The sequence below is a fragment of the Streptomyces sp. NPDC031111 genome, assembly GCF_055570675.1.
In genome coordinates, this window is sequence record NZ_JBVIGS010000007.1 from 115343 (window position 1) to 173013 (window position 57671).

The following is a 57671-nucleotide window of genomic DNA, read 5'->3' on the forward strand; positions in this document are numbered from 1 at the left end:
CGCGGGAGGACCGGGAGGACGGCGACGTCGCGCCACCCACCGCACACGACCGCCCGCGGAACAGCGGTGGCGGGCTTCGGTTCCACGAAGTGACCTTCCGTTACCCCGACGCCCCCGCCGACTCCCTGCCGGTGCTCGACCGTATCGACCTGCACATCCGCCCCGGCGAGTCCCTCGCCCTCGTCGGCGCCACCGGCAGCGGCAAGACCACCCTCACCGCCCTCGTACCCCGCCTGCACGAGGTCACCTCCGGCCGGATCACGCTCGACGGCGCGGACATCACCACCATGTCCCGGGACGAACTACGCGCCCGCGTCGCCATCGCCTTCGAGGAACCGACCCTCTTCTCGGCCAGCGTCGGCGAGAACGTACTGATGGGCGGCGGCACCGGAAGCGACGACCTGAACCGGGCCCTCGGCGTGGCGCAGGCCGACTTCGTACACGCGCTGCCCCAGGGCGTGGACACCCAGGTCGGCGAGCAGGGCCTCAGCCTCTCCGGCGGCCAGCGCCAGCGCCTCGCGCTGGCCAGAGCCGTGGTCGGACAACCCGACTTCCTGGTCCTCGACGACCCGCTCTCCGCGCTGGACGTCCACACCGAGGCCGCCGTAGAGGCCGCCCTGCGCCGGGTGCTGGCGGACACCACGGCCCTCATCGTGGCGCACCGCCCTTCCACGGTCCTGCTCGCCGACCGCGTAGCCCTGCTCTCCGGGGGCCGGATCACCGCGGTCGGCACCCATCACGAACTGTTGCGCGGCAACCCCGAGTACGCCCATCTGATGTCCGGCGACCCGGCGGGGAACCAGGAGGACCAACGATGACGGCGGCCACCACCGCACCCGTCAAGGACGAGGACGACGACCGGACCCCGCCGTCCGACGACCCCTTCGACCAGGACCAGCTGCCCACTCCCCCGGGCGCCACCGGCGTACTGCTGCGTTCCCTGCTCTCGCCCATGCGCGGCAGGGTCGTCGTCACCGCGCTGTTGCTGCTGCTCCAGCAGGCCGCCGTACAGGCGGGCCCGCTGCTGGTGGCGTACGCCATCGACCGGGCCGTGCCCGCGTTCCGCGCCGACGACCACGGGCCGCTGATCGCGGTGGCGGTGGGCTATCTGCTGTGCGCGGTCGCGGCCGGCGCGCTCCAGTACGCGTTCGTCAACGCCTCCGCCCGGGTCAGCCAGGACGTGCTGCTGGATCTGCGCGGCCGTATCTTCCGGCACGCGCAGGCGCTCAGCGTCGACTTCCACGAGCGCTACACCTCGGGCCGGCTCATCTCCCGCTCCACCACCGACGTCGAGTCGCTGCGCGAACTGCTGGAGGAGGGCCTCCAGGAACTGGTGATGGTCATCCTGTCGGCCGTCTACATCTCGGTGCTGCTGCTCTGGTTGGACCTCGGGCTCGGCGCGGTCGCGGTGGCGTCGTTCGTGCCGCTGTACCTGCTCGTACGGTCCTACCAGCGACGGGCGGGCCGCGTGTACCGGAAGCGGTCGACGGCCATCGCGGCGGTGATCGTGAAGTTCGTCGAGACGATGAACGGCATCCGTCCGGTACGCGCGTTCCGCCGGGAGGCCGCCAACGACGCCGACTTCGCGGTGCTGAACCGCCGGCACGAACGGACCAACGGCGACGCCCTGCTGGAGATGGCCCGCTATGTCGTGGGCTCCCGGATCACCGCGAACACCACCGTCGCGCTGATCGTGCTGTGGGGCGCCTACCGGGTGGCGGACGAGTCGCTGGAGCTCGGCGTGCTGGCGGCGGCGGTCCTGTACCTCCGCCGGCTGTACGACCCGATAGACCGGCTCGGCATGTTCCTCAACTCCTACCAGTCGGCGGCGGCCTCGCTGGAGAAGATCGCCGGGCTGCTGGCCCAGACCCCGTCGGTGCCCGAGCCGTCGGCGCCCCGGGAGCTCCCGGAGCGGCGGTCCGCTCTCCCTGGCCGCGAGGTCGTCTTCGACGACGTCCGGTTCGCGTACCGCACCGGCGGCGAGGTGCTGCCCCGCTTCGACCTCACCCTCCCGGCCGGACAGACCGTCGCGGTCGTCGGCTCGACCGGCGCGGGCAAATCGACGCTGGCCAAGCTCCTCGCCCGCTTCTACGACCCCACCGACGGCCGGGTGCTGCTCGACGGGGTGGACCTGCGCGACCTGACGGGACGCGATCTGCGGCGCGAGGTGGTGATGGTGACCCAGGAGGCGTTCCTGTTCTCCGGGACGGTCGCCGAGAACATCTCGATCGGCCGGCCGGACGCCACCCGCCAGGAGATCGAGCAGGCGGCGAAGGAGATCGGCGCGCACGACTTCATCGCCGCCCTTCCCGACGGCTACGACACCGACGTACGCAAGCGCGGTGGCCGCATCTCCGCCGGTCAGCGCCAACTCGTCGCCTTCGCACGGGCGTTGCTGGCCGACCCGGCGGTGCTCATCCTGGACGAGGCGACCAGTTCGCTGGACGTCCCCGGGGAGCGGGCGGTGCAGCGGGCGATGGCGACGGTGCTGAAGGGCCGTACGGCGGTGGTGATCGCCCACCGCCTGTCGACGGTGGAGATCGCGGACCGGGTGCTGGTCATGGAACGGGGCCGCGTCGTCGAGGACGGCACCCCGTCCGAACTCATCGCCGGCACGGGCAGGTTCGCCGACCTGCACCGCGCCTGGCGGGACAGTCTGGCGTAGTGCGGCAGCGTACGGGGGGAGAGCGAGCGGTGATCGACGCGTACGGGGACCCCGGCACGCCGGACTGTCGGGGTGGGACGCGGTATCTGTGGTGGCTGGTGCTGCGGCAGCCTGGGCGGTGTGTGGCGGGGGCGGTGTTCGGCAGTGTGTGGATGGTGCTGCTGGCGGCGACGCCGTATCTGATGTCCCGGGCCGTGGACGACGGGCTGGAGCCGGGTGACCTGGGGGCGCTGGCGCTGTGGACGGGTGCCCTGTTCGTGGTGAACGGCTTCAACTCGTGGCTGAGCATCATGCGGCACCGCGTCATGACCCGGGTGCGGATGGACGCCAACTTCCGCACGGTGAAGGTGGTCGTCGGGCAGACGGTGCGGCTGGGTGCCTCGCTGGAGCGGCGGACCGGGGCCGGGGAGGTCGTCACCATCGGCGTGGGCGACGTGCAGTTGATCGCCCAGTCGCTCACGGCCGTGGGTCCCGGGGTGGGCGCGGTCGTGGCGTATCTCGTGGTGGCCGGGCTGCTGCTGTCGGTGTCGCCGCTGCTGGCCGTGGTGGTGCTGCTCGGGGTGCCGGTGATCGGTCTGGTCGTCGGGCCGCTGGCGGGGCGGTTGCAGGGCAGGGAGACGGAGTACCGGGAGCGGCAGTCGGTGCTCACCGCGCGGATCGGTGATCTGGCGGGTGGGCTGCGGGTGCTGAGCGGGCTGGGCGGGAAGAACCTGGTCGCCGACGCGTTCCGGCGGGACTCGGGCCGGCTGCGTGAACAGGGTTACCGGGTCGGGGCGGTGACCAGCTGGATGCAGGCGCTCGGCGCGGGACTGCCGACGCTGTTCCTGGCGGGGGTCACCTGGATCGCGGCGCGGCTGGCGGCCCAGGGCGAGATCACGGTGGGCGAGCTGGTGTCGGTGTACGGCTATGTGGCCGTACTGGTGTGGCCGGTGATGTTCCTCATCGAGTGCGGCTACCAGCTGAGCCGGGGTGTGGTGGCCGCCCGCCGGGTCGCGGCGCTGCTGCGTCTGGAGCCGCCGGCCGACGCCGCCACCGCCGACCCGCCGGCCGAGCCCTCGGTGCTGTACGACCCGGAGTCGGGGGTGCGGGTGCCGCCGGGCCGGCTGACCGCGCTCACCGCCGCCCGCCCCGCCGACGCGTCGGCCGTGGTGGACCGGCTCGGCCGGTACGCGCCGTCCGACGTCACCTGGGGCGGGACCAGGCTGGACGAGATCGCGCTGGGCCGGGTCCGGGAGCGGATCCTGGTCGCCGACCACGAGGCCGATCTGTTCGCAGGTCCGCTGCGGGAGGTGGTGGCCGGCCGTGGCGGGCCCGCCGACGAGGACGTCCTGCGCGCGCTGCACGCGGCGGCCGCCGACGACATCGTGCGGGGTCTCCCCGACGGGCTGGACTCGGTGGTGTCCGCGCAGGGCCGCAGCCTCTCCGGCGGCCAGCGGCAACGCGTACGGCTGGCGCGGGCGTTGCTGGCCGATCCCGAGGTACTGCTGGCGGTCGAACCCACCTCGGCGCTCGACGCGCACACCGAGGCCACCGTCGCCGACCGGCTGCGGGAAGTCCGCAAGGGCCGTACGACGGTGCTGGTCACCACTTCGCCGCTGCTGCTGGACCGCGTGGACCAGGTGCTCTTCCTGGCCGACGGGAAGGTCGTCGCGAGCGGCACCCACCACGGGCTCCTCGACGACGAGCCCCGGTACCGGGAGCTGGTGGCCAGGGACGTGGACGAGAGCACCGCCGAGGAGGTCGTGCGTTGAGCGGGGAACGACTCCCCCTGGCCGGGCCCGCCGATGTGCGCCGGGCCTCGCTGGAGCTGGTACGGGCGGACGGGCGCGCGTTCGCCGGCGTGCTGGCCCTGAACGCGCTGGCGGCCCTGGCGGGGCTGGCCGGGCCCTGGCTGCTGGGGCGGATCGTCGACGAGGTGCGCGACGGGGGCGGGGTGGCGGTGGTGGACCGGCTGGCGCCGGTCATCGTGCTGTGCGCGGTCGCCCAGTTGCTGCTGTCCCGCTGGGCCCGCTACGTGGGGCACCGCTTCGGGGAGCGGACGCTGGCCCGGGTGCGGGAGCGGTTCGTGGACCGGGCGCTGGGGCTGCCGTCGTCGGTGGTCGAGCGGGCGGGCACGGGTGATCTGACGGCGCGGGGGACGGCCGATGTGACCGCCGTCGGTACGACCCTGCGCGACGCCGGTCCGGCGCTGCTGGTCAACGGCGTGCAGTCGCTGTTCGTGATGACGGCGGTCTTCGTGGTGGACCCGCTGCTGGGCGCGCTGGGGCTGCTCTGTCTCACGCCGATCTGGCTCGCGGTGCGCTGGTATCTGCTCCGGGCCCGCGACGCCTATCTCGCCGAGGGCGCGGCGAACTCGGACGTGGCGGAGATCGTCGCGGCGACCGCGTCGGGGGCCCGCACGGTGGAGGCGTTCCGGCTCGGGGGGCGGCGGATCCGGGCGAGCCGGGAGGCCCTGGAGACGTCCCGGCGGGCCCGGTTCCACACGCTGTTCCTGCGCACGGTGTTCTTTCCGGTGGTCGAGGTGTCGTACGCCGTGCCGGTGGCCGGGGTGCTGCTGGTCGGCGGGGTGCTGCACGAGCGGGGCGCGGTGAGCCTCGGCGCGGTGGTGACCGCCTCGCTGTATCTGCTCCAGTTGAGCGGGCCGCTGGACGAAGTGCTGATGCGGGTCGAGCAGTTGCAGAGCAGCGGCGCCTCGTTCGCGCGGGTGGAGGGGCTGGCCCGGGCGCCGCGCGCGGCGGAGCGGGGCGACTGTCCGGATCCGGACGGCGACCGCATCGACGTGACGGGCGTGCGCTACGCCTACGACGGGGGCGGTGAGGTGCTGTGCGGGGTCGACCTGACGGTGACGCCGGGCGAACGGCTGGCGGTGGTGGGGCCGTCGGGTGCGGGCAAGACCACCCTGAGCCGGCTGATGGCGGGCGTGGACGCGCCGACCGCCGGGAGCGTGACCGTGGGCGGGGTGCCCGTGGCGGGACTGGACCCGGAGCGGCTGCGCCGGCAGGTCGTGCTGGTCACCCAGGAGCACCATGTGTTCCTCGGTTCGGTCCGTGACAATCTGCGCATCGCCGAACCGGCCGCCGGTGACGAGGAGTTGTGGGCGGCGCTGGCCGTGGTCGGCGCCGAGGCGTGGGTGCGGGAGCTGCCGGACGGCCTGGACACCGAGCTGGGCGAGGGCGGCCGGCCCACCGACGGTTCCCAGGCGCAGCAACTCGCCCTGGCGCGTGTGGTGCTGGCCGATCCGCACACGCTGATCCTCGACGAGGCCACGGCCTTGCTCGATCCGACGACCGCCCGGCACACCGAGCGTGCGCTGGCCGCCGTCCTGGAGGGACGTACGGTCATCGCCATCGCGCACCGGCTGCACACCGCGCACGACGCGGACCGGGTGGCCGTCATGGAGAACGGCCGGCTGACCGAACTCGGCACCCACGAAGCCTTGGTGGCGGCCGGCGGCGCCTACGCGTCCCTGTGGCACTCCTGGCACGGCGACCACCCGACCAGCCCGTCGGCCACACCGGGCCCGTCCGGCAAACCCAGCCCGTCCGGCGTTTGAGGACGAGGCCCGAAGGGCCGACGGGGGTCTGGGGGCGCAGCCCCCAGGGACGGGAAGGGAAGGGGCGGCGGGGGCGAGACCAATACCGTTCGTATACCGAACCTGAACTCCCGGACAACGAACGGTTTCCGGCCAAATTCCTGACGCGCTCCTGACAGAAACCGCGATCACCTGCCACTCTTCCCACGGCCGCTTCACAGCAACCCCACAGCGTCACCCCCCAGCTGCCCCGCGGCCACAGCGAAGAGCACTTCCGTTCTGCCGTTCTGCCCGGCCGGCCCACCCGCCGCCCGGTCTCCCCAGGCCGCGCGACCCGCGGCACGCAGAAGGAGTCAGCGTTGAGAAGCAGGTCGTCCCACAGACGCACCCCCCACACCACGCACCGCCGCGCCGCCGCCGTCGCCCTCGCCGGGGTGGCCGCACTGATCGCCACGGCCGTGCAGTCCGGCAGCGCCACCGCCGCCCCGGAGCAGGCTCCGGCGGCCGCGAGCAAGGCGAAGCCGGGTTCGGAGTCGGTCAGGCTCACCCCGGCCCAGCGCGCGGCGCTGATCCGCGAGGCGAACGCCGCCAAGGCGGAGACCGCCGCGGACCTCGGCCTGGGCGAAAAGGAGAAGCTCGTCGTCCGTGACGTCCTCAAGGACCGCGACGGCACCGTGCACGTCCGCTACGAGCGCACCTACGACGGTCTGCCCGTCCTCGGCGGCGACCTGGTCGTCCAGGGCGACACCGCCGGCGAGGCCGACTCCGTCGTCAAGGCCACCCGGACCGCGGTGAAGCCCGCGACCACCAGCGCCAAGGTGCCGGCCGCCAAGGCCGAGCAGCAGGCCCTGTCCGCCGCGAAGGCGGAGGAGGCGAAGGGCGCCGGCATCGACCGCGCCCCGCGCAAGGTGATCTGGGCCGCCGAGGGCAAGCCGGTCGTGGCGTACGAGACGGTCGTCGGCGGCCTCCAGCACGACGGCACCCCGCAGGAGCTGCACGTCGTCACCGACGCCACCACGGGCGAGAAGCTGTACGAGTGGGAAGCCATCCAGAACGGAACCGGCCACACCGTCTACAGCGGCACCGTCGACCTGACCACCACCCAGTCCGGGTCGTCGTACAACCTCACCGACGGGGCGCGCGGCAACCACAAGACGTACAACCTCAACCGGGGCACCTCCGGCACCGGCACGCTGTTCTCCGGCTCCGACGACGTGTGGGGCAACGGCAGCCCGTCCAACCTGGAGTCGGCCGCCGCCGACGCCCACTACGGGGCCGCGCTGACCTGGGACTACTACAAGAACGTGCACGGCCGCAGCGGTATCCGCGGTGACGGCGTGGGCGCCTACTCCCGGGTCCACTACGGCAACAACTACGTCAACGCCTTCTGGTCCGACAGCTGCTTCTGCATGACCTACGGCGACGGCTCCGGCAACGCCAACCCGCTCACCTCGATCGACGTCGCCGCGCACGAGATGACGCACGGCCTGACCTCGAACACCGCGGGCCTCAACTACAGCGGCGAGTCCGGCGGCCTGAACGAGGCGACCAGCGACATCTTCGGCGCCACGGTCGAGTTCTACGCCAACAACTCCTCCGACGTCGGTGACTACCTCATCGGCGAGGAGATCGACATCAACGGCGACGGCACCCCGCTGCGCTACATGGACAGGCCGAGCAAGGACGGCGCGTCCAAGGACAGCTGGTACTCGGGCATCGGCAGCATCGACGTCCACTACTCGTCCGGCCCCGCGAACCACTTCTTCTACCTGCTGAGCGAGGGCAGCGGCACCAAGACCATCAACGGTGTCACCTACGACTCGCCCACCTCGGACGGCCTCCCGGTGACGGGCATCGGCCGCGCCAAGGCGGAGAAGATCTGGTTCCGCGCGCTGACCACCAAGTTCACCTCCACCACCAACTACGCGGGCGCCCGCACCGGCACCCTGGCGGCGACCGGTGAGCTGTACGGCACGGACAGCGCCGAGTACAAGGCGGTGCAGGACGCGTGGGCGGCCATCAACGTGGGCTCGCGCCCCGGTGACGGCGGCGGTGGCGGTACGTCCTTCGAGAACACCGCCGATGTGGCGATCCCGGACGCCGGCGCCGCGGTGACCTCCTCGATCACCGTCTCCGGACGGGCGGGCAACGCGCCCTCCAACCTCCAGGTGGCGGTGGACATCGAGCACACCTGGCGCGGTGACCTGGTCGTCGACCTGCTGGCCCCGGACGGCACGGCGTACCGGCTGAAGGGCAGCAGCTCCGGTGACTCGGCGGACGACGTCAGGGAGACCTACACGGTCAACGCCTCCTCCGAGACGGCCAACGGCACCTGGCGGCTGAGGGTGCAGGACGTGGCGCGGTACGACACCGGCTACATCAACAGCTGGAAGCTCACCTTCCCGTAGTCCGTCCGTACGGGAACGCATGACGGGCGGCACCCGGAACGCACCGTTCCCGGGTGTCGCCCTACTCTTGGGTCCCATGTCTTCGGCGGACTTCACCTACGACCACGTCGGCGCGACCCGTGAGCCGGGTTTCTGCCCTCCCGGCTTCCACCCGCTGCACGTCCGCACCCGCCTTGGTGAGGGCGAGGAGGTCTTCCGGCAGGCCGCGGAGGCCGTGCTCACCTGGGAGCTGCACCGGGAGCTGGGGGTCGGTGTCGAAGCCGCCGCCGACCGCGCGGCCCCGGACGTCGACGTCACCATCACCCTCGCCGGGGTCGTCAAGGCGCCCTGCCGGGTGGTGTGGACGGTGGAGGAGCACCGCAGGGCCGGCTGGGCGTACGGGACGCTGACCGGGCACCCCGAGTGCGGCGAGGAGTCGTTCGTGGTGGACCGCACCGGTGACGGAACGGTGTGGCTGACCGTCGAGGCGTTCAGCAGGCCGGCCCGCTGGTACGCCCGCGCGGGCGGACCGGCCACCCGCGCGATGCAGCACGCGTACGCCCGCCGCTGCGGCAAGGTCCTACGCCGCCTGGCGACACGGGGCATCAAGCAGGACTGACGCCCCAGCCTGCGGGCAGTCGCAACCCCCGCAGCCTGCGGGCAGTCGTGCCGCTGGGGCGGCACGGGTGGGCGCAGGCGGCACCCCTCCAGCGGGCCGCGCCCCCAGCACCCCCGTTGGTCGCCCCCGCCGCCCCTTCCCGTCCCGTCCCTGGGGGCTGCGCCCCCAGACCCCCCTTCGGCCCTTCGGGCCTCGTCCTCAAACGCCGGACGGGCTGGGTGACAGCCAGACGGGCTAGGTGTCAGCCAGAGGGGCTGGGTGACAGCCGGACGGGCTGGGTGTCAGCCGCACGGGCTGAATACACCTCACCGCATCAGCAGACCCGCCACCTCCGCCAAATCCTCCGACGGCACCGCCACCAACCCCAACTCCGCCCCGGACGCCAGCAGCCGATGCCCGGGCAGGATCCGGACCGTGTATCCGAAGGGCCCCGTCCGGTCCAGGGACAGCGGTCCCTCGTACACCCACCGCCCCTCCGCATCGGGCGCGCCCACCGGCTTCAGCGGCACCCCCGTCGCATCGGTGATGCGATCCTCCTCGTCCACCCGCCCGGAAACCGCCTGCACCTCGACGTCGTCCGGCCCGAGGTCACCGAGCCCCACCCGCACCCGCAGCCCCAGCGTGGTGCCGAGTTCGGCGGTGGCCGCGGTCACGGACGTCTCGACGTGGTCGACGGTCACACCGTGCCAGGCGGCACGCACCCGAGCCTTCCACGCGGCCAGCGCACGCGCGGAGGACGCGTCCATCGCGCGATGGGCGTGCGCGGCGGGCGCGTACAGCCGCTCGACGTACTCCCGGACCATCCGCCCGGCCAGCACCTTCGGCCCGAGCAGGCTCAACGTCCGCCGCACCATCTCGATCCACCGGTCCGGCAGCCCGCTGCGCCCCCGCTCGTAGAAGCACGGGGTGATCCGCTGCTCCAGCAGGTCGTACAGCGCCGCGGCCTCTATGTCGTCGCGCCGGTCCGGGTCGGTTCCAACGCCGTCGGCCGTGGGGATCGCCCAGCCGAAGTCGGGCTGGAACCACTCGTCCCACCAGCCGTCCAGCACCGACAGGTTGAGGCAGCCGTTGAGCGCGGCCTTCATCCCGCTGGTGCCGCACGCCTCCAGCGGCCGGAGCGGGTTGTTCAGCCAGATGTCGCAGCCGGGGTAGAGCTTCTGCGCCATCGCCATGCCGTAGTCGGGCAGGAACACGATCCGGTGCCGTACGCGCGGATCGTCGGCGAACCGCACCAGTTCCTGGATAAGCCGCTTGCCGCCGTCGTCCGCCGGGTGCGCCTTGCCCGCGATCACGATCTGCACCGGCCGCTCGGGGTGCAGCAGCAGGTCCATCAGCCGGTCCCGGTCGCGCAGCATGAGCGTGAGCCGCTTGTACGACGGGACGCGCCGCGCGAACCCGATGGTCAGCACGTCGGGGTCGAGCACCCCGTCGATCCAGCCCAGCTCGGCCGTGCCGGCGCCGCGCTGCCGCCAGGAGGCGCGCAGCCGCTCCCGCACCTCCAGCACCAGCAGTTCGCGCAGGGAGCGGCGCAGCTCCCAGATGTCCTGGTCGGCGATGTCCGCGACGGAGTCCCAGCGGTCGGAGTCGCCGACGCTCAGTGCCTCCTCGGCGCGCTGGGCGCCGATCTGCCGGGCGCCGAGCCGGAACACCTCGGGGGCGACCCAGGTGGGCGCGTGCACCCCGTTGGTCACGGAGGTGATGGGCACCTCCTCGGGGTCGAAGCCCGGCCAGAGCCCGGAGAACATCTCCCGGCTGACGTGACCGTGCAGCAGGGAGACGCCGTTGGCGCGCTGGGCGAGGCGCAGGCCCATCACGGCCATGTTGAACAGGTTGGGCTCGCCGCCGGGGTAGCTCTCCATGCCGAGCCGGAGGATGCGGTCGACCTCCATGTTCGGCAGCTCGGCGTGCGGGCCGAAATGGCGGGCGACCAGTTCGCGGTCGAAGCGGTCGATGCCGGCCGGGACGGGGGTGTGGGTGGTGAACACGGTCCCCGCGCGGACCGCCTCGAGCGCCGCCTCGAAGTCCAGGCCCTTGGCGCGCAGTTCGGCGATGCGTTCCAGGCCGAGGAATCCGGCGTGGCCCTCGTTGGTGTGGAACACCTCGGGTGCGGGGTGTCCGGTCAGCCCGCAGTACGTGCGTACCGCGCGGACCCCTCCTATGCCGAGCAGCATCTCCTGGAGGAGCCGGTGCTCGCTGCCGCCGCCGTAGAGCCGGTCGGTGACGCCGCGTTCGCCGAGGTCGTTCTCCTCTACGTCGGAGTCCAGCAGGAGCAGCGGGATCCTGCCCACCTGGGCCAGCCAGATCCTGGCGCGCAGCGAGCGGTCGCCGGGCAGGGCGAGGGTGACCTGGGCGGGGGTGCCGTCGTCCTCCTTGAGCTGGTCCAGGGGCAGCTCGTTGGGGTCGAGGACGGGGTAGTGCTCCTGCTGCCAGCCGTCCCGGGACAGGGACTGGCGGAAGTAGCCGTGCCGGTAGAGCAGGCCGACGCCGATGAGGGGGACGCCGAGGTCGCTGGCGGCCTTGAGGTGGTCGCCGGCGAGGATGCCGAGCCCGCCGGAGTACTGCGGCAGCGCGGCCGTGATGCCGAACTCCGGGGAGAAGTAGGCGACGGCGGCGGGCATCCGGTCGGTCTGCGCCTGGTACCAGCGGTCGCCGGTCATGTAGGCGTGCAGATCTCCGGTGACCGCGGCGAGGCGGTCCAGGAAGTCGGGGTCGGCGGCGAGCTCGGTGAGCCGCGCGGTCGCCACGCTGCCGAGCAGCCGTACGGGGTCGCAGCCGGCGGCGGCCCAGCGCTCGGGGTCGACGGAGCGGAACAGGTCACGGGTTTCGGCGTGCCAGGACCAGCGGAGATTGCGGGCCAGTTCACTCAGGGGGCGGAGGGGTTCGGGGAGCACGGGTCGGACGGTGAATCGACGGATCGCCTTCACAAGCCACCTCGGCGCGTTCGTGAGAGACGCGGTGTGCGTCCGGGCATCGCTGCCGACAGTACCGGCGCGGACACGGTCCGCGCGGGAAGCCGGGGGACACGGGCACCGCGTGCCACGTAAGCAAACGATTCACCTCATCTCGGATATGGCCGATTCCACCCCCATGGGCGTCCTTGTCGCTCTTCACCCGGCGCCGGGGCGCCGCGCCGTACCCGTCGGCGGGCGTGAGAACAGGCCATCACGGTCCGCGTGACCGGCCGGCAGGACAAGAAACCGGCCTTTTCCCGCCTCGGCTCGGCCCTCTGCCTCTTCGCCCCGCGGGTGTCGATCACCTCGGCGTCCGCCGCGAGCGACTCGGGCCGGGTCGCCTGAGGCGGGCGCGGCGGCACCGCACCTCGCCGGGCACCGGCGGGTGACCCGGCACAGGTGGCGAACGCACTGGTCAAGGGCGCGACAGGCGGAGAGGTGAGCGGGCGCGGACACGGTTCGCCGTATCGGCTGCTCCAGGTGCCCCGCTCCCGGCGGCGCCCCCACGAGGCGCCCGGCCCCGGTCGCCCGGGGCGGCACCGGGAACCGTGGGAGCGGGCCCATCGAAGACCGGCTCCGTCCCGTTCGGGCGGGGCCGGTCTTGTGTGTCGACATACGCGTGAGTAGTTAACAAGGTGCCGGATTGCCCACCCGAACAGTGTGGGAAGGCTCCTGCGGGTACCCCCTCAGGAACACCACGCAGGACCCACCTCCCCACAGTCATCCGCCCACCCACGTTGACGCGGACAGGAGCGGTCATGCCCGCCAAGCACCACTCGTCATCACCCGCGACGCCCGGCGCCCGGACGCCCGTGAAGCGCGACTCCGGATCCTCTGCCTCCCGCCCGGCCGAGACCGGGCCCCCGCCACCGGCCGCCTCAGTCGCGCCGGCTCCACCGACCCGGTCCGCGGGGCTCGCGACCGCCGTGGGGCGCATTCCCGTCCTGGACGTCCGGCCGATGGTCCGGCAGGGCCGCCGGCCGGCCAAGGCCGTGACCGGCGAGACGTTCGAGGTCTCGGCCACCGTGTTCCGGGAGGGGCACGACGCGGTGGCCGCCAATGTGGTGCTGAGGGACCCCGAGGGGCGTCCGGGGCCGTTCACGCCGATGCGGGAGCTGGCGCCGGGCACCGACAGGTGGGGGGCGACCGTCACCGCCGGGGAGCCCGGACTCTGGACGTACACCGTGGAGGCGTGGGGCGATCCGGTCACCACCTGGCGGCACCACGCGCAGATCAAGATCCCGGCGGGCATGGACACGGAGATCGTCCTGGAGGAGGGCGCCCGGCTGTACGAACGGGCGGCGGCCGGGGTGCCCGATTCCAGGCCGAGGGGTATCCTCCTCGCCGCCGTGGACGCCCTGCGCGACGAGCGCCGTCCCGCCGCCTCCCGGTTGGCGGCGGCGTTGACGCCGGAGGTGGCCGCGGTGCTCGCCCGGCACCCGCTGCGGGAGCTGGTCACCAGCAGTGACCCGCTGCCCCTGCTGGTGGAACGCGAGCGGGCCCTGTACGGCTCCTGGTACGAGTTCTTCCCCCGCTCCGAAGGCACCCCGCAACAGCCCCACGGCACCTTCGACACCGCCGCGCGCCGCCTCCCCGCCATCGCCGCGATGGGCTTCGACGTCGTCTACCTCCCACCCATCCACCCCATCGGCACCACCTACCGCAAAGGCCCCAACAACACCCTCAACGCCGGCCCCGACGACGTCGGCGTCCCCTGGGCCATCGGCTCCCCCGAGGGCGGCCACGACGCCGTCCACCCCCGGCTCGGCACCCTGGACGACTTCACCCGCTTCGTGCGCCGCGCCGGCGAGCTGGGAATGGAGGTGGCCCTGGACTTCGCGCTCCAGTGCTCCCCCGACCACCCCTGGGTGCACAAGCACCCCGAATGGTTCCACCACCGCCCCGACGGCTCGATCGCCTACGCCGAGAACCCGCCGAAGAAGTACCAGGACATCTACCCCATCGCCTTCGACGCCGACCTCGACGGCCTCATCGCCGAAACCTGCCGGGTGCTGCGGCACTGGATGGACACCGGCGTGCGGATCTTCCGCGTCGACAACCCCCACACCAAACCCGTCGTCTTCTGGGAACGGGTGATCGGCGAGATCAACCGCACCGACCCCGACGTCATCTTCCTCGCGGAGGCGTTCACCCGCCCCGCGATGATGCACACCCTCGCCCAGATCGGCTTCCAGCAGTCCTACACCTACTTCACCTGGCGCAACACCAAACAGGAACTGACCGAGTACCTCACCGAACTGTCGGGGGAGGCCGCCTCCTACATGCGGCCCAACTTCTTCGCCAACACCCCCGACATCCTGCACGCCTACCTCCAGCACGGCTCACGCCCCGCCTTCGAGGTCCGCGCCGTCCTGGCCGCCACCCTCTCCCCCACCTGGGGCATCTACAGCGGCTACGAACTCTGCGAGAACACCCCCCTGCGCGAAGGCTCCGAGGAATACCTCGACAGCGAGAAGTACCAGCTCAGGCACCGCGACTGGGACACCGCCGAACGCGAGGGCCGCACCATCACCCCCCTCATCACCCGGCTCAACACCATCCGACGCGAGAACCCGGCCCTGCGGCAACTGCGGGACCTCCACTTCCACGACGCCGACAAGGACGAGGTCATCGCGTACTCGAAGCGGCAGGGTTCGAACACTGTTCTGGTGGTCGCCAACCTCGACCCCCACCACACCCAGGAGGCCACGGTCTCGTTGGACATGCCGCAACTCGGCCTGGAATGGCACGAGTCGGTACCGGTGCGCGACGAGCTCACCGGCGAGACCTATCAATGGGGCAGGGCCAACTATGTGCGCTTGGGACCAGGGGGAGCGCATGTGCTTGTCGTCGGCCGGGGATCCGGGGGCCGGCCCCCGGGTGAGCACAGCAGTGTCCTGCGACCGTCCAGCCCGTCGATCGGAGGGTCACCCACCACATGATCGTCAACGAACCCGTCCCGGACACCTTCGAGGACACGCCCGCCAAGGACCGGGACCCGGACTGGTTCAAACGAGCCGTCTTCTACGAGGTCCTGGTCCGCTCCTTCCAGGACAGCAACGGTGACGGCATCGGCGACCTGAAGGGTCTGACCGCCAAACTGGACTACCTGCAATGGCTGGGCGTCGACTGCCTCTGGCTGCCGCCCTTCTTCAAGTCGCCCCTGCGTGACGGCGGCTACGACGTCGCCGACTACACCGCCGTCCTGCCCGACTTCGGCGACCTCGCCGACTTCGTGGAGTTCGTCGACTCCGCACACCAGCGCGGCATGCGCGTGATCATCGACTTCGTCATGAACCACACCAGCGACCAGCACCCGTGGTTCCAGGAGTCGCGCAAGGACCCCGACGGGCCGTACGGCGACTACTACGTGTGGGCCGACGACGACAAGCAGTTCCAGGACGCCCGGATCATCTTCGTCGACACCGAGGCGTCGAACTGGACGTACGACCCGGTGCGCAAGCAGTACTACTGGCATCGTTTCTTCTCCCACCAGCCGGATCTGAACTACGAGAACCCGGCGGTCCAGGAGGAGATGATCTCCGCGCTGAAGTTCTGGCTGGACCTGGGGATCGACGGGTTCCGGCTGGACGCGGTGCCGTACCTCTACCAGCAGGAGGGGACGAACTGCGAGAACCTCCCGGAGACGCACGCGTTCCTGAAGCGGGTGCGCAAGGAGATCGACACGCAGTACCCGGACACGGTGCTGCTGGCCGAGGCGAACCAGTGGCCGGAGGACGTCGTCGACTACTTCGGCGACTACCAGGCGGGCGGCGACGAGTGCCACATGGCGTTCCACTTCCCGGTCATGCCCCGGATCTTCATGGCGGTGCGCCGCGAGTCCCGCTACCCGGTGTCGGAGATCCTCGCCAAGACCCCGGCCATCCCGTCGGGCTGCCAGTGGGGCATCTTCCTGCGCAACCACGACGAGCTGACCCTGGAGATGGTCACCGACGAGGAACGCGACTACATGTGGGCCGAGTACGCCAAGGACCCCCGCATGCGCGCCAACATCGGCATCCGGCGGCGGCTTGCCCCGCTGCTGGACAACGACCGCAACCAGATCGAGCTCTTCACCGCCCTGCTGCTCTCCCTGCCCGGCTCGCCGATCATCTATTACGGCGACGAGATCGGCATGGGCGACAACATCTGGCTCGGCGACCGCGACGCGGTGCGCACCCCCATGCAGTGGACCCCGGACCGCAACGCCGGCTTCTCCTCCTCCGACCCCGGCCGGCTCTTCCTGCCGACGATCATGGACCCGGTCTACGGCTACCAGGTCACCAACGTCGAGGCATCGATGGCGTCCCCGTCCTCGCTGCTGCACTGGACCCGCCGGATGATCGAGATCCGCAAGCAGAACCCCGCCTTCGGCCTCGGCTCCTACACCGAACTGCCCTCCACCAACCCCGCCGTCCTCGCCTTCCTGCGCGAATACGACGACGACCTGGTGCTCTGTGTGAACAACTTCTCCCGCTTCGCCCAGCCCACGGAACTCGATCTCAGCGCCTTCGAGGGGCGGCACCCGGTGGAGCTGTTCGGCGGTGTCCGTTTCCCGGCCGTCGGTGAGCTGCCGTATCTGCTGACCCTCGGGGGCCACGGCTTCTACTGGTTCCGGCTCCGCAAGGACGCCGCGTAGAACCCGGGGCGGGGCGGTTTCCCCCGCTCCGCCCGGGGCACGCATGAGTAACACCCCGCCCACCGGCGGCGCCCCTGTGGCGCGCCGAAAGAGGGGAAAGGACGCGACGCCATGTCGGAAGCCGTCACACGCACCGTCACGACCCCGCCCGGCCTCCTTGCGTCACTGGACCCGCTCCTGAGGGAATGGCTGCCCCGGCAGCGCTGGTTCGCGGGCAAGGGCCGTCCGGTCACCGGATTCGCCCTGGTCGCGGCCACCGAGCTGCTGCCGCCCACCGCCAAGACGGGCCTGTACCACCTGCTCGTACGCGCGCATCAGCCGCTCCTGCCCGGACACGGCGGCCATGAGCAGCCCGGTGACTCCTACCAGCTGCTCATAGGTGTGCGCGAGGCGCTGCCGCCCCGGCTCGCGCCCGCGCTGATCGGTCATGTGACGCGGGGCCCGCTGGCCGGACGGACGGTCTACGAGGCCCTGCACGACACCCGGCCCGCCGAGCTGCTCCTGGAGGCACTGCGCACCCAGGCCCGGATCGGCGGGCTTCGCTTCGAGCGGGACCCGCGCCAGGAGATCCGGCCCGGGCTGGTGCCGCGCCTGGTGACCGCCGAGCAGTCGAACTCGTCGGTCGTCTACGGAGATACGTTCATCCTGAAACTGTTGCGCCGGATCGTGCCCGGGATCAACCCCGACCTGGAGCTGCCGCTGGCGCTGGCCCGTGAAGGCTGCCCCCGGGTGCCGCCGCCGACGGCCTGGCTGGTGGCGGACCCCGACGAGTCGCCCGGCCCGCCGCCCCGGGCCGAGCCCTATGTCCTCGGGGTGCTCCAGCCGTACGTGCAGGGCGCGACGGACGGCTGGGAGCTGGCGCTGCGGGAGCTGGCCAAGGGCGAGGACTTCGTCGCCGAGGCACGAGCGCTCGGCCGGGCCACCGCCGAGGTGCACACCGCGCTGGCCCGCGCGCTGCCGACGGTCACCCTGGGTCACAGCCAGCTGCGTTCCATGGTGGACGGCATGGCGGAGCGGCTGGAGGCGGCGGTGCACGCGGTGCCCGCCCTGCGGCCGTACGCGGACGGACTGCGCTCGGCGTTCACGGCGCTGGACGACCTGGCCGCCGAGGGCCGCACCTGGACCGCCCAGCGGGTGCACGGCGATCTGCATCTCGGGCAGTGCCTGCGGTCACCCGCCGGGGAGTGGTCGCTGATCGACTTCGAGGGCGAACCGGCCCGTCCGCTGGCCGAGCGGCGGATGCCGCAGCCGACGGTGCGGGACGTGGCCGGGATGCTGCGGTCCTTCGACTACGCGGCGCGTTCGGCGGACCCGCCGCAGCCGGAGTGGGCCGTGCGGTGCCGGGCCGCGTACTGCTCCGGCTACGCGGAGGCCGCCGGCCGGGACCCGCGCACCGACCCGGTGCTGCTGCGCGCCTACGAGACCGACAAGGCGGTCTACGAAGCGGTCTACGAGGCCCGGCACCGCCCCGAGTGGCTCCCCGTACCGCTGGCGGCCGTGCGCCGGCTCGTCTCGTCCGACCCGACCTGACCCACCCGACCCGCGTCCAGGAGGCTTCGCCCGTGACCCCCCGCCCCGAGTCCAGCGGTTCGCATCCGGAGCAGCCGGCCGAGCAGCGGCGCACCGAGCCGCCGGCACCCGCGCGCAAGAAGGCGGCGGCGAAGAAGGCCACCGCGAAGAAGACCGCCACGGCGGCGAAGGCCACGACCAAGAAGGCCGCGGCCCAGAAGGCGACAGCCAAGAAGACGGCGGCGAAGACGGCGCCGGCGAAAAAGGCGCCGGCGAAAAAGGCGGCGGCGACGCAGAAGGCCGCCGCCGCCAAGAGCCCGGCGAAGAAGACCGCGAAGAAGGCCCCGGCGAAGAAGACGGCCATGCGGGGCGCCACCGCACCGGAGCCCGCACCGCAGCCCACCCACCAGCCCACACCGCAGCCCGTTCCGCCCGACATGGAGATCGCCGTCTCCCCCGCCGTGGACGCCGCCGACCGGGAGCGGCTGCTGAGCGGTACGCATCACGCCCCGCACTCCGTCCTCGGCGCGCATCCGGTGCCCGGCGGTGTCGTGTTCCGGGCGTTCCGGCCGTACGCGCTGGCGGTGACCGTCGTGTCCGGGGGCCTCACCGTCGAGCTGCACGACGACGGTGACGGGTTCTTCTCGGGCCTGCTGCCGCTCCGCGAGGTCCCCGCGTACCGGCTGCTCGTGACGTACGAGGGAACGGTCCTGGAGACCGAGGACGCGTACCGCTTCCTGCCCACGCTCGGCGAGCTGGACCTGCATCTGATCGGCGAGGGCCGGCACGAGGAGCTGTGGACGGTGCTCGGCGCGCACCCGATGACCCACCAGGGCGTGACCGGCACGCGCTTCTCGGTGTGGGCGCCGAACGCGCGCGGGGTGCGGGTGGCCGGCACCTTCAACTTCTGGGACGGCACGGGCTTCCCCATGCGGTCGCTGGGGGCCACGGGGGTGTGGGAGCTGTTCGTGCCGGGGATCGGCGACGGCGAGCTGTACAAGTTCGAGATCACCCGGCCCGACGGCTCGAAGACCCTGCGCGCCGACCCGCTGGCCCGCCGCACCGAGGTACCGCCGGCCACCTCGTCGATCATCACGTCGTCGGCGTACGAGTGGGGCGACGCGGAGTGGCTGGAGCGCCGGGCGGAGGTGCCCGCGCACCGGGCGCCGTTCTCCGTCTACGAGGTGCACCTGCCGTCCTGGCGGCCCGGGCTGACGTACCGTCAACTCGCCGAGCAGCTCCCCTTCTACGTCAAGGACCTCGGTTTCACGCACGTCGAGCTGATGCCGGTCGCCGAGCATCCCTTCGGCGGCTCGTGGGGCTACCAGGTCACCGGGTTCTACGCGCCCACGGCCCGGCTCGGCACCCCCGACGACTTCAGGTACCTGGTCGACGCCCTGCACCGGGCCGGGATCGGCGTACTGATGGACTGGGTGCCCGCGCACTTCCCGCGCGACGAGTGGGCGCTGGCCGAGTTCGACGGGCGGCCGCTGTACGAGCACGAGGATCCGCTGCGGGCGGCGCACCCCGACTGGGGCACGCTCGAGTTCGACTTCGGGCGGCGGGAGGTGCGCAACTTCCTGGTGGCCAACGCGCTGTACTGGTGCGAGGAGTTCCACATCGACGGGCTGCGGGTGGACGCGGTCGCCTCGATGCTCTATCTCGACTACTCGCGCGAGCCGGGCCAGTGGACGCCGAACGAGTACGGCGGCCGGGAGAACCTGGACGCGGTGGCGTTCCTCCAGGAGATGAACGCCACCGTGTATCGCAGGGTGCCGGGGGTCGTGACGATCGCGGAGGAGTCCACGGCCTGGGACGGCGTCACCCGGGCCACCCACCACAAGGGCCCGAGCGGGTTCGGCGGGCTCGGCTTCGGGCTGAAGTGGAACATGGGCTGGATGCACGACTCGCTGGCGTACATGAGCCACGACCCGGTCCACCGGCGGCACCACCACCACGAGATGACCTTCTCGATGGTGTACGCCTACAGCGAGAACTACGTGCTGCCGATCTCCCACGACGAGGTGGTGCACGGCAAGCGGTCCCTGGTGTCGAAGATGCCCGGCGACTGGTGGCAGCAGCGCGCCAACCTGCGCGCCTATCTGGGCTTCATGTGGGCCCATCCGGGCAAGCAACTGCTCTTCATGGGGCAGGAGTTCGCCCAGGGTGCCGAGTGGTCGGAGGCGCACGGCCCGGACTGGTGGCTGCTGGACCCGCACTACGGCGCCGAGGGCGACCACCGCGGGGTGCGCGACCTGGTGCGCGACCTCAACACCGTGTACGGGCACACGCCGGCGCTGTGGCAGGGCGACATCGAGCCCTCCGGTTTCCGGTGGGTGACGGGGGACGCCGCCGAGGACAACGTGTTCGCGTTCCTGCGGTACGACGGCGACGGCTCCCCGCTGCTCGCGGTCTCCCACTTCGCCCCCGTGGTCCGGCACGACTACCGCGTCGGCGTTCCCGACGACGTGCCCGCCTGGCACGAGGTGGTGAACACCGACGCCGGCCGCTACGGCGGCGGTGACGTCACCAACCCGGACCCGGTCAAGCCGGAGCCGCAGGGACGGCACGGGTTCCCGGCAAGCGTCCGGCTGACCCTGCCGCCCCTGGCGACGGTGTGGCTGCGCCCGGCCTGAACGGCCTGAACCCCGGGCGTACGGATTACGCCAGGGCGTCGGCCAGCGGCCCCGGCAGCGGCTCGGTGTGCAGGACGCCGAGCCGCTGGGTGGCTCGGGTGAGCGCCACATACAGATCACTGGTTCCGTAGCGGCCCGGCTCGACCACGAGGACCGAGTCGAACTCCAGCCCCTTGGCCTGGCGCGGGTCGAGCAGGACGACGTCGTGCGCCAGATCGGGTTCGGCACCCGCCGTCACCCCGTCCAGCCGGGCGGCCAGGGCACGGTGCAGTTCGCGCGGGGCGATGACGGCGAGGCGGCCCTCGGCCGGGGTGAGTTCGGCGACGGCCTTGGCGACGGCGCCGGGCAGGTCGTCGGTGGCGCGGGCCCAGGGGCGTACGCCCGTGGAGCGGACCGAGCCGGGCGGTTCGAAGCCGGGGTGCTCGGCGCGGACCACTGCGGCGGCCACGTCCATGATCTCGGCGGGGGTGCGGTAGTTGACGCCGAGCCGGGTGTGCTCCCAGCGGTCCTCGACGTAGGGCTCGAGGATGTCCGCCCAGGAGCCGACGCCGCCCGCCTCCGAGGTCTGGGCCGGGTCGCCGACCAGGGTCATGGCACGGGTGGGGCTGCGCCGCATCAGCAGCCGCCAGGCCATCGGGGAGAGCTCCTGCGCCTCGTCGACGATGATGTGCCCGAACGCCCAGGTACGGTCGGCGGCGGCCCGCTCGGCGGCGCTGCGGTGGTCGTCCTCCTCGTGCCGCTCGGCGAAGCGTTCGGCGTCGATGATGTCGTGCGCGGACAGCACCTCGGAGGATTCGGGGTCGTCGTCCTCCTTGTCCTCGAACTCGAAGGTGCGGGAGGCGTACGAGACGTCCAGCACGCCCTGCGCGTAGGCGATCTGCGTGCGCCGCTCCCGTTCGGCCCGCTCGCGTTCGAGCCGGTCGTCCTCGCCGAGGAGTTCGGCGGCCTCGTCGAGCAGGGGCACGTCGGAGACGGTCCAGTGCCGGGTGACGGGGCGGCGGACCGCGGCGGCGTCCTCGTCGGGGAGGTAGCCCTCGGGTGCGGCGAGGAAGTCGGCGACCAGGCGCTGCGGGGTGATCCGGGGCCACAGTTGGTCGATGGCGGACCAGACCTCGGGGTTGTCTGCGAGCTCGTCGCGGATCTGGGTGATGTCGCTGGGGTCGAGCAGATTGCTGCCGTCGTACGGATCGGTGCCGATGCGCTCGGCGACCATGTCGGTGAGCGCGTTGAGGATGTGGCCCTCGAAGTGCTCCCGTGCCACGTTGTGCGGCAGCCTGGCGGCGCGGGTGCGTTCGCGGGCGACGTTCACCAGGCCGTCGTCGAGCATGAGGATCTCGCGGTCGTGCTCGATCGCGATCACCGGGTCGGGCAGTGCCTGCCGGTCGCGTACGACGTCGGCGAGGACGTCGGCCATCTCCGCGCGGCCCTTGACGGCGGCGGCCTCGGGGGTGTCCGTGCGGGTGGTGCGCACCCCGGGGAACAGTTCGCCGACGGTCGCCAGCAGGACGCCGGTCTCGCCGAGGCTGGGCAGCACGTGGCCGATGTAGCCGAGGAACGCCGGGTTGGGGCCGACGATCAGGACGGCGCGGCGGGCCAGCAGCTCGCGGTGCTCGTAGAGGAGGTAGGCGGCGCGGTGCAGGGCGACGGCGGTCTTGCCGGTGCCGGGGCCGCCCTCGACGACCAGCACTCCCCGGTGCGGGGCGCGGATGATGCGGTCCTGGTCGGCCTGGATGGTGCGCACGATGTCGCCCATGCGGCCGGTGCGCGCGGAGTTCAGCGCGGCGAGCAGCACGGCGTCACCGGTCGGGTCCTCGTGGCCGGTGCGGGTCTCGTCGCCGAGGTCGAGGATCTCGTCGTGCAGGGCGGTGACCCGGCGGCCCTCGGTGGAGATGTGCCGGCGGCGCCTGAGGCCCATGGGGGTGTGGCCGGTGGCCAGGTAGAACGGGCGGGCGACGTCGGCCCGCCAGTCGATGAGGACGGGCGTGCGCTCGGCGTCGTCGGCGCGCAGGCCGATGCGGCCGATGTGGTGGGTGTCGCCGGAGGCGAGGTCGATGCGGCCGAAGCAGAGGGAGCCGTCCACGGCGTTCAGCGCGGCGAGCAGCCCGGAGCGCTCGGCGACCAGGATGTCCCGCTCCAGCCGGGCCTGCCTGGGGGTGTGGCCCTGGGCGAGCGCATCCGTGACGGACACCTCGGCGTCGCCGCGCAGGGTGTCCACGCGTGCGTACAGTCCGTCGACGAATTGCTGTTCCTGCCGCAATTCATCGTCCGGAAATTCGGTGTTTGACAATTCCGCTCCCGCCCGGATATACTGTGGTCACTGAACTTCATTGCGGCTTCTTTCATTCCGAAGTCGCGAATCAATGAATATACGCAAAGAAAACCCCCGGGCGCAATTGCCCGGGGGTTTTCTTGTGCCGGCTCGTGTCCGAGCCGCAGGTCAGAGCACGTCCGCCAGCTCCTCGAGGAGCCGCCGCTTGGGTCTGGCCCCCACCATCGACCGCAGCGGCTCCCCGTCGCGGAACACCATGAAGGTCGGCATCGACAGCACCTTGTACGCGTTGGTCGTATCGGGGTTGGCGTCCACGTTCAGCTGGACGACCTTCAGCCGGCCCTCCTCCTCGGCGGCCAGCGCGCGCAGCACCGGCGCCATCTGCCGGCACGGCGGACACCAGTCGGCCGTGAACTCGACCAGCACCGGCAGCTCCGAGGCGATCACCTCTTCCTTGAAGTCCGCGTCGGTCACTTCGGGTACTCCGCTCACCGCAGCTCCCCTCCCAGTTCGCACACCGGCTCCGGACCGCCCGGAACCGCCGCGTCGGCGGCCAGTCCGTCCCGTGCCGACTCCGCCCGCGCCAACTGGGCGCCGACCTTCGCCCGCACCGCCGTCAGCTCGCCGATGAGGACGTCGAGCTCGTCCAGCTTGCGCCGGTAGACCTGGAGCGAGGCGGGGCACGAGTCGCCCTCGGGATGACCGGCCCGCAGGCACTCCACGAACGGCCGGGTCTCCTCCAGGTCGAACCCGAAGTCCTGGAGCGTACGGATCTGCCGCAGCAGCTTCAGATCGCTCTCGTCGTAGCTCCGGTAACCGTTGCCCGACCGCCGCGCGGGCAGCAGCCCGCGCGATTCGTAGTACCGCAGCGTCCGCGTGGTGGTCCCGGCACGTGCGGCCAGCTCGCCGATTCGCATACGGACGAACGTAAGCCTTGACGCGGACGTCAAGGCAAGGGCGGCCGGAACGGAAAGAAGCCGAGCGGCGGGGCTCACGGGGGTGGAGCCCGGCCGCTCGGCGGCTGGGGAGACCCGGATACGGGCGACGGGCCTCCGGCCACCGGGCGGCTGGGCTACGGGGGGAGTGTCCCGGCCGCCCGGGTCTGTGGGGTGCGGCGCCGGCCGTCAGGCCTTGGCCAGCTCCTTCTCGCCGCCCTGCTCGGCGTGGGAGTCGTCCGGGCCGGCGACGTGGTCGTCCAGGAGCGTCTTCTCGTCGAAGGGGGCCTTGCCGGCGAGGACCTCGTCCACCCGGTCCCGGTCGATCTCCTTGGTCCAGGTGCCGATCAGGACGGTGGCGATGGCGTTGCCCGCGAAGTTGGTGAGGGCGCGGGCCTCGCTCATGAAGCGGTCGATACCGACGATGAGGCCGATGCCGTCCACCAGGGCGGGCTTGTGCGACTGGAGACCACCGGCCAGCGTGGCGAGGCCGGCACCGGAGACACCGGCCGCGCCCTTCGAGGCGACCAGCAGGAACAGCAGCAGCGGGATCTGCTCGCCGATCGACATCGGCGTACCCATGGCGTCGGCGATGAACAGCGAGGCCATGGTCATGTAGATCATGGTGCCGTCGAGGTTGAAGGAGTAGCCGGTCGGGACGGTGATGCCGACCACCGGCTTGCTGACGCCCAGGTGCTCCATCTTCGCGATGAGCCGCGGCAGCGCCGACTCGGACGAGGAGGTGGAGAGGATCAGCAGGAACTCACGGCCCAGGTACTTAAAGAGCGAGAGGACGTTGACGCCGGCGATGACGCGCAGCATCGTGCCCAGCACCAGGAAGATGAACAGGACGCAGGTGACGTAGAAGCCGAGCATCAGCACGGCCAGGCTCTTGAGCGCGTCGATGCCGGCCGAACCGGTGACCGCGGCGATGGCACCGAAGGCGCCGATCGGGGCCGCCCACATGATCATCGCCAGGACGCGGAAGACCAGCCGCTGGATGTGCTCGATGCCACGCAGGACGGGCTGCCCGGCGGAGCCCATGGCCTGGAGGGCGAAGCCGCAGAGCAGGGCGATCAGCAGGGTCTGGAGGACCTCGCCGGCGGTGAACGCGGAGACGATCGTCGTCGGGATGATGCCCATCAGGAAGTCGACGGTGCTCTTGGCCTCCGCGTCGACCTGCGCCTGACCGGTCTCCTTGACGGCGTCGGTGACCGCGAGGCCGGTGCCCGGGTCCAGGATGTTGCCGACGATCAGACCGATGGCGAGCGCGACCACCGACATCACCAGGAAGTAGACCAGGGCGATACCGCCGACGGCGCCGACCTTGGCGGCCTTCCGGACGGAACCGATGCCCAGCACGATGGTGCAGAAGATGATCGGCGAGATCATCATCTTGATCAGGTTCACGAAGCCGGTGCCGAGCGGCTTCAGCTCGGTCGCGAAGTCGGGGGCGATCAGACCGACGGCGATACCGAGGGCGACCGCGATGATCACCGCGATGTAGAGATAGTGCGTGCGGTCCCGCTTGGCCTTGGGTTCGGCAGGTGCCGTAGCGGATGTGCTGGTCACGGCGGCCCTCCTTGACGACGTCGTCGGCATCACCGGCGTGCGGCTCACGTCCGGGGGATGGGTTTTCGGGGAACGCGGTGACTATGTCGCGGCCTGTGAGCGCGGTCACCCTTCCGTTCATTTAGTTCACCGAGGAACCGGGAGGCAGACTGGCTGAATGCGCATCCCCCTCCCCCGGCCCCGCAGCCTCGCGGGCCAGCTGTTCGCCATGCAGGCCGTGCTCATCGCGGTCGTCGTGGCCGGGTACGCGCTGTTCACCTTCGTCAGCAACCGCAGCCAGGCCGAGCAGGCGGCAGGCCGCCAGGCGACCGCCGTGGCCCGCTCGGTCGCCGACTCCCCCTCCGTGCGCAACGCGATCCGCACCTCCGATCCCTCGTCGCGGCTCCAGCCGTACGCGCTGGCGGTGGTGCGGGACACCGACGTCGACTTCGTCACGATCATGGATCCGCGGGGCATCCGCTGGACCCACCCCGACCCGGACCAGATCGGCCTGGTGTTCCAGGGCAACACGGGCCCCGCGCTCCGGGGCGGCACCTTCACCGAGACCTACACCGGCACCCTCGGCCCGTCGGTCCGGGCCGTCACCCCGATCCGGGACGGCGACCGGATCGTCGGCCTGGTCAGCGCCGGGATAAAGGTCGAGGAGATCAGCCAGCGCGCCGAGGAGCAGCTGACCGCGCTGCTCGCGGTCGCCGCCGGCGCCCTCGCGCTCGGCGCGATCGGCACGTACGTCATCAACGCCCGGCTGCGCCGGCACACCCACGGCATGAACGCGGCCGAGCTCAGCCATATGCACGACTACCATCAGGCCGCGCTGCACGCCGTGCGCGAGGGTCTGCTGATGCTGGACGGGCAGTACAGGGTGGCGCTGATCAACGACGGCGGCCGAGAGCTGCTGGGCGTGGACCAGAAGGAGGACGTGGTGGGCAGATCGGTCGCGGAGCTGGGCCTCCCGGCTCCGCTGACGGGCGCGCTGCTCGCCTCGGAGCCCCGGGTGGACGAGGTGCACCTGACGGCGGACCGGGTGCTGGTGGTGAACACCTCGCCGGTCACCGGCGGCCAGCGGCGCGGCTCGGTGGTGACGCTGCGGGACGTGACCGAGCTCCAGTCGCTGATGGGCGAGCTGGACTCGGAGCGCGGGTTCACCCAGGCGCTGCGGTCGCAGGCGCACGAGGCGGCGAACCGGCTGCACACCGTGGTATCGCTGATCGAGCTGGGCCGGGCGGAGGAGGCGGTGGACTTCGCGACCGCCGAGCTGGAGCTGGCGCAGGCGCTCACCGACCAGGTGGTGGCGGCGGTGAGCGAGCCGGTGCTGGCGGCACTGCTGCTGGGCAAGACGGCGCAGGCGAACGAGCGGGGCGTGGAGCTGGTGGTGTCGGACGACAGCCGCCTGGACGACGGCCTGCTCCCGGACACCCTGCCCGCCCGCGACCTGGTCACCATCCTCGGCAACCTGATCGACAACGCCGTGGACGCGGCGCAGGGCGGGGTGCGCCCGCGGGTGACGGTGACGGCCCTGACCGAGGAGCACGGCTCGGAACTGATCCTGCGGGTCTCCGACACAGGACCCGGCGTGGACCCGGATCACACGGAGGCGGTCTTCCAGCGCGGCTTCACGACGAAACCGTCCGGGCCCGGCGGGCGGGGTCTCGGCCTCGCCCTGGTGCGGCAGGCGGTGGCGCGGCACGGCGGGGCGCTCTCCGTGGCCTCCGGGGAGGAGGGCGGCGCGGTGTTCGAGGCCCGGCTGCCGCTGCGGGGGACCGGCGGGGGGATCCCCGCCGCGCGGGGAACCTCCGGGGAGGAAGGCCCCGCCGCCGGGGATGCGGTCGCGAAGACCCCGGGAGGCGCCGTATGACCGGGCAGCCGATCAGAGTGCTGGTCGTCGAGGACGATCCGGTCGCCGCCGACGCCCATGTGATGTACGTCGGCCGGGTGCCGGGCTTCGTCGCGGTCGGCAAGGCCCACACCGGTGCGGAGGCCCGCCGGGCCCTGGACCGCACCCCCGTCGACCTGCTGCTCCTCGACCTCCACCTCCCCGATGTGCACGGACTCCAACTGGCCCGCTCACTGCGTGCGGCCGGCCACCACGCCGACGTGATCGCGGTGACGTCGGCCCGTGATCTCGCGGTGGTGCGCGAGGGGGTGTCGCTGGGGGTCGTGCAGTACGTACTGAAACCGTTCACGTTCGCGACCCTCCGGGACCGGCTGGTGCGGTACGCCGAGTTCCGCGCGGCGGTGGGCGAGGCGAGCGGTCAGGCGGAGGTGGACCGCGCACTGGCCGCGCTGCGCGCCCCGAGCCCGGCCGCCCTGCCGAAGGGGCTGAGCGGTCCGACGCTGGAGCGGGTGACGGAGGCGCTGCGGGAGGCGGAGGACGGGCTGACGGCGGCGGGGGTCGCCGAGGCGGTGGGGATCTCCCGGATCACGGCTCGGCGGTATCTGGAACACCTGGTGGACGCGGGGCGGGCCGGGCGGGCGCCGGTGTACGGGCAGGTGGGGCGGCCGGAGTTGGTTTATCGGTGGGTTCGAGGGGTGGAGAAGGGGCGTTAAGGGGAGAGGGTGTCCGATTCGACGGCCCAGGCGCGGGCCTGGGCAGCTTCGGCGGGGGCGTTGGCGCGGGTGAACGCGTCTACGGCCTCGAGCCAGGCGGCGCGGGCCGCTGCGGGGCGACGGGCGTCCTCATGAGCGAGGGCCAGGTTGCCGAGTGTCTGCCCCTCGCCATACCAGTCCTCGAACTCCCGGCAGATCTCCAGATCTTTGCCGTACGCCTCCACCGCCTCGTCGACCCGGCCCGCCGTCTGCAAGGCGACGCCGAGGTTGTGCCACGCCCTGCCTTCGCCGTGGCGGTCCCCGGCGTCCTGGAACAGGTCGCGGGCGCGCCTGTGGACGTCAATCGCCTCACCCGCCCGGCCCGCCCTCCGCAGGGCGACGCCGAAGTGGTCCTGTGCCATGGCCTCGCCGAGGCGCTCCCCGGCGTCCTGGAACAGGTCACGAGCCCGGACGAGGGCGTCAATCGCCTCACCCGCCCGGTCCGCCTGCCCCAAGGCGAGGCCGAGGTTGTTCCAGGCCATGGCCTCGCCGAGGCGCTCCCCGGCGTCCTGGAACAGGTCACGAGCCCGGACGAGGGCGTCAATCGCCTGACCCGCCCGGTCCGCCTTACGCAGGGCGGCGCCGAGGTTGTTCCACGCGTTGGCCTCGTCCAGCCGCTTGCCGGCGAGTTGCGCGGCGTCCCGGGCCGCTTCCGCAACGGCCATCGCGTCGTCGAGATACCGCCGCCAATCCAGGTACTCCCCCAGACACTCGGCCAGCAGCACCGCCGTGCCCGCGAACCGCTTCTCCCGCCCCCACCCCACCGCCGCAACCAGGCCGGGCCGCTCCGCGTCCAGCCACGCCAACGCCTGCCCCCGGTCCACGAACCGCTCCGGCTCCTCCCTCCCCGGCAGCCACCGCAACCGGTCATCAGCCGCGTCCGCCCACCGCAAGTAGAACTCCAGCACCCGCTCGCGCGCCGCCTCCCCCTCCTCCCGCAACCCCGCATCCTCCGCCACCACACCCACTCCGAACACCCGCACCAGGTCGTGCAACCGCCACCACCCGCGCACACGCCCCCGCTCCACGAGGTGCGCACGGGCCAGGGCCTGCTGAGCACGGACCGGCGGCTCCGCGGCGCCGACCAACGCGGCGACGACCTCGTCACTCACCTCGGGTCCCGGTGCGAGAGCGAGCAGGCGCAGCAGCCGGGCGTGCTCGGGCGGCAGGCGGCGGTAGGACAGCTCGAAGGCGGCGCGGACGCTGCGCTCGCCGTCGTCGAGGTGGTCGAGCCGATCGCGAGACTCGGCCAGTTCCGCCACGAGTTCGGTCACCGGCTTGTCCGGGTCCTCCGCCAGCAGGGCGGCGGCGATCTGTAGGGCCAGCGGGAGGTGCCCGCAGAGACCGGCGAGGTGCTCGGCCGTGTCGGGGTCGTCGGCCACCCGGCTGTCGTGCAGGTCGGCGATCCGCAGGGCACGGTCGAGGAGTTGGTACGCCTCCCTCGGGCTGAGCTGGTCCAAGGGAACGAGCCGGGCGCCCAGTTGGGGCAGTCGGTCGCGTGACGTGACCAGAACGTGGTGCCGGGAGTCGCCCGGCAGGAGGGGCCGTACCTGGTCCGGCGAGGAGGCGTTGTCGGCCAGGATCAGCACCGGGCCGTGCTCGTGAGCCCGGGTGGCCAGCGTGGAGCGGTAGAGCGCCGCCCGCTCGTCCGTCGTGGTGGGGATGTGCTCCGGCGAGGTGCCGAGGGCGCGCAGCAGGGCTTGAAGGGCCCGGTCGGCGGTGACGGGTTCCGGGTCGTAGCCGTGCAGGTCGATGAAGAGGACCCCGCCGGGGAACCAGCCCCATTCACGGGCCAGGTGCGCGGTTTCGACTGCGAGCGCGGTCTTGCCGATGCCGCCGAGACCGGACACGGCGGCGACGAGGATCGCCTCCGACTGCGTCGCGGCCGGATCCAGCGCACGCAGCAGCTCCCTGGTCTCGCGCTCCCTCCCCGTGAACCCGCCGGGCCTCGGCGGCAGACCGGCCACCGCCTCCGGGACTACGGCCCCGCCCTGCTGGATCACGACCTGCACGCCGACCACCTCGCGCAGAAAGACCCCGCCCCGGAAGTCCGGGTGGTCGCCGCCGTACCAGGACGTCCCGCTGCCCGGCGCGGACCGCTCCATGGCCCGCGCGACGGCACCGGCGAGGCCCTGCGGATCGGCGGCGAGCAGCTCAGCCACGGCCTCGCCCCACTCCCGTACGGCGTCCCGCCGTGCCGGATCCTCCGCCGCCTCGGCGATGTCCCGGGCGGACGCGCCGGCCCCGAGCCCTACCGCCCGCGCCAGCTCCTCCACCGCCCGGAGTCCGCCGTCCCCGCCCGCGCCCTCGGCCAGGGCCGCCAGTAATGCCGTGCCGGAACGGATGTTCATGCCGCCCTCGTGTACCACACGATCTGCGAACCGAGCCCTGTCACGGCGAGCGCCTCAAGCACCGACAGTGCGACGAGCAGCCCGCCAGCATCACCGTTCGCCCAGAACACGACCAGGGCGGCCAGCGGCACCGCACAGAACGCCGTCAGGTCGATCACCACCTGCACGGCCTTGCGGGACCGGCGCCGGGTGTCGGTCCGGTGGTACGCCTCCCACCCGAACGTCGTGAAACCGCCCCCGCTCGGGGCAAGCGCGGCCAACCGGGGGCCCAGATCGTCACGGACATAGCGCCCGATCGCCGAGATCTTCTCGTCGTTGACGAGGTAGGTCCAGCCGAGGACGAGGCACACCGGCGGCAGCGCAAGGAGCATCGAGGGCTGCTTCGCCTGGGCCGCGGCGGCGATGACGGCGGCCACGACGGCGAGGGTGACGTACAGCAGATTGTCCCGAAACCCGATCCTCGCCTTCTGCTCGTCCTTGACGCTCTGGTACTCGGCGAGCAGCAACTGCCCCACTGTGACGTCCTGTTCCGGCACGCGATCCCCTTCTCCCAGCGGTAATTTATGACTATGCCGGACACCCAGCCCACAGTTCTGGTCCTGACCGCACTTCCTCTCGAATACGCCGCCGTCCGCGCGCACGTCGAGGAGCGGGAGGAGTTGGTGCACCGTGACGGGACCCGGATCGAGTGGGGCCGGCTACCGGGTACTGCCTGGCACGTTGCCCTCGCCGAACTGGGCATGGGCGCCGAGCGGGCCGCCTCGCTCACCACACAGCTCATCAACTGGCGACGCCCCGAAGCCGTGCTCTTCGTCGGCGTCGCGGGCAGCCTGAAGGACGACGTCGAGATCGGCGATGTCGTCGTGGGCACGCAGGTGTACGAGATCCACGGCGGCAAGCAGACACCGGAGGGTTTCCTGGTCCGCCCGAAGGCCCTGCCGGGCTCGCACGCGCTCGAACAGGCGGCCCGATCCGCCGTGCGGGACATGCCCGACGTTCGGGCGCACTTCATGCCGATCGCCACGGGCGATGTCGTCCTGGCGGACTCCGAGTCCGAGATCGCGCGGTTCATCCGCGGGAGCTACAACGACGCGGGCGCGATCGAGATGGAGGGCTCCGGCGCACTCCAGGCGGCCCACCTGAACGGCCAGGTGAACGCCGTGGTGATCCGGGGCATCAGCGACCGCGCCGACGCAGGCAAGCGCGACGCCGACGCCGCGGGTTCTCAGGAACTCGCCGCCAAGCAGGCGGCAGCGGTGACGGTGGCGGTGCTGCACAAGCACGGGCCCCGGGAGGGCTCCTCCGACTCCGAGGAGCGCCCCCATCGAGACAGGGACGGCGGAGCTTCGTACGGCGGAGACCACATCGACTTCCGGGGCGCCACCTTCCACGGCCCCGTCACCGGCAAGCAGAGTGGAGGGCAGCGGTAGGGGAACCGTCCATGGCCCCGTCCCACGAGCGACCGCCACGCTCCCACCCCGTCCCCTGGGCTTCACCGGCCGATCCGCGGAGCTGGACCGCCTGCTCCCGCACCTCTCCCCCAACGAGGACGACACGGCAGCGCTGCCGCTCCTCATCTTCGCCGTCACGGGTATAGGCGGCATCGGCAAGACCGCACTGGCGGTGGAGGCAGCGCATCAGGCCCGTGGAAAGGGCTGGTTCCCGGGCGGGACCCTCTTCGTGGACCTGCGCGGGTACGACGACGACCCGGTCACCGCCGATCAGGCGGTGCTGGCCCTGCTCGACGCACTCGGCGTACGGGACGGGGATCTGCCGCCGACAGCGGACCGCCAGTACGACACGTACCGCGCGCTCCTCACCGAACGACGGGACCGGATGCTGCTGATCCTGGACAACGCCTCGGACCCGTCCCAGTACCTGCCACTGCTGCCCGGCACGGACCACCACCGGGTGCTCATCACGTCCCGGGACCGTCCCGACGCCCTTCCGGTACGCCTGATCGACCTGGAAACACTTGCCCCGGACGACTCCGTCGCCCTCGTGACCCGTGCCCTGCACGACACCGACGAACGGGACGACCGCCCGGCACGTGAACCCGAGGCACTCCGCGAACTGGCCGATCTTTGCGGTCATCTGCCCCTGGCCCTCCAGATCGCGGCGGGCATGCTGCGTCGGCGCCGCCACCGGGACATCGCCTCTCTGGTGGCGGAGATCAGGGAGAGCGGGGACGCGACCACTGTCCTCGACCACGGCAGCCCCGGAACCGACCTGTACGGACGCTCACTCGTCCTGCGGCCCGTTCTGGAGACCTCCTATCGCCGGTTACCGCCCGACCAGGCCCGGCTGCTGCGCCTGCTCTGCCTCGCGCCGGGTGCGGAGACCGGCACGGAGGCGATCGCCGCTCTCGTCGGCTTCGGCACGGAGCCCGTGCTGTCCCTGCTGGAGGATCTGGCCGCCAGACATCTCGTCACGCCGGTGCGAAACGGCAACGGGACGGCTTCCGCCCTGCGGTGGCGGTTGCATGACTTGGTGCGGGTGTTCGGGGCGGGTGTGGTGGCGGGGGATGCGGGGTTGCGGGAGGAGGGGGAGGCGGCGCGGGAGCGGGTGCTGGACTTCTATGTGCGGTGGGCGGATGCGGCTGACGACCGGTTGCGGTGGCTGCCGGGGAAGCCGGTGCCGGAGCGGTTCGGGGACCGGGGGCAGGCGTTGGCGTGGCTGGACGGTGAGCGGGCGGGTCTGGTGGCTGCGGTGGGGTGGGGGCGGGAGGAGCGGTTCGCGGGCGCGGTGGTGCGACTGGCCTGGTGTCTGGGGGAGTACCTGGAGTGGCGGCGGTATCTCGACGACTGGATCGCCGTCGCGGGGGCTGCGCGGGAGGCGGCGCAGCTTGCGCGGAGCGGCCCGGGCGAGGCCGGCGCGTGGAACCTCCTCGGCCTCGCCCTGCGGGTGGCGGGCCGGACGGAGGAGGCGATCGACGCCCACACCCAGGCCCGCGCGTCGTTCCAGGCCGTCGGCGACCGCCACGGCGAGGGCATGGCGTGGAACAACCTCGGCATCGCCCTGCGCGAGGCGGGCCGAGTGGAAGAGGCAATCGAGGCGCACGGCGAGGACCTGGAAATCTGCCGGGAATTCGAGGACCGCCACGGCGAGGGCATGGCCTGGAACAACCTCGGCATCGCCCTACGGGAGGCAGGCCGAGTGGAAGAGGCAATCGAGGCGTTCCGCAAGGACCTGGAGATCTGCCGGGAATTCGAGGACCGCCACGGCGAGGGCATGGCCTGGAACAACCTCGGCATCGCCCTACGCCAGGCAGGCCGAGTGGAAGAGGCAATCGAGGCGTTCCGCAAGGACCTGGAGATCTGCCGCGAGTTCGAGGACTGGCACGGCGAAGGGCAGACCCTCCACAACCTGGCCCTCGCCCATCAGGACGCCCACCGCCCCGCCAAAGCCCGCGCCGCCTACCTCCAGGCCGCAGACGCCTTCACCCGCGCCAACGCCCCCACCGAAGCCGCCGAGGCCCGCACCCACGCTGCCGAGCAACCGGAATAACTCCCCATCTTCACCCCAGCCCCGCATACCCCCGATGCAACTCGGCGAATACGCCCGAGCCATCTGCACCGACCCCCAAGGCAACGCCTACATCGCCGTCGCCGGGCAGGAGGACCGCTACCTCACCGACACCCGCGAAGCCCTCCGTACCCTCATCCGGGAGGTCAAGGCCGGTAAGGCCGACCACCTCCTGTAGCCGGCCGACGGCAATCCGACGCACACGCATTGACCTGACTAGACCACTCCTCTTACGTTCGCCACGCAGCCATCCAGGCCACAGTGTCGTGCGCCCGTAGGAGGTCATGCCCGTGCGCCCCACCGCCGCCCTCCCCACGCTCCTCGTCCTCGCCGCCGCAGCCACGCTCACCGCCTGCGGTGGCGGGTCCGGCAGTGATCCGGACACCGTCAAGGTCTCGTTCAAGCAGTCCACGGACAACTCCATCAAGGTGATGGACACCTATCTCGAGGACATCAAGAAGCAGTTCGAGAAGGCGAACCCCGGCAAGAAGGTGGAGCTCGTCCCCATCAAGGCTCCGGACGCCGAGTACTACACCAAGCTCCAGCAGATGCTCCGCTCCCCCAAGACCGCTCCGGACCTGGTCTACGAGGACACCTTCCTCATCAACTCCGACATCACCAGCGGATACTTGAAGCCCCTCGACCCGTATCTGGCGAAGTGGAAGGACTGGGAGCAGTTCATCGACACCGCGAAGGCGGCGGCCAAGGGCGAGGACGGGAAGACGTACGGCGTCCCGGACGGCACCGACACGCGCGGGCTGTGGTTCAGCAAGGACGTCTTCGCGAAGGCCGGGCTGCCGGCCGACTGGCAGCCGAAGACCTGGGAGGACGTGCTCGACGCCGCCCGCGCGATCAAGGAGAAGGTCCCGGACGTCATCCCGCTGAACGTCTACACCGGCAAGCCGGTCGGCGAGGCGGCGACCATGCAGACCTTCGAGATGCTGCTCTACGGCACCAACGACGGCACGTCCGACCCGCTCTACGACAAGAGCAGCAAGAAGTGGATCACGTCGGGGAAGGGATTCGAGGACTCCCTCTCCTTCGTCGAGACCGTCTACGAGGAGAAGCTCGGCCCGGACGTCTCCGACGCCCTCGACCCCAACGTCGGCACCCGCGTGCGCGGCGAATGGCTGCCGCAGGGCAAACTCGGCATCGCGCTGGACGGCTCCTGGCTGCCGCAGGACTGGCTGGAGGGCAGCGGGCACGCATGGCCCGAGTGGTCGAAGGAGCTGGGGCTGGCGGCCATGCCGACCCAGAACGGGCAGGCGCCGGGCAGGGTCAGCATGTCGGGCGGCTGGACCTGGTCGATCCCGGCCAAGGCGGCCAACCCCGACCTGGCCTTCGAGTTCATCAAGACGATGCAGACCAAGGCCAACGCGCAGAAGTGGTACGTCGCCAACTCCGGCATCGCGGTCCGCGAGGACGTCGCGAACGACCCCGCGTACGCCGAGGCCCAGCCCGGCATCAGGTTCTTCACCGAGTTGGTGGAGAGCACCCACTACCGGCCCGCCTATCCGGCGTACCCGAAGGTCTCGACGGCCATCCAGGAGGCCATGGAGGGCGTGACCACGGGTGACATGTCCGTCGAGGAGGCCGCGCGGGGCTACGACGACGCCCTCAGGGACGCCACCGACAACGAGGTCGTCGAGAAGTGAGCGACGGGACGCGTCGGCTCCTCCCCCGCGTTCTGCCCCTCACCCCCGCGCTGGCCCTGCTGCTGCTCTTCCTCGCGGGGCCGATCGCGTACTGCGTGCTCATCGCCTTCACCGACCTCCAGCTGACCAGTCAGGCGGAGGAGTCGTTCGTCGGGCTGGAGAACTTCCGGCGGGCGTTCGGGGACGAGGACTTCCTCAACGCCGTATGGCTGACGCTGGTGTTCACCGTGCTGTCGTCGCTGGTCGGGCAGAACACGCTCGGGCTGGCGCTGGCCGCGCTGATGCAGCGGGCGTCGAAGCCGGTGCGCACGCTGACCGGCGGCATCGTCGTCACGGCGTGGGTGCTGCCCGAGGTCGTGGCGGGGTTCCTGCTGTACGCCTTCTTCCGCCGGGAGGGGACGCTCAACGCCATCCTGGACTGGCTGCATCTGCCGTCGCAGAACTGGCTGTTCACGCTGCCGATCCTGGCGGTGTCGTTCGCCAACGTCTGGCGCGGGACGGCGTTCTCGATGCTGGTGTACTCGGCGGCGCTCAACGAGATCCCCAAGGAGATCACGGAGGCGGCCGAGGTGGACGGCGCCGGCGGCTGGCGCCGGATGTGGCACATCACCCTGCCGATGATCCGCCGCTCCATCGGCACCAATCTGATGCTGAACACGCTCCAGACCCTGTCGGTGTTCGGGCTGATCTGGGTGATGACCCGGGGCGGGCCGGGAGGAAAGAGCCAGACGCTGCCGCTGTTCATGTACGAACAGGCCTTCCAGAACAGCCTGATCGGCTACGGCACGGCCGTCGCGCTGCTGCTTCTGCTGGTCGGCTCGCTGTTCTCCCTCGTCTACATGCGCCTGCTGCGGACGGAGGTCTGACCCGCCATGCCCCTCTCCTCACGCCGAACGGCCCGGCGCCTCGCCGCGGACGCCGGGCTGCTCGTCGTCGCCGCCGCGTTCGTCCTGCCGCTGGCCTGGGTGGTGCTGTCCGCGCTCGATCCGCACGCCGGTCTCCGGGTGAAGGCCCCCGACGGCCTCACGCTGGACCACTTCGACGCGATCCTCACGGACGAGATCACCTTCACCCCGCTGCTGAACAGCCTGATCCTGTGCGGGGGCGCGACCGCGCTGACCGTGGTGTGCGCCGCGCTCGCCGCCTATCCGCTCTCCCGCTTCCGCTCCCGCTTCAACCGCCCGTTCCTGCTGACGATCCTCTTCGCGACCAGTCTGCCGATCACCGCGATCATGGTCCCGGTGTACGCGCTGTTCGTCCGGGTGGATCTGATCGACACCGTGCAGGGCACCATCTTCTTCTTCGCCGCCTCCCAACTCCCCTTCGCGATCTGGCTGATGAAGAACTTCATGGACGGGGTGCCGAAGGAGCTGGAGGAGGCGGCCTGGACGGACGGGGCGTCGTCCCTTCAGTCCCTGGTGCGGATCGTGCTGCCGCTGATGGGTCCGGGCGTGGCGGTGGTGACCGTCTTCTCGTTCGTGATGATGTGGGGGAACTTCTTCGTCCCGTTCATGCTGCTGCTCACCCCGGACCGGATGCCGGCGTCCGTGAGCATCAACGACTTCTTCGGCAACCGGGGCATGGTGGCGTACGGGCAGCTCGCCGCGTTCTCGATCGTCTACTCGACGCCGGTGATCCTGCTGTACGTGCTGATCGCGCGGCGGCTGGGCGGGGGGTTCGCACTGGGCGGGGCGGTCAAGGGATGAGCGGAGGGATCGGTTTGCGCCGCACGCCGGGCCGCGTTCCGGAGAGGACGGCGCTTTCCCGGCTGCGGGGCCGGGCCGTGAACGGCAAGCTCAGCAGGCATATGCGTAAGTCACCGTTAACAGCCGACTCGCCGGTAGCCGTACGTTTCCACAATCAGTGATCCTGGCTGAACAGACCGTAGTCATCGCCTCCCCGCGGCCCTAGCTTGTGGGCCGTGCACCGACCCTCCGCTCGTACAGACCGCCCCCCGCCCCCGCCGTTCAACGCCCCCGCCGCCCGCAGACTCCGTGCCGGACTGGGCATGGGCCCGGACCATGTCGCCCACGCCCTGCGCGTCTCGTACGGGCTGCCGTACGTCACCTCCGCCCTCGTCGCCGCCTGGGAACACGGCCGCGCCGCCCCCTCCCACACCGAACTCACCGCGCTGGCGGGGGTGTTGTGGTGCTCGCCCGGTGAACTCATCGGGCGCCCGCGCACCCTGCGCGAGCACCGTGTCGCGCGCGGGCTGGCGCCCGAGGACGTCGCCCGCACGGTCGGCCACGAACTCCACGCCTATCTGCGGATGGAGGAGACCGGCCGATGGCGCGGCACGGAGCGGCAGGCCGCCGCACTGACCCGACTGCTCGCCCTGTCCCTGGCCGACGTCGTCACCGTCACCGGACGCGAGGAAAAGCTCGCGGAACTGCTCCGCAGCGCGGCGACGACACGCTGGCAGGCGTATGTCCGCCCGGTCTCGAAGCTCGTACCCCTGGAGCGCCGGCAGCTGGAGGGAGCCCTCCACCGCCTGCACCAGGACTACCAGGGCCACATGGCCGCCACCCTCAGCTGGGGCGGCGGCCCCCACGACGCGGGCGAGAACGGCCGCGAGTTCCTGGCCCGCATAGTCGACCACTTCTGGACAGCGGTAACACCCTAGGGGCGCGGGGAACTGCGCGAAGGGGGTCCGGGGGGCGAAGCCCCCCGGGGACGGGACGGGAAGGGGCGGCGGGGGCGAAAAAACCTAGAACACGGACTCCGCCTCGTCCATCCGATCCTTCGGCACCGTCTTCAGCTCGGTCACCGCCTCCGCCAACGGCACCATCACGATCTCGGTCCCCCGCAGGGACGTCATCTTCCCGAACTCCCCCCGATGCGCCGCCTCCACCGCATGCCACCCGAAGCGCGTCGCCAGCACCCGGTCGTACGCCGTCGGCGTACCCCCACGCTGGACGTGCCCGAGGATCACCGGCCGGGCCTCCTTGCCGAGCCGCCGCTCCAGCTCGTGCGCCAGCGCCGTGCCGATGCCCTGGAAGCGCTCGTGGCCGAACTTGTCGATCTCGCCCTTGCCGTAGTCCATGGTGCCGTCGACCGGGTGCGCGCCCTCGGCGACGCAGATGACCGCGAACTTCTTGCCGCGGGCGAAGCGTTCCTCGACCATCTTCACCAGCTGGGCGGGGTCGAAGGGGCGTTCGGGCAGGCAGATGCCGTGGGCGCCGGCGGCCATGCCGGACTCCAGGGCGATCCAGCCCGCGTGCCGGCCCATCACCTCGACGACCATCACCCGCTGATGGGACTCGGCGGTGGTCTTCAGCCGGTCCATCGCCTCGGTGGCGACACCCACGGCGGTGTCGAAGCCGAAGGTGCGGTCCGTGGAGGAGATGTCGTTGTCGATCGTCTTCGGGACGCCGACCACCGGCAGACCCGCGTCCGACAGCATGTGCGCCGCGGTCAGCGTGCCCTCGCCACCGATCGGGATCAGCGCGTCGATGCCGAAGTCGCGGATCATGTCGGAGGCGTTCGCGCAGGCCTCGCGGAGGCGGTCGCGCTCCAGCCGGGAGGAGCCCAGTATGGTGCCGCCGCGGGCCAGGATGCCGCTGACCGCGTCGAGGTCGAGGGGGCGGTAGCGGCTGTCCAGCAGACCCGAGTAGCCGTCCTCGAAGCCGATGACCTCGTCGCCGTAGTTGTCGACCGCCCGGTGCACGACCGACCGGATCACTGCGTTCAGCCCAGGGCAGTCGCCGCCTGCGGTGAGAACTCCTATACGCATCGTGCTGTGTCTCCTGGTCGCTGTCGATACCGGTGAGCCAGTCCCGATTCTTTCACGTCCCCCAGCGGGGCGCCGACCCGCATGGGCGGGCGTGCTAGCCAGCGCCGGAGGTATTGTCAAGAGGGATCCGCTCACCTGGGTGGGCGATTTTTGTGGCCCTGCCGGGGAGCATGACGGCTCCGACGCAGACCTTGCGGCCCCGACGAAACGGAGAGCGCGCGTGACCCGCAGCGTGTACGTGACCGGCATCGACCGCGGCGACGGCCGCCAGGTCGTCGAACTGGGGGTCATGGAGCTCCTCACCCGCCAGGTCGACCGGGTGGGTGTCTTCCGTCCCCTGGTGCACGACGGGCCCGACCGCCTCTTCGAACTGCTGCGCGCCCGGTACCGGCTCACCCAGGACCCGGGGACCGTCTACGGTCTCGACTACCACGAGGCGTCCGCGCTCCAGGCCGAGCAGGGCACCGACGAACTGGTGTCGACCCTCGTCGACCGGTTCCACCGGGTCGCCCGCGACTACGACGTGGTCCTCGTCCTCGGCACCGACTACGCCGACACCCAGTTCCCGGACGAGCTCAGCCTGAACGCCCGGCTCGCCAACGAGTTCGGCGCCTCGGTGATCCCGGTCGTGGGTGGCCGCAAGCAGACCGCCGAGTCGGTGCGCGCCGAGACCACCAACGCCTACCGCGCCTACGACACCCTGGGCTGCGACGTGCTCGCCATGGTGGTCAACCGGGTCGCCCGCGAGGACCGGGACGGGCTCGCCGAGCGGCTCGCCACCCGGCTGCCGGTGCCCTGCTACGTGCTGCCCGACGAGCCGGCGCTGTCCGCGCCGACGGTCTCCCAGATCGCGCACACCCTCGGCGCGAAGGTGGTGCTCGGCGACGACTCCGGGCTCGCCCGCGACGCCCTGGACTTCGTCTTCGGCGGCGCCATGCTGCCGAACTTCCTCGCCGCCCTGACCCCGGGCTGCCTGGTCGTCACCCCGGGCGACCGCGCCGACCTGGTCGTCGGCGCGCTTGCCTCGCACAGCGCCGGCACCCCGCCGATAGCCGGGGTGCTGCTCACCCTGGACGAGGTTCCGGCCGCGCACATCCTCACGCTCGCCGACCGGCTCGCCCCCGGCACCCCGGTCCTGTCGGTGCCGAGCACCAGCTTCCCCACCGCCGAGCAGCTCTTCTCCCTGGAGGGCAAGCTCAACGCGGCCACCCCGCGCAAGGCCGAGCGGGCGCTCGGCCTCTTCGAGCGGTACGCCGACACCGCGGACCTCACCAAGCGGGTGTCCGCGCCCAGCAGCGACCGCGTCACCCCGATGATGTTCGAGCACAAGCTGCTCGAACAGGCCCGTTCCGACCTGCGCCGGGTCGTGCTCCCGGAGGGCACCGAGGAGCGGGTGCTGCACGCGGCCGAGGTGCTGCTGCGCCGGGGCGTGTGCGAGCTGACCCTGCTCGGCGACGTCGACCAGATCCGCAAGAAGGCCGCCGACCTGGGCGTCGACCTCGGTGAGACCCAGCTGATCGACCCGGCCACCTCCGACCTGCGCGACGCCTTCGCGGAGAAGTACGCGGCCCTGCGCGCCCACCGGGGCGTCACCGTGGAGCTGGCGTACGACGTCGTCTCCGACGTGAACTACTTCGGCACGCTGATGGTGCAGGAGGGGCTCGCCGACGGCATGGTGTCGGGCTCGGTGCACTCCACGGCCGCGACCATCCGGCCGGCCTTCGAGATCATCAAGACGAAGCCGGACGCGGGCATCGTCTCCTCCGTCTTCTTCATGTGCCTGGCCGACAAGGTGCTGGTCTACGGCGACTGCGCGGTCAACCCGGACCCCGACGCCGAGCAGCTCGCCGACATCGCCGTGCAGTCGGCGGTCACGGCCGCGCGGTTCGGGGTGGAGCCGCGGATCGCGATGCTGTCGTACTCGACCGGCACGTCCGGTTCCGGCGCCGACGTGGACAAGGTGCGCGCGGCCACCGAGCTGGTGCGCTCGCGCCGGCCCGATCTGCGGATCGAGGGGCCGATCCAGTACGACGCGGCCGTGGAGCCGTCGGTCGCGGCGACCAAGCTGCCGGACTCCGAGGTCGCCGGGCAGGCGACGGTGCTGATCTTCCCGGACCTGAACACCGGCAACAACACCTACAAGGCGGTGCAGCGGTCGGCCGGTGCCATCGCCGTCGGACCCGTGCTCCAGGGTCTGCGCAAGCCGGTCAACGACCTGTCCCGGGGCGCCCTCGTCCAGGACATCGTGAACACCGTCGCCATCACGGCGATCCAGGCCCAGTCCCCGAACGAGAAGGCGAGCGCCCAGTGAGCCCGACCCGCGTCCTCGTCCTGAACTCCGGCTCCTCGTCGGTGAAGTACCAGCTGCTGGACATGCGCGACAGCCGCCGGCTGGCCGCCGGGCTGGTCGAGCGGATCGGCGAGCGGACCTCCGTCGTCCGGCACTCGCCGCTCGCGTCGGGCGGGGAGACCCGGGAGCGTACCGGCCCGGTCGCCGACCACGAGGCCGCGCTGAAGGCGATGGCCGAGGAGCTGACCGCCGACGGGCTGGGGCCGGACTCCCCCGAGCTGGCCGCGATCGGCCATCGGGTGGTGCACGGCGGCAAGCACTTCACCGAGCCGACGGTGATCGACGACACGGTGCTGTCGGAGATCGAACGGCTGATCCCGGTCGCGCCGCTGCACAACCCGGCCAACCTCACCGGCATCCGCACGGCGATGGCACTGCGCCCGGACCTGCCGCAGGTCGCCGTCTTCGACACCGCGTTCCACACCACGATGCCGGAGTCGGCCGCCCGCTACGCGATCGACGTGAAGACCGCCGACGAGCACCGCATCCGCCGCTACGGCTTCCACGGCACCTCGCACGCGTATGTCTCCCGGGCGACGGCGGAGCTGCTCGGGAAGGCGCCCGAGGAGGTCAACGTCATCGTGCTGCACCTGGGCAACGGGGCGTCCGCCTCGGCCGTGCGGGGCGGGCGCTGTGTGGACACCTCCATGGGGCTGACGCCCTTGGAGGGGCTGGTGATGGGTACGCGGTCGGGAGACATGGACCCGGCCGTCATCTTCCATTTGATGCGTGTTGGGGGAATGTCCGCCGACGAGATCGACACTCTTCTCAACAAGAAGAGCGGTCTGGTCGGGCTCTGCGGGGACAACGACATGAGGGAGATCCGGCGCCGGATCGACGAGGGCGACGAAGAGGCGAAGCTGGCGTTCGACATCTACATTCACCGTCTGAAGAAGTACATCGGTGCCTATTACGCCGTTCTCGGACGGGTGGACGCGGTGGCCTTCACCGCCGGGGTCGGCGAGAACGCCGCCCCGGTGCGGGAGGCGGCCGTGGCGGGCCTGGAGGGGCTGGGCCTGGCGGTCGACGGCGAGCGCAACGCCGTACGCGGCGGCGGGCCGCGGCTGATCTCGCCCGAGGGCGCGCGGGTCGCGGTCGCGGTGGTACCGACGGACGAGGAAATGGAGATCGCTCAGCAGACATACGCACTGGTCGGAAAGAACAACTGAGCAGGGACTTCCTCATTTGTATTTTCCGCCAGACGGAATATTCCGTAGCGAAACAAACCGATAGGATCGCCCCATGCGCCGTTCGAAAATCGTCTGTACTCTCGGCCCCGCGGTCGACTCCCACGAGCAGCTTGTCGCCCTGATCGAAGCCGGCATGAACGTGGCCCGCTTCAACTTCAGCCACGGCACGCACGCCGAGCACCAGGGCCGGTACGACCGGGTCCGTGCCGCCGCCAAGGAGACGGGCAGGGCCATCGGCGTCCTCGCCGACCTCCAGGGCCCGAAGATCCGCCTGGAGACCTTCGCCGAAGGCCCCGTCGAGCTGGTGCGCGGTGACGAGTTCACCATCACCACCGAGGACGTCCCGGGCGACAAGACGATCTGCGGAACGACCTACAAGGGCCTGCCGGGCGACGTCTCGCGCGGCGACCAGATCCTCATCAACGACGGCAACGTCGAGCTGAAGGTGCTGGACGTCGAGGGCCCCCGGGTCAAGTCGATCGTCATCGAGGGCGGTGTCATCTCCGACCACAAGGGCATCAACCTGCCCGGCGCGGCCGTGAACGTGCCCGCGCTGTCCGACAAGGACGTCGAGGACCTGCGGTTCGCCCTGCGGATGGGCTGCGACCTGGTCGCGCTGTCCTTCGTCCGGGACGCCAAGGACGTCGCCGACGTCCACCGCGTGATGGACGAGGAGGGCCGCCGGGTCCCCGTCATCGCCAAGGTGGAGAAGCCGCAGGCGGTGGAGAACATGGAGGACGTCGTGATGGCGTTCGACGGTGTGATGGTCGCGCGCGGCGACCTCGCCGTCGAGTACCCGCTCGAGAAGGTCCCCATGGTGCAGAAGCGCCTGATCGAGCTGTGCCGGCGCAACGCCAAGCCGGTGATCGTGGCGACCCAGATGATGGAGTCGATGATCACCAACTCCCGGCCGACCCGCGCCGAGGCCTCCGACGTGGCCAACGCGATCCTGGACGGCGCCGACGCGGTCATGCTGTCGGCCGAGTCGAGCGTGGGCGCCTACCCGGTCGAGACCGTGCGGACGATGTCGAAGATCGTCCAGGCGGCCGAGCAGGAGCTGCTGTCCAAGGGCCTCCAGCCGCTGGTGCCGGGCAAGAAGCCGCGCACGCAGGGTGGTTCGGTGGCCCGTGCCGCCTGCGAGATCGCCGACTTCCTCGGCGGCAAGGGCCTGGTGGCCTTCACCCAGTCCGGCGACACGGCCCGGCGGCTGTGCCGTTACCGGGTCGCCCAGCCGATCCTGGCGTTCACCACGGACGAGTCCACCCGCAACCAGCTGGCGCTCAGCTGGGGCATCGAGCCGCACGTCGTGCCGTTCGTGAACAGCACCGACGAGATGGTCGACCTGGTGGAGCAGGAGCTGGTGAAGCTGAACCGCTTCAGCGAGGGCGACACCGTGGTCATCACGGCCGGCTCCCCGCCCGGTGTCCCCGGCACCACCAACATGGTCCGCGTCCACCACCTGGGCGGCCCGACGAGCTGACCCGCCCAGATCCGGTACGAGGTCTGGTACGACACCGAGGGCGCCCCCTGCGGACAGGGGGCGCCCTCGGTGTTCTCGCGGCTCCCGGAAGGGTCCTGACGGGCGCTCAGTCGGTGACGTACTGCTGGAGCCCGGGCACGTGCAGGGTGCCGCCGAACTGGCCGGCCTGCTGCACCTTCACATTGGTGAAGTAGATCAGCGGGATGTTGAGCGGCGGCGGGTGCTCCGGGTCGAACGTGATCGGGATCAGCCCGAGCAGGTTGCCGGAGATGCTCTCGGTGTACATCACGGTGTCGCCGTCGCGGATGGTGGACGTCGATCCCTTGGCCGCCTGCACGTGGTGGGTCTTGCCGGACTGCCTGTCCTTGACCGTCTGGTGCAGGTCCCCGATGTCGGTGCCGTCGGAGACGACGTACTTCAGCACCTTCTTGGTGGCGCCGCTGGCGGTCCGCACCTTGACGATGCCCTTGTAGTCGGCGCCCTTGAGCAGCAGCGAGCTGGCGTTCAGGGTCCAGGGGTCGTCGGGCAGCAGGAGCTCGTTGTCGACCCCGCCCTCGGCGTCGGTGGCGACCGGGCAGTCCTCGGGGTCGACCGCGGCCGTCTCGGAGGGGCTCGGCGAGGCGGTTGCCCCGGGGGTCGCGGTCGCGTCGTCGGCGGCCTCCTCGACCGCCTCCTCGGCCTTCTCGGCGGCCTCCGACGCCTTGTCGGTGGCGTCCTCCGTGGTGTCCTCGGCCGCCTCGGTGACCTTCTCGGTGGTCTCCTTCACGGTGCCGGCCGCGTCCTCGGCCGTGTCCCCGGCCTGCTCCTCGGTGGCGGAGGCGGACGGGGTGGGGCTCGCCTCGGCCTCCTTCTCCTGCGGGGTGAGGACGTCCTTGATGGTGTCCCCGAGGTCCTCCAGGAGGTTGCGGTCGGTCTCCGACGGCGAGGGCGCGGGCTCGTCCTGTGCGTCCTCCGTCGCGGAGGGAGCGGGCGCCGGCTCGTCCTCGTCGTCGGAACCTGAATCCGACGAAGAAGACGAAGAAGAAGACGAGGAGGACGTGTCCTTCTCCGCGTCCGGGGCCTTCTGCTCGGGGGCCTCGGGAGTCGACTCCGCGTCGGGCTCCTCGGTCTCGGTCGCCGAGGCGGACGGCGTGGGCGACGCGGTGGCGTCCTTGTCGTCCTTCTCGTCGCCCTCGACGAGTTCGAGGCAGTCCTTGTACTCGTCGGCGGTCAGGCTGTTCGCCGTCGGCTTCCCGTCATTGCCGTCGGCGAGGGCCAGCGTCGGCGTGAATCCCATGCCCATGAGGACGGCGGTGGGCATCGCCGCCAGGGCTATCGCCTTGCCGCTCGGCACGTGGAATCTGGTGAACAGCGGCTTCTTGGGGGCCGCGTGACGCGGCCCGCGGACCTCTTCAGCCGACACGGTGCCCCCCGTCGATCGAGGCTCGGACGCCGTCCGCCTCCCCACCCTCGCGGTGCTCGTGGGGGGCGGCCGGGAAGGGCTGCCCGGCGGCGGGGTCGTGGGGCGCGTCGTCCGTGGCTCCCTCCGCCGTGGGCGCGTCGGAGCCGTCGTGCTCACCCTTCGCCTCGGCCGGGGGCGTGCCCGGCGCCCAGGAGAGGGCGAGCGCGCCGCCTATCAGCGCCAGCAGGAAGCCGATCAGGAAACCGCCGATGTTGGAGACCACCAGCGACACCAGGGCCAGCAGGATCGCCGCGACACCGGCGAAGACCCGGGTGGCGGACTGGAACCACATGGTCAGGCCCAGCGTCACCAGCAGCACGCCGATGATCAGCGACCCGGCGCCCGCGGTGGTCGCCATGGCGAGCGACATGTGCCCCAGCTTGAGCGTGGCGTAGGGGAAGTACGCGATGGGAATTCCGCCCAGCAGGGTGAACAGGCCGGCCCAGAACGGCCGGGTGCCCCGCCAGTCGCGGAATCGCAGACGCAACCGGGTGAAGGTCCCGGCGCTCTGGCCCGGAGTCTCGGCACTCATGGAAAAAGCTCCCTGGGTCCGGTGGAAGTACGTACCGGCTCGGCCGTAGGCGTGGAGAAGCCGGAAGTCTGAAGTCTGTGGGACGGCCCGGCACTTGGACCGACCGGGCGGACGGGGCGGAGAAGCCGGTGCTTCCCCGCCCCCCGGGGCGGCTAGCCGCCCCGGGACGTCCCGGTGACGGAAACCGTCAGTAGCACTCCATCTTGGAGTCCGTACCGAGACGCATCGACAGGCCGCTCAGCTTGAACGTGCCGGCCGTGGTCGCCCACGCCGTCTGCTTGACGCCGTAGAGGTCGGCCGACTGCGCCTGCTGGGCGAAGCCGCCCGGCAGCACGCTCTCGCCTTCCTTGATGGCGGGACCGCGGCTCTTGTCCTTGACGGCGACACCGATGTCGATGTTCTTGAACGTCGCGTCGGCGTCGAGCTGGGCGACGTCGATGAAGAGGTTCTTGGCCGTGACCGGCTTCTTCGCGTCGTTGCCCGCCTCGAGACGGAGGTAGACCGTCCCCACCAGGGGGATGTCCGTCTTGACCGACTGGCACATCTGGTTGATCCGCGCCGTGTCGAACGACGAGATCGCGACCGGGACCTTCTTCTTCTTGTCGCCGGCGACCGAGGTGTAGACCTCGTCTATACCGCCGTACTGGGCGAAGCCCTCACCGTGCAGGTGATTGGCCGTCACCTTGAACTGCTGGCCGGAGACGCTGAACGACGCGGCGAGGGCGCCCTGTGCCAGACCGACACCCACCGCCGCCGTGGCGATGACGCTGGGCACCATGACCACAGCGAACCGCTTCCATCTGGTCCCGCCACGCACCTGGGACTCCATATTTCCTCCTTCTCGGACGTACATCTCCTGTCCCGGCTCGCCGCCATGAACGGCGGGCCGGCCGGGCAGGGATGGGAGAAGTGCTACGTCCTCGGGAAGGAGAGCGCCCGAGCTCGGCGGCGCGTACAACGCACCCGATCACCGGCGATCACCCCCGAGCGACAACCACTGGTCGCGCCTGACACGCATCACGCACAACCCTGCTGGACAGGCTTCGCCGGGTGGGCGAAGACCCCCCTGTCCAAGAGCCGGCGCCACTTGCCGCCGGTTCTGCTCGGTGGGGACCCAGGAGCTCCCGCGGCCCGACCGGCTGTCGGGATACGGGTAATGGACCGAGCGTCGCCGATCGTGGTGCATTCTCGCCGTCGGCACAAGGGGGTTCGTTACTCGCTAGTAACGGCCGGATAACCGTACAACGACCCGCCGGTCCCACTCGGCGACGCTGGGTGCACCGTAGGGGCCGGACAAAACTATTGATCGATGGACAGACTCCGACAGAACACCGCCCGCGACTTACTCGCAGTAACAGCGGCCGCGATTACCAAGATTTGGCAAAGCGCGGCCGCAGTGGCATCGATGAGCCATTCGGCAACTCGAACCCCGGGCGCCCGAACTCCCGGCAAAACAGCTGGAATCGGGCGCGGGGTCCGGGCGGCTCAGAACAGGGCGCGCGCCAGCGCCCGGCGCGCGGCGATCACCCGCGGGTCCTCGGCGCCGACCACCTCGAACAGCTCCAGCAGCCGCACCCGTACGGCGTCGCGGTCGTCGCCCGCGGTGCGCCCCACCGTCTCGATGAGCCGGCCGAAGGCGTCCTCGACATGACCGCCCACCAGGTCCAGGTCGGCGGCGGCGATCTGCGCGGCGGCGTCCCCCGGCTTGTCGGCGGCGTCCTTGCGCACCTGCTGCGGGTCCAGGCCCTGCACCCGCTGGAGCAGCTCCGCCTGGGCGAGCCCCAGCGAGGCCTCCGGGTTGCCCGGGTCGTCGGCGAGCACGTTCTTGTACGCCTGGACGGCACCGGCGAGGTCACCGCTGTCCAGGGCCTGGACGGCGGCCTCCAGCAGGGCGTCGTACGGGCCGGCGGCCTCGGCCGGAGCGGCCGCCGCGCCGCCGCCCGGCTCGGCGTCGGGGTCGACGGTGAGGCCGGTCAGACCGAAGCGCTGCTCGCCGACCTGCACCAGCTGGTCCAGGGTCTGGCGGATCTGCGCCTCGCCCGCGGCCCCCTGGAAGAGCGGCAGGGCCTGTCCGGCCACCACCGCGAAGACCGCCGGGATCCCCTGGATCCCGAACTGCTGCATCAGCATCTGGTTGGCGTCGACGTCGATCTTGGCGAGGAGGACGCGCCCGTTGTACTCGACGGTGAGCCGCTCCAGGAGCGGGCTCAGCTGCTTGCAGGGCTCGCACCACTCGGCCCAGAAGTCGATGACGACCGGGACCTCGGTGGACCGCTGGAGGACATCGCGCTCGAAGCCGGCCTCGTCGACGTCGATGACGAGATCGGCCGGGGAGACGGCGCCCCCGCCACCCTGCCGGGCAGTTTCGGCGCGCGCCTGCTCCGCCTTCGCCTTGGCCTCCTGGGCCGCCTTCACCGCGGCGAGGTCGACGACCCCGCTCATGGACATGTTCCGTGGCTGCATGCGTCTATCCTCCCCCGTACTCCGCGTGTCTGTGAAAAGCGCCCGGGAAAGCCAGGCGTACGTGTGGTGTTGGCGCCGGGTCCCCACCCCACGCCCGTGGTCGTCGCTCGGGCACGCCGGTCCCGACGCGCTTTCGCTACGGGTCGTAGCGTAATGCCGTACGGCCCTCCCTGGACACCCTGCCCCGGTGATCTCCCTCACGACCGCACGGATCGCGCCGGATATGGTCGTGACATGCAGAGCCGCACCTCAGCCAGTCGCACCGGGCGCCCACGCAGTGCCGCCGCGGACGCCGCGATCCTGGCCGCGACCCGAGAGGCTCTGGTCGAACTGGGCTGGTCCAAGCTCACGTTGGGAGACGTCGCGGTCCGCGCGGGGGTTGCGAAGACCACCCTCTACCGGCGCTGGGCGGGCAAGAACGAGCTGGTGGTCGACGCGGTCGCGGAGCTCTTCGACGAGCTGAGCCTGCCCGACCGCGGCTCGCTGGCGGCCGACATCGAGGGCGTGGTGCTCCAGTTCGCGGCGATCCTCGCCCGCCCGGAGGCCCGGAGCGGGCTGATGGCGGTGGTCGCCGAGTCCACCCGCGACGAGGCCCTGCGCGAGCGGATCCGCGCCTCGATCGTGGACCGGCAGAAGCGGCTGGTTCTCGCGGGCCGGGCACGGGCGCAGGCGCGGGGCGAGCTGCCGCGGGAGTCCGACGCCGAGGAGGCGGCCCGCACGGTCGACCTGATCTTCGACATGGTGGCCGGCGCGGTGGTGCACCGCACGCTGGTGAGCGCGGAACCGGCCGACGCGGAGTGGGCGCACGGCTTCACCCGGGTCCTGCTGTCGGGCCTCGCCGACGCCCGCGGTTCCGGGTGACCGGGAGTGGCCGTGAACGGCCCGGGTACGGGCCACGGCCGCCGCAGCTGCGGGCAGTCGGCGCAGCGGCACCCGGCAAGCGCCGGCGACGGTGACCGGGAGCCGTCGGGTACGGCAGTGAACCGGCCACGGTCGGCCGGTTGTCGCCTGTCATCGCCCCCCGGCGCGCTGCGAGGATCCTGATCATCCCCAACGGCACGGGACGCCGAGCAGCCAGGGAGGCTCGTATGACCGGGACCCAGCCCGTCACCGCACGGATCGACACCTCCAGGCCGCACCCCGCCCGGGTCTACGACTGGTTCCTCGGCGGCAAGGACAACTACCCCGTCGACGAGGAACTGGGCCGGCAGATCATGAGCGTCGACGGCACGGCACAGCACGTCGCCCGGACCAACCGCTGGTTCATGCAGCGCGTCACCCGGTGGCTGGCCGGCGAGGCGGGCATCCGCCAGTTCCTCGACATCGGCACCGGCATCCCCACCGAGCCCAATCTGCACCAGGTGGCCCAGGGCATCGCGCCCGAGTCCCGGATCGTCTACACCGACAACGATCCCATCGTGCTCAAGCACGCCGAGGCGCTGCTGCGCAGCACCCCCGAGGGCGTCACCGACTACGTCCAGGCCGATGTGCGCGACCCCGGCCGCATCCTGGAACAGGCCCGCGAGAGCCTGGACTTCGACCGGCCGGTGGCGCTGTCCCTGGTGGCGCTGACGCACTTCCTGGGCGACGAGGACGATCCGTACGGTCTGGTGGCGCGGCTCGTCGAGGCGCTGCCCTCCGGCAGCCACCTCGTCCTGTCGCAGCTCACCGCCGACTTCGACCCCGAGGCGGTCGGCCGCGGAGTCGAGATGTACAAGGCGGGCGGCGTCACGCTCGCGCCCCGCACCCGCGCGGAGATCGCCCGCTTCTTCGAGGGCCTGGAGCTTGTGGAGCCCGGCCTGGTCCAGCTGACCGACTGGCACCCCGAGCTCGCCGTCGGGGAGAGCGTCGACGAACACGCCGTGATCTCCCTGTACGGCGCGGTGGCCCACAAGCCGTGACCCGCACCGGGGAATGAGCGACGGGACCCCTTGCGCGCGCCTTCCTCTCCGGTCGCCCAACCGGTGTGCCGCCGTGATTCAAGGGACCCCGCGCCGCAGAATCCTGGCGGGCGGCGCCCTACGCCGTCCCCTCCGGTCGTCCAACCGGTGTGCCGCCGTGATTCATGGGACACAGAAGGGCACTACCTTGCGCATACTCAGACGGGCGCTGGGCACCACGCTCACCGCAGCCCTCGGTTCGCTGCTGCTGACCGTTCCGGGAGCCGCCCCGGCGTACGCGGCGGGCGGCGTGCCGCTGCCGTTGTACTCCCTCGCCGACATGGAGGTCGACGGGAGCAACCGGCAGGTCTTCCTCAGCATGCCCGCGGGAGCGGACGGCCGAGTCGTGGTGACGGACTACGACGGCGGGAACAGCACCTGGCTGGACGGCCTGCCGGGCGCCGGCGGGCTGGCCCTCTCGCCCGACTCCCGGACCCTTTACGTGGCCGCGCGGGACATCGACACCATCGTCGCGTACGACACCGCGACACTGACGGAGACCGCGCGGTACTTCGTGGGCGAGGACACCGCCCCGTGGAGCCTGGCCGTCGCGGGCGGGAAGCTGTGGTTCGGATACGGCTCCGGCGGGGACCTCGGGTCGGTCGACGTGTCCGGTGCCGAGCCGGTGGTCGAGCTCGGTCTGGACGGTTCACTGGACTGGGGGGCTGATCTCGTCGCCTCTCCCGCCGACCCCGACGTGCTGGTGGCCGGCACGGGCAACCCCAACGTCAACACCCTCACGGTGTACGACGTGAGCAGCGGATCACCCGAGGTGGCCGCTCGACGGGTCTTCTCCGGGACCGAGATGAACGGTCTGCGGGACCTGGACGTGACACCCGACGGCCGGAGCATCGTCGTGGCCGCCCTCATATCGCCCGGCTACCAGACCTTCCGCCTCGACGACCTCTCGAACCAGGGAACCCCCGCGGCTTCGCCTTCTCCCCTGGCCGTCGCCGTCGCACCCGACGGCACGGTGGCCGGAGGAACCTCCAACAACAGCGTCGACGTGCCGGACTTGTCCTTCTACGCGCCGGGCGCTCCCGCTCCGCTGACCACGGTCGAGCTGGGCGGTGACACCGAGAGGCTGGTGGACGAGGGGCTTGCCTGGGCGCCGGACGGGAGCCGGGTCTTCGCCGTGACACAGCAGACCGGCGTCATGGGACTCCGGTTCCACGCGCGGCAGGTCGCCACCACCGTGCAGACCACCCTTGCCCTCGAGGCGCCCCCGACCAGCAGGAGGTACCAGGAACTGACCGTCACCGGCACCCTGGCTCCGGCGGCCGGCTTCGCTCCCGGCACCACCGTCGCGGTGACGCGCTACGACGCCGCCGCTCCGGAAGGCACCTCGCTGGGTACCGTCACGGTGGCGGCCGACGGCACCTTCACCGTGACCGACACGCCGAGCAGGACCGGTCAGGTGAGGTACGGCGTGACGTACGCCGGTGACCCCTGGCACACCGCGGCCTCCGCCGAGGTGACCGTGGAGATCACCCGCCACTGACGTGGCCTCCGGCACGGACGTCGCCGTGGCCCGGATCAGGGCTCCGGACCACGGCGGCCTCCCCGCTGGGCGATTTCAGAACCCGGCGGGCTCCGTGTACACGCCCCACTCGTCGCGCAGGACGCCGCAGATCTCGCCGAGGGTCGCCTCCGCGCGTACGGCGTCGAGCATCGGCTCGATCATGTTGGCGCCGGAGCGTGCCGCCGCGACCATGGCGTCGAGCGCGCCGCGCACCTTCGCGTCGTCGCGGGCCGCCTTGCGCTCGCCGAGCAGCCGGACCTGCTCCCGCTCGACCTCGTGGCTGACCCGCAGGATCTCCAGGTCGCCGGTGACGGACCCGGTGTGGACGTTGACGCCGACGACCCGCTTGTCGCCCTTCTCCAGCGCCTGCTGGTAGCGGAACGCCGACTCGGCGATCTCGCCGGTGAACCAGCCGTCCTCGATGCCGCGCAGGATGCCGGAGGTGATCGGCCCGATCGGGTGCTGCCCGTCCGGGTGGGCGCGCAGGCCCCGTTCCTTGATCTGCTCGAAGATCTTCTCGGCGTCCGCCTCGATGCGGTCGGTCAGCTGCTCGACGTACCAGGAACCGCCCAGCGGGTCCGCGACGTTGCCGACGCCGGTCTCCTCCATCAGCACCTGCTGGGTGCGCAGGGCGATCTCGGCGGCCTGCTCGCTGGGCAGCGCCAGGGTCTCGTCGAGGGCGTTGGTGTGCAGCGAGTTGGTCCCGCCGAGCACGGCGGCCAGCGCCTCCACGGCCGTGCGGACGACGTTGTTGTACGGCTGCTGCGCGGTCAGCGAGACACCGGCGGTCTGGGTGTGGAACCGCAGCCACTGCGCCTTCTCGCTCTTCGCGCCGTACACGTCCCGCATCCAGCGCGCCCAGATACGGCGGGCCGCGCGGAACTTGGCGATCTCCTCGAAGAAGTCGACGTGCGCGTCGAAGAAGAAGGAGAGACCGGGGGCGAAGACGTCGACGTCCAGCCCGCGCGACAGCCCCAGTTCCACGTACCCGAAGCCGTCCGCCAGCGTGTACGCCAGCTCCTGCGCGGCCGTCGAGCCGGCCTCGCGGATGTGGTAGCCGGAGACCGACAGCGGCTTGTACGCGGGGATGCCGGCCGCGCAGTGCTCCATCAGGTCGCCGATCAGGCGCAGATGCGGCTCGGGCTGGAAGAGCCACTCCTTCTGCGCGATGTACTCCTTGAAGATGTCCGTCTGGAGCGTGCCGTTGAGCACGCCGGGGTCGACGCCCTGGCGCTCGGCGGCGACGAGGTACATGCAGAAGACGGGCACGGCGGGCCCGCTGATCGTCATCGAGGTCGTCACGTCCCCGAGCGGGATGTCCCGGAACAGGACCTCCATGTCGGCGGCCGAGTCGATCGCCACCCCGCAGTGTCCGACCTCGCCCAGCGAGCGCGGGTCGTCGGAGTCGCGGCCCATGAGCGTCGGCATGTCGAAGGCGACGGAGAGCCCGCCCCCACCGTTGCCGAGGATCATCTTGTACCGCTCGTTGGTCTGCTCCGCGTTCCCGAACCCGGCGAACTGCCGGATGGTCCACGTCCGCCCCCGGTAGCCGGTCGCGTACAGCCCTCGGGTGAAGGGGTACTCACCCGGCCAGCCGATCCGCTCGAACCCGTCGTAGGTGTCGCCGGGCCGGGGCCCGTACACCGGCTCCACGGGATCGCCGGAGAGCGTGGTGAAATCCGCGTCGCGCTTGCGTGCGGCGTCGTACCGGGCCTGCCAGCGTCGGCGGCCCTCGTCGATGGCGTCAGCGTCCATGCTTCAAATTTACTAGGACGTCCTAGTAAATGTCGATGGGAGGCCGCCGCACGTTGCTCCGTACGGCGGTGAGACGCGTTACGCGACGGCGGGGGCCTCCTCCGCGACCTGGGCCTCCAGCTCGCGGCTGACCTTGCGCTCCACGAAGAACGCGGCCGTGGGGATCGTACCGGCGAGCAGCACCCAGAGCTGCTTCTTGACCGGCCACTTCGCCTTGGAGCCGAGGTCGAAGGCGAAGATCAGATAGACGACGTAGAGCCAGCCGTGGGCGATGCTGACCACCTGGGTGAAGTCGGCCGCGCCGCCCATGTCGAGCGCGTACTTGCCGATCATGCCGAGGGTCAGCGCGACGAGGAGGACACCGGTGACGTAGGCCATGATCCGGTAGCGGGTCAGCACGCTCTTCTTCATGCAGTCGAGCGTAACGGGCGGTTCCGGGAGATCTTGCCAGGGGTCGTCCTCCCCGGTCTGGGACAGCGCGATCACATGGCCTCGGTCGTCGAAGCGCAGGGAGACCGTGTGGTTCCCGGCGGGCGTGCATGCCGTTCCGGTCGTCGCCCCAGACCTGGAAGCCGTGGTGCCTGAGATATCCCTCGGCCACCAGCCGCGGGAAGGAGGCGAAGAGCCCCAACGCCTCATGGAACAGCGAGGACAGCACGTGGCGGCGGAAGGGGGCCTGGGGCACGGTCTCGTCGTCGATCAGGAAGTACGAGCGGGCGCCGGTTGCCGATTCGACGCTGCAACAGCCACGGGCACCGAGTACGCCCATGGCCGTGAGGGCGAGTCGTTCGGCAGCAGGGACCGGTTCGGGAAAGGAGCCGAGTTCGAGTCGCGGCTCAACGAACTCGTAAACCTCATGCACCTCACCGAACTCCGCGAGCCGGAGCGAGAGCTCACGTCGCCGGGAGCCGACCGGATGGGTGCCGTCGTCGGCCCAGGCCCACAGCCAACTGTTGTCCGTGCCGAGAGAACCGATCGGGGACTGGTGCACGGTCCTGCCGTCCGACTGCCAGGTACTCGCCTCGAAGTCGAGGTGCCACTGGCCCTTCCGGGGCCGCTGGTACTCCTCGTACGTCTTCAGTTGTTCCCAGGCGGCGGCCGCGTAGTAGGAACCCACCTGGTGGAACATCTTGCTGAACCGGGACGACACCATGGGCATCGGCACCGCTCACACTCCACTCCGCACGGGTGAACCGCGGTCCTCGCCTCAGTCCTCCGCGAAGTCCCCCGCCGCCAGGCGCAGGGGGCGGAGGATGGCGAAGAGTTCCGCGCATTCCTCCGCGTCGTAGGCGCCCAAGCCGAAGTCCATGGCCATCAGGTCGCGGGTGGCCGCCTCGACCACCTCCCGGCCCTTGTCGGTGATGCTCGCGAGGGTGCCGCGGCCGTCGTTCGGGTTGGGGCGCTTGTCCACCAGGCCCGAGCGCACCAGGCGGTCCACGGTGTTCGTCACCGACGTGGGGTGCACCATCAGCCGCTCACCGATCTTGGACATCGGCAGCTCGCCCGACTTGGAGAACGTCAGCAGCACCAGCGCCTCGTACCGCGCGAACGTGAGCCCGTACGGCTTGACCACCGCGTCCACCTCGGCCAGCAGGATCTGGTGGGCGCGCATGATCGAGGTGATCGCGGCCATAGCCGGCACGTTTCCCCAGCGCTGCTTCCAGAGCTCGTCGGCGCGGGCGATCGGATCGAACGAGAGACTGAGGGGCTTCGACACGGACCAGACCCTACCGGCCGGTCATATGTCGGTCAGCCCCGTCTCACTCATCGGTCCGCGGTCATCCCTCGCCCCGCGCCAGATGCCGCTCCACGGTCTCCACCTTGGAGGTGAGACCGTCCTCCACACCCGGGCGGATGTCGGCCTTGAGGACCAGGGAGACGCGCGGCGCCCGTGCCTCCACGGCGGCCACGGCGCGCTTCACCACGTCCATCACCTCGTCCCACTCGCCCTCGATCGAGGTGAACATCGCGTCGGTGCGGTTCGGCAGCCCCGACTCGCGGACCACCCGCACGGCGTCGGCGACGTACTCCCCCACGTCCTCGCCGACGCCCAGCGGCGTCACGGAGAAGGCGACGATCATGCCTTCACGGCCCCTTCGGCGCGGGCGCGGGAGGCGATCACCGCGTCCTCGGCCTCGCGCTTGAGGCGGCGGTCGGCGAAGAAGCCGCCGGTCGGCAGGACCGACATCAGGAAGTAGAAGGCGGCGGTCTTCAGCGGCCACTTGGCGCGGTTCCAGGCGTCCGCCCAGAAGAGCACGTACACGACGAAGAGGAAACCGTGGATCGCGCCCATCACCGGGACGGCGTTGAAGTCCGTGGTCCGCTTCAGGACCGAGCAGACGAGCAGCAGGAGGAACGAGATCGCTTCGGGGCCCGAGACCAGGCGGAGTCGGCGGAGGGCGGTGGCGGTCTTGATGTCCACGGGTCACCTTCGGTGGGAGAGACGTCGGCGTCGACGGGTCGGACGGCTTGTGAACACACGCACAAGCGCCACGCCATTGTGGCAAACGCCGTACGCGATCACGGGAGGGGGTCCTCTCCGGGTCGGGTCGGGGGCGGCTCGGGGTCCGACTCCACCCAGAGGATCTGTCGGCGGGGCAAAGGTGCGGCTACCGTCACATCCGTGGCGATGTTCCGACTTCAGAGCAGCAAGGTGCTCGCCGTCGACATGACCGGGGACGCCGTGAAGGCGAAGAACGGCTCCATGGTCGCGTACGACGGTGACATGGCCTTCAAGAAGCTCAGCGGCGGCGGTGAGGGCCTCCGGGGGATGGTGACCCGGCGGCTCACGGGTGAGCAGATGACGTTGATGGAGGTGAAGGGGCACGGGACCTGCTGGTTCGCGGACCGCGCCTCCGAGATCAATCTGGTGGGTCTGCAAGGGGACAAGCTCTACGTGGAGTCCAGCAATCTGCTGGCGACCGACGGCGGCCTGCGCACCGGGACCAGTTTCACGGGCCTGCGCGGGGCCTCGCAGGGCAACGGGCTGTTCACGACCACGATCGAGGGCCACGGCCAGGCGGCGATCATGTCGGACGGGCCGGCCGTGCTGCTCCGGGTCAGCCCGCAGTACCCGCTGACGGTCGACCCCGGCGCGTATGTGGCCCACCAGGGGAACCTGCGGCAGTCCTTCCAGTCGGGTGTGACCTTCCGCACGCTGATGGGCGAGGGCGGCGGCGAGGCCTTCCAGATCCGGTTCGAGGGCGACGGGCTTGTCTACGTCCAGCCCAGTGAGCGCAACACGATCGCGGGGGACGTCTGACATGGGCTTCCGGGAGATCAACCCGAAGATGATCGAGGCGACCGTGACGCCCGGCCGGCGGCTGTTCAGCCAGCGCGGCGCGATGCTCGCGTACAAGGGCGACGTCAGCTTCACCCCGAACATGGCCGGCGGCCGGGGCGGGCTGATGTCGATGATCGGCCGGCGGGTGGCC

Annotated in this window: 45 protein-coding genes and 1 pseudogene (2 of these 46 running past the window's edge); 28 read left to right on the forward strand and 18 right to left on the reverse strand. The window is 71.2% G+C overall.

Going from position 1 to position 57671, the window contains the following annotated elements; genetic code table 11:
• From ACZ470_RS16490 to ACZ470_RS16515, 6 genes are all read left to right on the forward strand, one after another.
• Window positions 1–818, forward strand: partial view of an ABC transporter ATP-binding protein gene (locus ACZ470_RS16490; protein WP_468427758.1) — the final stretch only. Its footprint begins 1234 nt before the window's first position; 818 of the gene's 2052 nt are visible here — the last part of the coding sequence; its start codon lies off the left edge, out of view; the stop codon is at window positions 816–818.
• Window positions 815–2665: an ABC transporter ATP-binding protein gene (locus ACZ470_RS16495; protein WP_468427760.1), complete on the forward strand. Its 1851-nt coding sequence runs from the start codon at window positions 815–817 to the stop codon at window positions 2663–2665. The genes ACZ470_RS16490 and ACZ470_RS16495 overlap by 4 nt, the downstream gene beginning before the upstream one ends.
• A gap of 29 nt (window positions 2666–2694) precedes the next feature.
• Window positions 2695–4416: an ABC transporter ATP-binding protein gene (locus ACZ470_RS16500; protein WP_468427762.1), complete on the forward strand. Its 1722-nt coding sequence runs from the start codon at window positions 2695–2697 to the stop codon at window positions 4414–4416.
• A complete protein-coding gene (locus tag ACZ470_RS16505) occupies window positions 4413–6218 on the forward strand; it encodes an ABC transporter ATP-binding protein (RefSeq protein ID WP_468427764.1) in 1806 nt (601 codons plus the stop codon). The genes ACZ470_RS16500 and ACZ470_RS16505 overlap by 4 nt, the downstream gene beginning before the upstream one ends.
• A gap of 338 nt (window positions 6219–6556) precedes the next feature.
• Entirely contained in the window at window positions 6557–8605 is a 2049-nt protein-coding gene (locus ACZ470_RS16510; protein ID WP_468427766.1) for a M4 family metallopeptidase, read from the forward strand.
• 76 nt (window positions 8606–8681) lie between these two features.
• The gene (locus ACZ470_RS16515) at window positions 8682–9203 is read left to right on the forward strand and encodes a DUF1990 family protein (protein WP_468427768.1); all 522 of its coding nucleotides are present in this window, start codon (window positions 8682–8684) and stop codon (window positions 9201–9203) included.
• Between the two features lie 305 nt (window positions 9204–9508).
• Here ACZ470_RS16515 and ACZ470_RS16520 read toward each other — a convergent pair whose 3' ends face one another.
• Window positions 9509–12127: a glycosyltransferase family 1 protein gene (locus ACZ470_RS16520; RefSeq protein ID WP_468427769.1), complete on the reverse strand. Its 2619-nt coding sequence runs from the start codon at window positions 12125–12127 to the stop codon at window positions 9509–9511.
• A gap of 249 nt (window positions 12128–12376) precedes the next feature.
• On the opposite strand from ACZ470_RS16520, the gene ACZ470_RS16525 reads away from it, so the two are divergent.
• From ACZ470_RS16525 to glgB, 5 genes are all read left to right on the forward strand, one after another.
• Complete coding sequence (locus ACZ470_RS16525; protein WP_468427771.1) at window positions 12377–12499, forward strand: hypothetical protein; 123 nt, start codon at window positions 12377–12379, stop codon at window positions 12497–12499.
• Between the two features lie 413 nt (window positions 12500–12912).
• A complete protein-coding gene (locus ACZ470_RS16530) occupies window positions 12913–15096 on the forward strand; it encodes an alpha-1,4-glucan--maltose-1-phosphate maltosyltransferase (protein WP_468427773.1) in 2184 nt (727 codons plus the stop codon).
• Window positions 15093–16793 (forward strand): maltose alpha-D-glucosyltransferase, encoded by a 1701-nt coding sequence (gene treS, locus ACZ470_RS16535; RefSeq protein ID WP_468427774.1) that lies wholly within the window; start codon window positions 15093–15095, stop codon window positions 16791–16793. The genes ACZ470_RS16530 and treS overlap by 4 nt, the downstream gene beginning before the upstream one ends.
• Window positions 16794–16904: 111 nt before the next feature.
• A complete protein-coding gene (locus ACZ470_RS16540; RefSeq protein WP_468427776.1) occupies window positions 16905–18323 on the forward strand; it encodes a maltokinase N-terminal cap-like domain-containing protein in 1419 nt (472 codons plus the stop codon).
• Window positions 18324–18355: 32 nt separating this feature from the next.
• A complete protein-coding gene (gene glgB, locus ACZ470_RS16545) occupies window positions 18356–20938 on the forward strand; it encodes a 1,4-alpha-glucan branching enzyme (RefSeq protein ID WP_468427778.1) in 2583 nt (860 codons plus the stop codon).
• A 25-nt stretch (window positions 20939–20963) separates the two neighbouring features.
• On the opposite strand, the gene ACZ470_RS16550 is transcribed toward glgB, so the two are convergent.
• The 4 genes from ACZ470_RS16550 to ACZ470_RS16565 all read right to left on the reverse strand — a co-directional run bounded on the left by ACZ470_RS16550 (window position 20964) and on the right by ACZ470_RS16565 (window position 25714).
• Window positions 20964–23195: a HelD family protein gene (locus ACZ470_RS16550; RefSeq protein WP_468428140.1), complete on the reverse strand. Its 2232-nt coding sequence runs from the start codon at window positions 23193–23195 to the stop codon at window positions 20964–20966.
• Between the two features lie 180 nt (window positions 23196–23375).
• On the reverse strand, window positions 23376–23699 hold the full coding sequence (gene trxA, locus ACZ470_RS16555) for a thioredoxin (protein ID WP_468427780.1): 324 nt from the start codon (window positions 23697–23699) through the stop codon (window positions 23376–23378).
• Window positions 23696–24124: a MerR family transcriptional regulator gene (locus tag ACZ470_RS16560; protein WP_468427782.1), complete on the reverse strand. Its 429-nt coding sequence runs from the start codon at window positions 24122–24124 to the stop codon at window positions 23696–23698. Before ACZ470_RS16560 ends, trxA begins: the two co-directional genes overlap by 4 nt.
• Before the next feature lie 207 nt (window positions 24125–24331).
• Window positions 24332–25714, reverse strand: a complete 1383-nt coding sequence (locus ACZ470_RS16565; RefSeq protein WP_468427784.1) for a cation:dicarboxylate symporter family transporter — start codon at window positions 25712–25714, stop codon at window positions 24332–24334.
• A gap of 157 nt (window positions 25715–25871) precedes the next feature.
• Here ACZ470_RS16565 and ACZ470_RS16570 point away from each other — a divergent pair, with 157 nt between their 5' ends.
• Complete coding sequence (locus tag ACZ470_RS16570) at window positions 25872–27569, forward strand: sensor histidine kinase (RefSeq protein WP_468427786.1); 1698 nt, start codon at window positions 25872–25874, stop codon at window positions 27567–27569.
• Complete coding sequence (locus tag ACZ470_RS16575; RefSeq protein WP_468427788.1) at window positions 27566–28261, forward strand: response regulator; 696 nt, start codon at window positions 27566–27568, stop codon at window positions 28259–28261. Before ACZ470_RS16570 ends, ACZ470_RS16575 begins: the two co-directional genes overlap by 4 nt.
• Here the strand turns inward: ACZ470_RS16575 and ACZ470_RS16580 are convergent.
• Both ACZ470_RS16580 and ACZ470_RS16585 read right to left on the reverse strand, forming a co-directional pair.
• A complete protein-coding gene (locus ACZ470_RS16580; RefSeq protein ID WP_468427790.1) occupies window positions 28258–30651 on the reverse strand; it encodes a tetratricopeptide repeat protein in 2394 nt (797 codons plus the stop codon). The two genes, ACZ470_RS16575 and ACZ470_RS16580, sit on opposite strands and share 4 nt — an antisense overlap.
• Window positions 30648–31187 (reverse strand): hypothetical protein, encoded by a 540-nt coding sequence (locus tag ACZ470_RS16585; protein WP_468427791.1) that lies wholly within the window; start codon window positions 31185–31187, stop codon window positions 30648–30650. Before ACZ470_RS16585 ends, ACZ470_RS16580 begins: the two co-directional genes overlap by 4 nt.
• Before the next feature lie 27 nt (window positions 31188–31214).
• On the opposite strand from ACZ470_RS16585, the gene ACZ470_RS16590 reads away from it, so the two are divergent.
• The 7 genes from ACZ470_RS16590 to ACZ470_RS16620 all read left to right on the forward strand — a co-directional run bounded on the left by ACZ470_RS16590 (window position 31215) and on the right by ACZ470_RS16620 (window position 38454).
• The gene (locus ACZ470_RS16590) at window positions 31215–32081 is read left to right on the forward strand and encodes a 5'-methylthioadenosine/S-adenosylhomocysteine nucleosidase family protein (protein ID WP_468427793.1); all 867 of its coding nucleotides are present in this window, start codon (window positions 31215–31217) and stop codon (window positions 32079–32081) included.
• A gap of 133 nt (window positions 32082–32214) precedes the next feature.
• Window positions 32215–34158 carry a tetratricopeptide repeat protein gene (locus ACZ470_RS16595; RefSeq protein ID WP_468428142.1) on the forward strand — a complete coding sequence of 648 codons (1944 nt, stop codon included), beginning with the start codon at window positions 32215–32217 and terminating at the stop codon, window positions 34156–34158.
• A gap of 34 nt (window positions 34159–34192) precedes the next feature.
• On the forward strand, window positions 34193–34354 hold the full coding sequence (locus ACZ470_RS16600) for a hypothetical protein (RefSeq protein WP_468427794.1): 162 nt from the start codon (window positions 34193–34195) through the stop codon (window positions 34352–34354).
• Window positions 34355–34460: 106 nt separating this feature from the next.
• Window positions 34461–35831: an extracellular solute-binding protein gene (locus ACZ470_RS16605; RefSeq protein WP_468427796.1), complete on the forward strand. Its 1371-nt coding sequence runs from the start codon at window positions 34461–34463 to the stop codon at window positions 35829–35831.
• A complete protein-coding gene (locus ACZ470_RS16610) occupies window positions 35828–36697 on the forward strand; it encodes a carbohydrate ABC transporter permease (protein ID WP_468427798.1) in 870 nt (289 codons plus the stop codon). Before ACZ470_RS16605 ends, ACZ470_RS16610 begins: the two co-directional genes overlap by 4 nt.
• Window positions 36698–36703: 6 nt before the next feature.
• Window positions 36704–37537 carry a carbohydrate ABC transporter permease gene (locus tag ACZ470_RS16615; protein ID WP_468427800.1) on the forward strand — a complete coding sequence of 278 codons (834 nt, stop codon included), beginning with the start codon at window positions 36704–36706 and terminating at the stop codon, window positions 37535–37537.
• A 206-nt stretch (window positions 37538–37743) separates the two neighbouring features.
• Complete coding sequence (locus ACZ470_RS16620) at window positions 37744–38454, forward strand: helix-turn-helix domain-containing protein (protein ID WP_468427802.1); 711 nt, start codon at window positions 37744–37746, stop codon at window positions 38452–38454.
• A gap of 84 nt (window positions 38455–38538) precedes the next feature.
• On the opposite strand, the gene ACZ470_RS16625 is transcribed toward ACZ470_RS16620, so the two are convergent.
• Complete coding sequence (locus tag ACZ470_RS16625; RefSeq protein WP_468427804.1) at window positions 38539–39564, reverse strand: ATP-dependent 6-phosphofructokinase; 1026 nt, start codon at window positions 39562–39564, stop codon at window positions 38539–38541.
• A gap of 220 nt (window positions 39565–39784) precedes the next feature.
• Between ACZ470_RS16625 and pta the strand changes: the two genes are divergently transcribed.
• From pta to pyk, 3 genes are all read left to right on the forward strand, one after another.
• Complete coding sequence (pta, locus tag ACZ470_RS16630; protein WP_468427805.1) at window positions 39785–41875, forward strand: phosphate acetyltransferase; 2091 nt, start codon at window positions 39785–39787, stop codon at window positions 41873–41875.
• A complete protein-coding gene (locus ACZ470_RS16635; RefSeq protein ID WP_468427807.1) occupies window positions 41872–43083 on the forward strand; it encodes an acetate kinase in 1212 nt (403 codons plus the stop codon). The genes pta and ACZ470_RS16635 overlap by 4 nt, the downstream gene beginning before the upstream one ends.
• Window positions 43084–43156: 73 nt before the next feature.
• Entirely contained in the window at window positions 43157–44584 is a 1428-nt protein-coding gene (gene pyk / locus ACZ470_RS16640) for a pyruvate kinase (protein ID WP_468427809.1), read from the forward strand.
• A gap of 106 nt (window positions 44585–44690) precedes the next feature.
• On the opposite strand, the gene ACZ470_RS16645 is transcribed toward pyk, so the two are convergent.
• From ACZ470_RS16645 to ACZ470_RS16660, 4 genes are all read right to left on the reverse strand, one after another.
• Window positions 44691–45986: a hypothetical protein gene (locus tag ACZ470_RS16645; protein WP_468427810.1), complete on the reverse strand. Its 1296-nt coding sequence runs from the start codon at window positions 45984–45986 to the stop codon at window positions 44691–44693.
• Window positions 45976–46557: a DUF6114 domain-containing protein gene (locus tag ACZ470_RS16650; RefSeq protein WP_468427812.1), complete on the reverse strand. Its 582-nt coding sequence runs from the start codon at window positions 46555–46557 to the stop codon at window positions 45976–45978. The genes ACZ470_RS16645 and ACZ470_RS16650 overlap by 11 nt, the downstream gene beginning before the upstream one ends.
• A 187-nt stretch (window positions 46558–46744) precedes the next feature.
• Window positions 46745–47386, reverse strand: coding sequence for a DUF6230 family protein (locus tag ACZ470_RS16655; protein ID WP_468427814.1), 642 nt, complete (start codon window positions 47384–47386; stop codon window positions 46745–46747).
• A gap of 656 nt (window positions 47387–48042) precedes the next feature.
• The gene (locus ACZ470_RS16660) at window positions 48043–49020 is read right to left on the reverse strand and encodes a tetratricopeptide repeat protein (protein WP_468427816.1); all 978 of its coding nucleotides are present in this window, start codon (window positions 49018–49020) and stop codon (window positions 48043–48045) included.
• A gap of 234 nt (window positions 49021–49254) precedes the next feature.
• On the opposite strand from ACZ470_RS16660, the gene ACZ470_RS16665 reads away from it, so the two are divergent.
• From ACZ470_RS16665 to ACZ470_RS16675, 3 genes are all read left to right on the forward strand, one after another.
• Window positions 49255–49881, forward strand: a complete 627-nt coding sequence (locus ACZ470_RS16665; protein ID WP_468427818.1) for a TetR/AcrR family transcriptional regulator — start codon at window positions 49255–49257, stop codon at window positions 49879–49881.
• Between the two features lie 227 nt (window positions 49882–50108).
• Window positions 50109–50921 carry an SAM-dependent methyltransferase gene (locus tag ACZ470_RS16670; RefSeq protein WP_468427819.1) on the forward strand — a complete coding sequence of 271 codons (813 nt, stop codon included), beginning with the start codon at window positions 50109–50111 and terminating at the stop codon, window positions 50919–50921.
• 187 nt (window positions 50922–51108) lie between these two features.
• The gene (locus ACZ470_RS16675; RefSeq protein ID WP_468427821.1) at window positions 51109–52461 is read left to right on the forward strand and encodes a WD40 repeat domain-containing protein; all 1353 of its coding nucleotides are present in this window, start codon (window positions 51109–51111) and stop codon (window positions 52459–52461) included.
• Between the two features lie 75 nt (window positions 52462–52536).
• On the opposite strand, the gene ACZ470_RS16680 is transcribed toward ACZ470_RS16675, so the two are convergent.
• From ACZ470_RS16680 to ACZ470_RS16705, 6 genes and pseudogenes are all read right to left on the reverse strand, one after another.
• Window positions 52537–54237 (reverse strand): acyl-CoA mutase large subunit family protein, encoded by a 1701-nt coding sequence (locus ACZ470_RS16680; RefSeq protein WP_468427823.1) that lies wholly within the window; start codon window positions 54235–54237, stop codon window positions 52537–52539.
• Window positions 54238–54315: 78 nt separating this feature from the next.
• Window positions 54316–54648 (reverse strand): DUF3817 domain-containing protein, encoded by a 333-nt coding sequence (locus ACZ470_RS16685; RefSeq protein WP_468427825.1) that lies wholly within the window; start codon window positions 54646–54648, stop codon window positions 54316–54318.
• 292 nt (window positions 54649–54940) lie between these two features.
• A pseudogene (locus ACZ470_RS16690) lies at window positions 54941–55396 on the reverse strand (DUF6882 domain-containing protein); the annotation flags it as partial.
• Window positions 55397–55444: 48 nt separating this feature from the next.
• The gene (locus ACZ470_RS16695; RefSeq protein ID WP_468427827.1) at window positions 55445–55954 is read right to left on the reverse strand and encodes a MarR family winged helix-turn-helix transcriptional regulator; all 510 of its coding nucleotides are present in this window, start codon (window positions 55952–55954) and stop codon (window positions 55445–55447) included.
• 61 nt (window positions 55955–56015) lie between these two features.
• Window positions 56016–56318, reverse strand: coding sequence for an MTH1187 family thiamine-binding protein (locus tag ACZ470_RS16700; protein WP_468427829.1), 303 nt, complete (start codon window positions 56316–56318; stop codon window positions 56016–56018).
• Complete coding sequence (locus tag ACZ470_RS16705) at window positions 56315–56659, reverse strand: DUF3817 domain-containing protein (RefSeq protein WP_468427831.1); 345 nt, start codon at window positions 56657–56659, stop codon at window positions 56315–56317. The genes ACZ470_RS16700 and ACZ470_RS16705 overlap by 4 nt, the downstream gene beginning before the upstream one ends.
• 207 nt (window positions 56660–56866) lie before the next feature.
• Here ACZ470_RS16705 and ACZ470_RS16710 point away from each other — a divergent pair, with 207 nt between their 5' ends.
• Both ACZ470_RS16710 and ACZ470_RS16715 read left to right on the forward strand, forming a co-directional pair.
• Window positions 56867–57499, forward strand: coding sequence for an AIM24 family protein (locus ACZ470_RS16710; RefSeq protein WP_468428144.1), 633 nt, complete (start codon window positions 56867–56869; stop codon window positions 57497–57499).
• Window position 57500: 1 nt separating this feature from the next.
• Window positions 57501–57671: the 5' portion of an AIM24 family protein gene (locus ACZ470_RS16715; protein ID WP_468427833.1), read on the forward strand. 480 nt of this gene lie beyond the right edge of the window; the window shows 171 of its 651 coding nt (coding positions 1–171); its start codon is at window positions 57501–57503; its stop codon lies beyond the right edge, outside the window.

Excerpts from the sequence above, each read along its gene's own strand:
- ACZ470_RS16615 (WP_468427800.1), top strand. The coding sequence starts at position 36,704 with ATGCCCCTCTCCTCACGCCGAACGGCCCGGCGCCTCGCCGCGGACGCC.
- ACZ470_RS16540 (WP_468427776.1), top strand. The coding sequence starts at position 16,905 with ATGTCGGAAGCCGTCACACGCACCGTCACGACCCCGCCCGGCCTCCTT.
- ACZ470_RS16560 (WP_468427782.1), bottom strand. The coding sequence starts at position 24,124 with ATGCGAATCGGCGAGCTGGCCGCACGTGCCGGGACCACCACGCGGACG.
- treS (WP_468427774.1), top strand. The coding sequence starts at position 15,093 with ATGATCGTCAACGAACCCGTCCCGGACACCTTCGAGGACACGCCCGCC.
- ACZ470_RS16625 (WP_468427804.1), bottom strand. The coding sequence starts at position 39,564 with ATGCGTATAGGAGTTCTCACCGCAGGCGGCGACTGCCCTGGGCTGAAC.
- ACZ470_RS16665 (WP_468427818.1), top strand. The coding sequence starts at position 49,255 with ATGCAGAGCCGCACCTCAGCCAGTCGCACCGGGCGCCCACGCAGTGCC.
- ACZ470_RS16605 (WP_468427796.1), top strand. The coding sequence starts at position 34,461 with ATGCCCGTGCGCCCCACCGCCGCCCTCCCCACGCTCCTCGTCCTCGCC.
- ACZ470_RS16710 (WP_468428144.1), top strand. The coding sequence starts at position 56,867 with ATGTTCCGACTTCAGAGCAGCAAGGTGCTCGCCGTCGACATGACCGGG.
- ACZ470_RS16685 (WP_468427825.1), bottom strand. The coding sequence starts at position 54,648 with ATGAAGAAGAGCGTGCTGACCCGCTACCGGATCATGGCCTACGTCACC.
- ACZ470_RS16590 (WP_468427793.1), top strand. The coding sequence starts at position 31,215 with ATGACTATGCCGGACACCCAGCCCACAGTTCTGGTCCTGACCGCACTT.
- ACZ470_RS16575 (WP_468427788.1), top strand. The coding sequence starts at position 27,566 with ATGACCGGGCAGCCGATCAGAGTGCTGGTCGTCGAGGACGATCCGGTC.
- pyk (WP_468427809.1), top strand. The coding sequence starts at position 43,157 with ATGCGCCGTTCGAAAATCGTCTGTACTCTCGGCCCCGCGGTCGACTCC.
- ACZ470_RS16515 (WP_468427768.1), top strand. The coding sequence starts at position 8,682 with ATGTCTTCGGCGGACTTCACCTACGACCACGTCGGCGCGACCCGTGAG.
- ACZ470_RS16600 (WP_468427794.1), top strand. The coding sequence starts at position 34,193 with ATGCAACTCGGCGAATACGCCCGAGCCATCTGCACCGACCCCCAAGGC.
- ACZ470_RS16570 (WP_468427786.1), top strand. The coding sequence starts at position 25,872 with ATGCGCATCCCCCTCCCCCGGCCCCGCAGCCTCGCGGGCCAGCTGTTC.
- ACZ470_RS16680 (WP_468427823.1), bottom strand. The coding sequence starts at position 54,237 with ATGGACGCTGACGCCATCGACGAGGGCCGCCGACGCTGGCAGGCCCGG.
- ACZ470_RS16580 (WP_468427790.1), bottom strand. The coding sequence starts at position 30,651 with ATGAACATCCGTTCCGGCACGGCATTACTGGCGGCCCTGGCCGAGGGC.
- ACZ470_RS16660 (WP_468427816.1), bottom strand. The coding sequence starts at position 49,020 with ATGCAGCCACGGAACATGTCCATGAGCGGGGTCGTCGACCTCGCCGCG.
- ACZ470_RS16700 (WP_468427829.1), bottom strand. The coding sequence starts at position 56,318 with ATGATCGTCGCCTTCTCCGTGACGCCGCTGGGCGTCGGCGAGGACGTG.
- ACZ470_RS16530 (WP_468427773.1), top strand. The coding sequence starts at position 12,913 with ATGCCCGCCAAGCACCACTCGTCATCACCCGCGACGCCCGGCGCCCGG.
- ACZ470_RS16670 (WP_468427819.1), top strand. The coding sequence starts at position 50,109 with ATGACCGGGACCCAGCCCGTCACCGCACGGATCGACACCTCCAGGCCG.
- ACZ470_RS16655 (WP_468427814.1), bottom strand. The coding sequence starts at position 47,386 with ATGGAGTCCCAGGTGCGTGGCGGGACCAGATGGAAGCGGTTCGCTGTG.
- ACZ470_RS16495 (WP_468427760.1), top strand. The coding sequence starts at position 815 with ATGACGGCGGCCACCACCGCACCCGTCAAGGACGAGGACGACGACCGG.
- ACZ470_RS16650 (WP_468427812.1), bottom strand. The coding sequence starts at position 46,557 with ATGAGTGCCGAGACTCCGGGCCAGAGCGCCGGGACCTTCACCCGGTTG.